Source organism: Paenibacillus kribbensis (assembly GCF_001705305.1).
In the GTDB taxonomy this organism is placed as follows: Bacteria; Bacillota; Bacilli; order Paenibacillales; family Paenibacillaceae; genus Paenibacillus; species Paenibacillus kribbensis_B.
In genome coordinates this window covers 1-57,671 of sequence record NZ_MCBP01000021.1, presented here as the reverse complement: position 1 = coordinate 57,671, position 57,671 = coordinate 1, and the positions used below count along the sequence as shown (strand labels likewise).

The 57,671-nt window shown below is 45.9% G+C and carries 52 protein-coding genes, 11 tRNA genes and 2 rRNA genes (1 of these 65 running past the window's edge); 6 read left to right on the top strand and 59 right to left on the bottom strand.

Features of this window, described 5'->3' with window-relative positions; genetic code table 11:
• The 7 genes from BAZ21_RS25655 to BAZ21_RS29220 all read right to left on the bottom strand — a co-directional run.
• Positions 1-12, bottom strand: partial view of a hypothetical protein gene (locus BAZ21_RS25655; protein WP_068505656.1) — the 5' end (the start) only. 327 nt of this gene lie to the left of the window's left edge; the window shows 12 of its 339 coding nt (coding positions 1-12); the start codon lies at positions 10-12; its stop codon lies off the left edge, out of view.
• 1,057 nt (positions 13-1,069) lie between these two features.
• On the bottom strand, positions 1,070-1,540 hold the full coding sequence (locus BAZ21_RS25650) for a hypothetical protein (RefSeq protein WP_068505655.1): 471 nt from the start codon (positions 1,538-1,540) through the stop codon (positions 1,070-1,072).
• A gap of 122 nt (positions 1,541-1,662) precedes the next feature.
• Positions 1,663-2,142 (bottom strand): hypothetical protein, encoded by a 480-nt coding sequence (locus tag BAZ21_RS25645; RefSeq protein ID WP_084011922.1) that lies wholly within the window; start codon positions 2,140-2,142, stop codon positions 1,663-1,665.
• 26 nt (positions 2,143-2,168) lie between these two features.
• A complete protein-coding gene (locus BAZ21_RS25640) occupies positions 2,169-2,483 on the bottom strand; it encodes a type II toxin-antitoxin system HicB family antitoxin (RefSeq protein WP_068505654.1) in 315 nt (104 codons plus the stop codon).
• Between the two features lie 46 nt (positions 2,484-2,529).
• A complete protein-coding gene (locus BAZ21_RS25635; protein ID WP_068505653.1) occupies positions 2,530-3,066 on the bottom strand; it encodes a hypothetical protein in 537 nt (178 codons plus the stop codon).
• Positions 3,067-3,684: 618 nt separating this feature from the next.
• The gene (locus BAZ21_RS25625) at positions 3,685-4,128 is read right to left on the bottom strand and encodes a hypothetical protein (protein ID WP_068505651.1); all 444 of its coding nucleotides are present in this window, start codon (positions 4,126-4,128) and stop codon (positions 3,685-3,687) included.
• 45 nt (positions 4,129-4,173) lie between these two features.
• Positions 4,174-4,824: a hypothetical protein gene (locus BAZ21_RS29220; RefSeq protein ID WP_176718218.1), complete on the bottom strand. Its 651-nt coding sequence runs from the start codon at positions 4,822-4,824 to the stop codon at positions 4,174-4,176.
• Between the two features lie 164 nt (positions 4,825-4,988).
• Between BAZ21_RS29220 and BAZ21_RS25615 the strand changes: the two genes are divergently transcribed.
• Positions 4,989-5,204, top strand: coding sequence for a helix-turn-helix domain-containing protein (locus tag BAZ21_RS25615; protein ID WP_068505650.1), 216 nt, complete (start codon positions 4,989-4,991; stop codon positions 5,202-5,204).
• A gap of 238 nt (positions 5,205-5,442) precedes the next feature.
• On the opposite strand, the gene BAZ21_RS25610 is transcribed toward BAZ21_RS25615, so the two are convergent.
• On the bottom strand, positions 5,443-5,868 hold the full coding sequence (locus BAZ21_RS25610; protein ID WP_068505649.1) for a hypothetical protein: 426 nt from the start codon (positions 5,866-5,868) through the stop codon (positions 5,443-5,445).
• Between the two features lie 284 nt (positions 5,869-6,152).
• On the opposite strand from BAZ21_RS25610, the gene BAZ21_RS25605 reads away from it, so the two are divergent.
• Both BAZ21_RS25605 and BAZ21_RS25600 read left to right on the top strand, forming a co-directional pair.
• Positions 6,153-6,500, top strand: a complete 348-nt coding sequence (locus BAZ21_RS25605) for a hypothetical protein (RefSeq protein ID WP_256022619.1) — start codon at positions 6,153-6,155, stop codon at positions 6,498-6,500.
• 103 nt (positions 6,501-6,603) lie between these two features.
• Positions 6,604-7,434, top strand: coding sequence for a PPK2 family polyphosphate kinase (locus BAZ21_RS25600; RefSeq protein ID WP_068505647.1), 831 nt, complete (start codon positions 6,604-6,606; stop codon positions 7,432-7,434).
• Between the two features lie 142 nt (positions 7,435-7,576).
• On the opposite strand, the gene crcB (BAZ21_RS25595) is transcribed toward BAZ21_RS25600, so the two are convergent.
• The 22 genes from crcB (BAZ21_RS25595) to BAZ21_RS25495 all read right to left on the bottom strand — a co-directional run bounded on the left by crcB (BAZ21_RS25595) (position 7,577) and on the right by BAZ21_RS25495 (position 35,743).
• A complete protein-coding gene (gene crcB, locus BAZ21_RS25595) occupies positions 7,577-7,933 on the bottom strand; it encodes a fluoride efflux transporter CrcB (protein ID WP_068505646.1) in 357 nt (118 codons plus the stop codon).
• A complete protein-coding gene (gene crcB / locus BAZ21_RS25590; protein WP_068505645.1) occupies positions 7,933-8,331 on the bottom strand; it encodes a fluoride efflux transporter CrcB in 399 nt (132 codons plus the stop codon). Before crcB (BAZ21_RS25590) ends, crcB (BAZ21_RS25595) begins: the two co-directional genes overlap by 1 nt.
• A gap of 87 nt (positions 8,332-8,418) precedes the next feature.
• Entirely contained in the window at positions 8,419-9,729 is a 1,311-nt protein-coding gene (locus tag BAZ21_RS25585) for a replication-associated recombination protein A (RefSeq protein WP_068505644.1), read from the bottom strand.
• Between the two features lie 271 nt (positions 9,730-10,000).
• Complete coding sequence (locus tag BAZ21_RS25580) at positions 10,001-12,142, bottom strand: HelD family protein (RefSeq protein ID WP_068505643.1); 2,142 nt, start codon at positions 12,140-12,142, stop codon at positions 10,001-10,003.
• Positions 12,143-12,399: 257 nt separating this feature from the next.
• A complete protein-coding gene (gene citG, locus BAZ21_RS25575) occupies positions 12,400-13,287 on the bottom strand; it encodes a triphosphoribosyl-dephospho-CoA synthase CitG (protein WP_068505642.1) in 888 nt (295 codons plus the stop codon).
• 47 nt (positions 13,288-13,334) lie between these two features.
• The gene (gene citX, locus BAZ21_RS25570) at positions 13,335-13,877 is read right to left on the bottom strand and encodes a citrate lyase holo-[acyl-carrier protein] synthase (RefSeq protein ID WP_068505641.1); all 543 of its coding nucleotides are present in this window, start codon (positions 13,875-13,877) and stop codon (positions 13,335-13,337) included.
• Between the two features lies 1 nt (position 13,878).
• Positions 13,879-14,910, bottom strand: a complete 1,032-nt coding sequence (gene citC / locus BAZ21_RS25565) for a [citrate (pro-3S)-lyase] ligase (RefSeq protein WP_256022612.1) — start codon at positions 14,908-14,910, stop codon at positions 13,879-13,881.
• Positions 14,911-15,038: 128 nt separating this feature from the next.
• A complete protein-coding gene (locus BAZ21_RS25560) occupies positions 15,039-16,211 on the bottom strand; it encodes an NAD(P)-dependent malic enzyme (protein ID WP_068505640.1) in 1,173 nt (390 codons plus the stop codon).
• Between the two features lie 54 nt (positions 16,212-16,265).
• The gene (citF, locus tag BAZ21_RS25555) at positions 16,266-17,825 is read right to left on the bottom strand and encodes a citrate lyase subunit alpha (RefSeq protein WP_068505639.1); all 1,560 of its coding nucleotides are present in this window, start codon (positions 17,823-17,825) and stop codon (positions 16,266-16,268) included.
• A 10-nt stretch (positions 17,826-17,835) separates the two neighbouring features.
• Positions 17,836-18,717 (bottom strand): citrate (pro-3S)-lyase subunit beta, encoded by an 882-nt coding sequence (gene citE, locus BAZ21_RS25550; protein ID WP_068505638.1) that lies wholly within the window; start codon positions 18,715-18,717, stop codon positions 17,836-17,838.
• Positions 18,718-19,011: a citrate lyase acyl carrier protein gene (gene citD, locus BAZ21_RS25545; protein WP_025682173.1), complete on the bottom strand. Its 294-nt coding sequence runs from the start codon at positions 19,009-19,011 to the stop codon at positions 18,718-18,720. It lies immediately after the preceding gene.
• A 45-nt stretch (positions 19,012-19,056) separates the two neighbouring features.
• Positions 19,057-21,300, bottom strand: coding sequence for an ATP-binding protein (locus BAZ21_RS25540; protein WP_068505637.1), 2,244 nt, complete (start codon positions 21,298-21,300; stop codon positions 19,057-19,059).
• A gap of 189 nt (positions 21,301-21,489) precedes the next feature.
• Positions 21,490-22,839 (bottom strand): 2-hydroxycarboxylate transporter family protein, encoded by a 1,350-nt coding sequence (locus BAZ21_RS25535; protein ID WP_068505636.1) that lies wholly within the window; start codon positions 22,837-22,839, stop codon positions 21,490-21,492.
• 364 nt (positions 22,840-23,203) lie between these two features.
• Entirely contained in the window at positions 23,204-23,902 is a 699-nt protein-coding gene (locus tag BAZ21_RS25530; RefSeq protein ID WP_068505635.1) for a response regulator transcription factor, read from the bottom strand.
• Positions 23,903-24,506: 604 nt separating this feature from the next.
• Positions 24,507-26,324 (bottom strand): ABC transporter ATP-binding protein, encoded by a 1,818-nt coding sequence (locus BAZ21_RS25525; protein ID WP_068505634.1) that lies wholly within the window; start codon positions 26,322-26,324, stop codon positions 24,507-24,509.
• A gap of 97 nt (positions 26,325-26,421) precedes the next feature.
• Complete coding sequence (locus tag BAZ21_RS25520; protein WP_068505659.1) at positions 26,422-27,720, bottom strand: NCS2 family permease; 1,299 nt, start codon at positions 27,718-27,720, stop codon at positions 26,422-26,424.
• A 174-nt stretch (positions 27,721-27,894) separates the two neighbouring features.
• On the bottom strand, positions 27,895-28,644 hold the full coding sequence (locus BAZ21_RS25515) for a tRNA threonylcarbamoyladenosine dehydratase (RefSeq protein WP_068505633.1): 750 nt from the start codon (positions 28,642-28,644) through the stop codon (positions 27,895-27,897).
• 119 nt (positions 28,645-28,763) lie between these two features.
• Positions 28,764-30,542, bottom strand: coding sequence for an aspartate--tRNA ligase (gene aspS / locus BAZ21_RS25510; RefSeq protein ID WP_068505632.1), 1,779 nt, complete (start codon positions 30,540-30,542; stop codon positions 28,764-28,766).
• Between the two features lie 88 nt (positions 30,543-30,630).
• The gene (hisS, locus tag BAZ21_RS25505; RefSeq protein ID WP_068505631.1) at positions 30,631-31,875 is read right to left on the bottom strand and encodes a histidine--tRNA ligase; all 1,245 of its coding nucleotides are present in this window, start codon (positions 31,873-31,875) and stop codon (positions 30,631-30,633) included.
• 820 nt (positions 31,876-32,695) lie between these two features.
• On the bottom strand, positions 32,696-32,857 hold the full coding sequence (locus BAZ21_RS29215; protein ID WP_176718217.1) for a hypothetical protein: 162 nt from the start codon (positions 32,855-32,857) through the stop codon (positions 32,696-32,698).
• Between the two features lie 124 nt (positions 32,858-32,981).
• Positions 32,982-33,428: a D-aminoacyl-tRNA deacylase gene (gene dtd, locus BAZ21_RS25500; RefSeq protein ID WP_068505630.1), complete on the bottom strand. Its 447-nt coding sequence runs from the start codon at positions 33,426-33,428 to the stop codon at positions 32,982-32,984.
• Positions 33,429-33,565: 137 nt separating this feature from the next.
• Entirely contained in the window at positions 33,566-35,743 is a 2,178-nt protein-coding gene (locus BAZ21_RS25495; RefSeq protein WP_068505629.1) for a RelA/SpoT family protein, read from the bottom strand.
• 268 nt (positions 35,744-36,011) lie between these two features.
• On the opposite strand from BAZ21_RS25495, the gene uraA reads away from it, so the two are divergent.
• Positions 36,012-37,322: a uracil permease gene (uraA, locus tag BAZ21_RS25490; RefSeq protein ID WP_068505628.1), complete on the top strand. Its 1,311-nt coding sequence runs from the start codon at positions 36,012-36,014 to the stop codon at positions 37,320-37,322.
• 138 nt (positions 37,323-37,460) lie between these two features.
• On the opposite strand, the gene BAZ21_RS25485 is transcribed toward uraA, so the two are convergent.
• The 7 genes from BAZ21_RS25485 to BAZ21_RS25455 form a co-directional block, all read right to left on the bottom strand.
• A complete protein-coding gene (locus tag BAZ21_RS25485; RefSeq protein WP_256022546.1) occupies positions 37,461-37,823 on the bottom strand; it encodes a hypothetical protein in 363 nt (120 codons plus the stop codon).
• Positions 37,824-38,061: 238 nt separating this feature from the next.
• Complete coding sequence (locus tag BAZ21_RS25480; protein ID WP_068505626.1) at positions 38,062-38,574, bottom strand: adenine phosphoribosyltransferase; 513 nt, start codon at positions 38,572-38,574, stop codon at positions 38,062-38,064.
• Between the two features lie 69 nt (positions 38,575-38,643).
• Complete coding sequence (recJ, locus tag BAZ21_RS25475; protein WP_068505625.1) at positions 38,644-41,040, bottom strand: single-stranded-DNA-specific exonuclease RecJ; 2,397 nt, start codon at positions 41,038-41,040, stop codon at positions 38,644-38,646.
• A gap of 33 nt (positions 41,041-41,073) precedes the next feature.
• The gene (locus tag BAZ21_RS25470; protein ID WP_068505624.1) at positions 41,074-42,027 is read right to left on the bottom strand and encodes a cation diffusion facilitator family transporter; all 954 of its coding nucleotides are present in this window, start codon (positions 42,025-42,027) and stop codon (positions 41,074-41,076) included.
• A gap of 193 nt (positions 42,028-42,220) precedes the next feature.
• A complete protein-coding gene (gene secF / locus BAZ21_RS25465) occupies positions 42,221-43,138 on the bottom strand; it encodes a protein translocase subunit SecF (RefSeq protein ID WP_084011920.1) in 918 nt (305 codons plus the stop codon).
• Positions 43,128-44,384, bottom strand: coding sequence for a protein translocase subunit SecD (gene secD / locus BAZ21_RS25460; RefSeq protein WP_068505623.1), 1,257 nt, complete (start codon positions 44,382-44,384; stop codon positions 43,128-43,130). Before secD ends, secF begins: the two co-directional genes overlap by 11 nt.
• A 90-nt stretch (positions 44,385-44,474) precedes the next feature.
• Positions 44,475-44,732: a post-transcriptional regulator gene (locus tag BAZ21_RS25455; RefSeq protein WP_010347638.1), complete on the bottom strand. Its 258-nt coding sequence runs from the start codon at positions 44,730-44,732 to the stop codon at positions 44,475-44,477.
• A gap of 306 nt (positions 44,733-45,038) precedes the next feature.
• On the opposite strand from BAZ21_RS25455, the gene spoVB reads away from it, so the two are divergent.
• Positions 45,039-46,622, top strand: a complete 1,584-nt coding sequence (gene spoVB, locus BAZ21_RS25450; protein ID WP_068505622.1) for a stage V sporulation protein B — start codon at positions 45,039-45,041, stop codon at positions 46,620-46,622.
• On the opposite strand, the gene BAZ21_RS25445 is transcribed toward spoVB, so the two are convergent.
• Positions 46,619-47,398 (bottom strand): DUF421 domain-containing protein, encoded by a 780-nt coding sequence (locus BAZ21_RS25445; RefSeq protein WP_068505621.1) that lies wholly within the window; start codon positions 47,396-47,398, stop codon positions 46,619-46,621. The genes spoVB and BAZ21_RS25445 overlap by 4 nt on opposite strands.
• 207 nt (positions 47,399-47,605) lie before the next feature.
• Here BAZ21_RS25445 and BAZ21_RS25440 point away from each other — a divergent pair, with 207 nt between their 5' ends.
• The gene (locus BAZ21_RS25440; RefSeq protein WP_068505620.1) at positions 47,606-47,995 is read left to right on the top strand and encodes a TIGR04086 family membrane protein; all 390 of its coding nucleotides are present in this window, start codon (positions 47,606-47,608) and stop codon (positions 47,993-47,995) included.
• 99 nt (positions 47,996-48,094) lie between these two features.
• On the opposite strand, the gene yajC is transcribed toward BAZ21_RS25440, so the two are convergent.
• The 21 genes from yajC to BAZ21_RS25335 all read right to left on the bottom strand — a co-directional run.
• On the bottom strand, positions 48,095-48,430 hold the full coding sequence (gene yajC, locus BAZ21_RS25435) for a preprotein translocase subunit YajC (RefSeq protein ID WP_068505619.1): 336 nt from the start codon (positions 48,428-48,430) through the stop codon (positions 48,095-48,097).
• Positions 48,431-48,465: 35 nt separating this feature from the next.
• Positions 48,466-49,605 (bottom strand): tRNA guanosine(34) transglycosylase Tgt, encoded by a 1,140-nt coding sequence (gene tgt / locus BAZ21_RS25430; protein ID WP_007431672.1) that lies wholly within the window; start codon positions 49,603-49,605, stop codon positions 48,466-48,468.
• 20 nt (positions 49,606-49,625) lie between these two features.
• Positions 49,626-50,654: a tRNA preQ1(34) S-adenosylmethionine ribosyltransferase-isomerase QueA gene (queA, locus tag BAZ21_RS25425; RefSeq protein ID WP_068505618.1), complete on the bottom strand. Its 1,029-nt coding sequence runs from the start codon at positions 50,652-50,654 to the stop codon at positions 49,626-49,628.
• Positions 50,655-50,661: 7 nt separating this feature from the next.
• Entirely contained in the window at positions 50,662-52,755 is a 2,094-nt protein-coding gene (locus BAZ21_RS25420; protein WP_068505617.1) for a SpoIID/LytB domain-containing protein, read from the bottom strand.
• A 317-nt stretch (positions 52,756-53,072) separates the two neighbouring features.
• Complete coding sequence (gene ruvB / locus BAZ21_RS25415) at positions 53,073-54,080, bottom strand: Holliday junction branch migration DNA helicase RuvB (RefSeq protein ID WP_068505616.1); 1,008 nt, start codon at positions 54,078-54,080, stop codon at positions 53,073-53,075.
• A gap of 50 nt (positions 54,081-54,130) precedes the next feature.
• On the bottom strand, positions 54,131-54,745 hold the full coding sequence (gene ruvA / locus BAZ21_RS25410; protein ID WP_068505615.1) for a Holliday junction branch migration protein RuvA: 615 nt from the start codon (positions 54,743-54,745) through the stop codon (positions 54,131-54,133).
• Positions 54,742-55,245, bottom strand: coding sequence for a crossover junction endodeoxyribonuclease RuvC (ruvC, locus tag BAZ21_RS25405; RefSeq protein ID WP_068505614.1), 504 nt, complete (start codon positions 55,243-55,245; stop codon positions 54,742-54,744). Before ruvC ends, ruvA begins: the two co-directional genes overlap by 4 nt.
• A 231-nt stretch (positions 55,246-55,476) precedes the next feature.
• Positions 55,477-56,181 carry a BofC C-terminal domain-containing protein gene (locus tag BAZ21_RS25400; protein WP_068505613.1) on the bottom strand — a complete coding sequence of 235 codons (705 nt, stop codon included), beginning with the start codon at positions 56,179-56,181 and terminating at the stop codon, positions 55,477-55,479.
• A 115-nt stretch (positions 56,182-56,296) separates the two neighbouring features.
• Positions 56,297-56,370, bottom strand: a tRNA-Pro gene (locus tag BAZ21_RS25395).
• A gap of 7 nt (positions 56,371-56,377) precedes the next feature.
• Positions 56,378-56,457 (bottom strand) — tRNA-Leu (locus BAZ21_RS25390).
• Positions 56,458-56,469: 12 nt separating this feature from the next.
• Positions 56,470-56,546 (bottom strand) — tRNA-Arg (locus tag BAZ21_RS25385).
• A 5-nt stretch (positions 56,547-56,551) separates the two neighbouring features.
• Positions 56,552-56,626, bottom strand: a tRNA-Gly gene (locus BAZ21_RS25380).
• Positions 56,627-56,660: 34 nt separating this feature from the next.
• Positions 56,661-56,736, bottom strand: a tRNA-Lys gene (locus BAZ21_RS25375).
• Between the two features lie 28 nt (positions 56,737-56,764).
• A tRNA-Asp gene (locus BAZ21_RS25370) sits at positions 56,765-56,841 on the bottom strand.
• A gap of 14 nt (positions 56,842-56,855) precedes the next feature.
• A tRNA-Met gene (locus BAZ21_RS25365) sits at positions 56,856-56,932 on the bottom strand.
• A gap of 31 nt (positions 56,933-56,963) precedes the next feature.
• A tRNA-Val gene (locus BAZ21_RS25360) sits at positions 56,964-57,039 on the bottom strand.
• A gap of 6 nt (positions 57,040-57,045) precedes the next feature.
• Positions 57,046-57,117, bottom strand: a tRNA-Glu gene (locus tag BAZ21_RS25355).
• A gap of 17 nt (positions 57,118-57,134) precedes the next feature.
• A tRNA-Ser gene (locus BAZ21_RS25350) sits at positions 57,135-57,226 on the bottom strand.
• A 3-nt stretch (positions 57,227-57,229) separates the two neighbouring features.
• Positions 57,230-57,305, bottom strand: a tRNA-Asn gene (locus tag BAZ21_RS25345).
• An 18-nt stretch (positions 57,306-57,323) separates the two neighbouring features.
• A 5S ribosomal RNA gene (gene rrf / locus BAZ21_RS25340) occupies positions 57,324-57,440 on the bottom strand.
• A gap of 153 nt (positions 57,441-57,593) precedes the next feature.
• Positions 57,594-57,671: ribosomal RNA gene (locus BAZ21_RS25335) — 23S ribosomal RNA — on the bottom strand; the annotation flags it as partial.

The window sequence follows — 57,671 nt, the reverse complement described above, 5'->3', positions numbered from 1 at the left end:
TTTTACTCTCACAGTAACCCCTTCTCTTCTAATCGATTTATATATCCATATATTGAAATCATATACATTCGGCTACTTACAGTCAAATAGTCTAGAGTCGGGATTTCTGTATTCCTCGATCTCATGACTACGCAAATTTTGTTCATGGAACCTTAGTAAATAGCGATAGGGTTAACATTAGCACCTTATCAACCATATGAGGGAGGATAATCTGTATCGACACCCGTATCGAAGCTCAATCGAAAAAATGGTGAAAATGTAGATAAATAAAGGGATTTGTGAAGAATTACTTTACATTGTAATGTGTATCGTAAAAATAAGAGGAAAATGTCCAAAAAAGATTGATATATCAAGGGATTTTTAAGCTTTTTTAAATCAAATTGTGAAAAACTCAAATTCGAAAAATCCTTTATTTATCTATGTTTTTAAAAACACCTTAATCGAATCGTCAATCGTAATAGCGGAGTAGATGACATATTTCCATCAATTTTCACTCTAATAGGCTTACTCAATTCATATATGTATGCCATCTCTAAGACAAGATGTCCCAAAGACAGAAGGTTATAACTTGTTTGTAACTCGGTTTAACCGATATGTTGTTCCGATATGCTCCGTACCATAGTGGTACTCAAAGCCATTTCACCTTTGAGCCTTCTAAGCTTAACTTAGTAGCCTAATACTGAAATTGATTAATTATTTAATAATTGGACAATCAACATGATAAGAGGGTAGGAAATAATTTCTCATCCAAAGAGAAAGAGGCAAACCAAAATAATTTTGGTTTGGTTAAAACACAAGAGGATATAGCTAATGAATTGGGTGAGTAAAATTATTTGACTTAGCACTAAGTTAACTTAGGACTCAATTTTGGTAAGATATATAAGGGACGGAATTTCGTCTTTCAGCAGTCAGATGTAGCTAACCGTCAAATTTGACGATCAGGAATTCATGTCACCAAGTGTCACCAAAGTTGGACGCTGTGTCCAACAGTTTTACGCACCGTACAACGGTTTAACTCTGCGTTAAACCTAGTCATATCAAGGGTTTCTTCATCTTGAGGAAAGCCAATTCATCTCTCAACAAAATACATATTGGTCATATACCACGCTTTTCCCTTTATTGTATCAACCATACCCTTCTTGCTATCCAAAAACACAATATCGCCGCATTCTTTACAGCCCCATTTACTCCTCTTGTATGCTGACTCCTCTATATAGGAAGCTCCACATTTACATTCTACCTGAATTAATACCTTGTGCTGGCTGTATGCATCTGCTAACTGTTCACTGGCCTTACTTGCTACTGTAGGTTGAATAGCTGCTACATGTTCCCTCTGCTCAGAATATTCATTATGTACCTTGAAATCTGCTACAAGCTCAGGATTCAATCCGAAATGCTCTTTACCTACTGTGGTTACATATTTACTTCCTACACGATAAGATTCTATCCAGTCCTGTATTTGTTTGCTGGATAGGTTAACAGTTCCTTTAATACCGCTGTTTAGTGTGTAGGTCATTGTGTGTAACTGGTTTAGATTCATATATAATACTGCTCCTTCTTTGATACCTTATAGTATTCATTATACTACAAATAGAAAACAAAAAAGACGTGGTTGCCCACGCCTTACATCTAATCAATTTTACGAATGTGTCAAAGGATCAATTAACAAGAGATACTCACCGTCTCAAAAAATTGAAAACGCAACTCTTCCTCTTGGTTTTCAAGAGGCATCTCCTTGAACCAATCCTCTAATGTATCTTTTTCATTAAAAATACTGGATCTCCAAAATTTCAATCCTAATTGCGGAAAGGAATACATCCAGCCTAATTCCGGGTGTTGTCTATCATAAGGTGACAATTCATCAACTATCTTAATCAATTCTTCTACTTTGGTATTGAATACATCAATTCCATTAAGCAGACAGTGAAAATCATCCTTGATATGTGAAGCAGCTTCGATAAAATTAACTCTACCATCTGAGTCATATTCAGCCTTGAAAGCATAGTGAAAATAATCATCATCATGAAGCGACTTATCGAATTTATTAGTGTATGCTTGAAGGCAATTTTCAACTTCAGCTTTACTCATACCAAGCTTAATCGTTCCAATCCCTATGTTGGGTTCAATAATTATTTTTCCCACTATAACAACTCTCCATTTTGGGAAACTTACATTTTATTTAATTGATCTATAATGCTACGTAACTTGTCTACTGCCTGATAACACTCTGCAATTTCTTCTTTTGTATACTCGCCTAATAACTGAACAATTTCCTTATCATTTCGTGGTCTAGGAATAGTGTCGCCCGACTCGATCAAAACTTCTAAATAACCAGATATTGCTTCCCTAGCATTGATCAATGCTTCTTTGACTGTAGTCCCATCTGACATACATCCCTTAAGTTCAGGAACCTTTGCTACAAAATATGTGCCATCAATATCGTCAGACCATTTTTTTATAGTAATCATGTACTTGTTATCCATTGAAACCTCTCTTGTGATAAGATCATCGTTTTACATTAACCATAGATTACTTTGGAAAATTGATACTTTTAGCTACTTTTAACAAAACATCTTCATTTTTATTGAAGAACTCCTTACTAACATTAACCTTGTAGTGATACTCTATATCTTCACTGGATATAGCAAACACATCCATAACATACCTCTCATTTTCATACCCGATTAGCATGTCTGCTTCTATACCACTGTCTAGTTTCAGCCTCTGTAATCTAAGCGAGTCAGGATAGTTATATGGTGATAGATCTTCATTGTAGTAATGCGCGTACATTATAATATCAACATCTGGATTTCCCACATACAGTGCCTTTCCATCGCCGTTATCTGACTCTTCACCTGCTGTCCATCCCAAAGGATATTTTATAGAGAATCCGAATCGGGAATTATAATAAAAATTCCATTTAGCTTCGTCTCTTTCTTCTGCTGCTTTAATTGATGACTGCACCTTCTCTTGAGCAACGGATTTATCAGGAATGGCTTTTGTAGCCGTATTCTTAACGTCTGTATTTGTTTGGCAACCTGAAAGCAATATAAAAGCTGTTAACAATAAAAAAATATTTCATGTTTACTCCAATCTTGTAATTCTTTTTAATGATATCATACAACACATAGGCACAATTTCCCATATGCTATTATTATAACGATAGTATTTAGAGTAACAAAAAAACGCCTATTTCTAGGTGCATAGTTATATATTCAAGGGGTGACAATTTGGCATCCCCCCAACCTATATGTACATTTCTTCTTGTTTCAGCTTCCTTTTTCATACGCCGAATTATAGTAAGTTCCTTTCTAATCTCAAGCCTTTTCTCCTGCCCTGTATCCTTCCCCTCTGCCTCTTTCACCAATCGTCTATACAGCGAATCTATATCCATGTTACATAGTCTTTCTGTCAGACTGAGCTAATGTTTTGAGACTAATTAATTGACCATCCCAAGTTTGCAGGAATAGCTTTCCTTTAATGAGTCGCCCACATTTATACATAGGTTATCGCTCCTTATTCGATTTGATTAAATGTATTGTCAACGTTATAGTGTTGATTCCATTAAAGTGGAGCCTGTTACGATACGATATTACGATGAAATGGTAATTTTACATGAAGTCGGTAATTCACTGTTAAACAAATAAAAGCCATTTGATTGCGATGTATTACCGACTCATTCACCTAAGCGAACAAAGCAACTTGTGTCATATGTGAATACTTTCCTTGCTCAAGATAAGTGTCATAAATACGTTCTGGATACTCTGTATTGAATCGTTCTATCTTCCAGTCATGTGCTGGTTCTTGGAACAGGCGTTCAAGTGCTGAACGTTTGTCCATATAATAGTCGTAAACGAATGTTGCTTTGACGGTGTAACCATGTGCATCAATATGCTCTTTACGCATTTTAGTGAGCAAGGACAAAGGATGCTTGGCAAATGTGGAGCGTTGCAGGAATTCGTTTAAGCGTTCGACAGAGTTGAGCATGAACTTCATTGATCCAATTAGAATTTCAGCTTTAGGTGAGATATCAAGGAAGTAGCAGAGCTTTTCAATTGTCAGGTCGTGGTAAAATGGAGTTTCAGTGGTGGTCAAACTGACCATCGCTTGGCTATTAGTTGTGGACATATATGTATCTTCTCCTTTTGGAAAATAGTTGTGTCACGTGACACATTAGAAGCCTGAAACAATCCCTCTCGCTTCATCCTCAGCACGTTCGATAGCCTGAATAAACGGCAACAATGCTTCCTCACATTTGTACTGTATAGCCTTCTCAGCAGTACCTCCAGCCGCTTTCCATTCCCAATACGAGATAATATTAATGGACTGTAAGAAATATATGGACAATGCTTCCACAGGATTGACAGCATACAATTGCATAAACTCTTCATCTGTAAGTTGATCGTGCTGTAAATATTCATCCTTCATTTGATGGAGTAAAAGAAATCTACTTTCACGATTCACATTGACAATACGACTTACATATTCATTGCGGCGCTCAACTGTGTTAAGGATTATTTGCATATTATTGCGAATACGCCAAGCTGCAGGGCTGATATTGAGCATATTGATTAGGTCATTGGTGGACAGGTCAGGATTGTACGGTGCTGGCTCGATAATACGAGTCCAGTTGCCGTCATTACCTTGCTCAAATACTTGGATAGCGTCTGAGACATTCAGGCCAATAGTCTGCCATTTACGATTAAGTACGTCAGTAATGTGGTAATAATGTAGCTCTTTTTCAGCGGCTCCTTCTTCTGATTCCCACACTTGATTCAGTCGTACAATGTCGATGATGGCTTGCTTGTTAGCTTTTTTGGTCACTGGGTATCTTCCTCCTTGAGAAATTGATAAAATAGTGATATTAATGCCAAAGAAAGTACTATAAAATCCAATAACAATATACGTATAGGCGTTTAATGCTATGACTAAATAATACACGCACAAGCGTTTAATATAAATCTTTTTTTCTGGAGGATTATAATTTTATGAAGCTAACACTAAAACTGAGGGAAGTTATGAAGGAAAAAGGTGTCACTCAGATGGAATTATCGAAAAAAGCAAATGTACGACAAGCTGCAATATCCGAACTATGTAGGAATGAACGTGAAGAAGTTAATTTAGCAATGTTGACAAGAATTGCTCAAGCCCTAGAAATAAACGACATATCCGTATTGATGCAGTTCGAGAAAAGTGAAGAATAAATCTACAGCATATTAAAAATTATTGCGTACATAGACACAGTAAAGAGCCTAGACAATTATCTAGGCTTATTTGTCGTACCCCGATTGAACGCAATTTTACGTTAAATGCAATTAAAGATAATACGTAATAACGCTGTAATTTAATATATAAAGTTTACAGGAACAGGAGAGTGCTAGATTAAAATAAAAAACTCCTAAATACTAAATAGTATTCAGGAGCGAAAATTTTATTTAAAACTCATTCTTTTTCTTCTCTAATTTGTAATACCCACACACTATAACAAATGTAGGTTAGACTAAATACAATCAAAATATTGAGCGGGATATCTCTTAACAAAATGTAACCTAATATAAGAATTCCCAAAAGTATACAACACACTAAAACCCCTAGTTTATTTCCGCTAAAAAATATATTTTTAACAATTAAAGGTTTTTCACTTTGGTGTATATACTTTATAAAAACATTTATATGGAACACTATATGAAATACTAACAATATAAAGGAAAATATGAGTCCAACAGCAAAAATAGCTAAACCATTCTCTATTTCACTATAATCACTTTCGTTTTTGGCAGCATCCCAAAGCCAAAATTGCACAAGACTATAACAGGAAACTAAGGAAACAATAAGTGAAAAGGTAAAGAACATAATTTTATTTAACATATCCTATTCTTTACCTCCTCTTTTACTTTTTATAATTTTTCAGTTATTTAGAGTCGTTTATGAATATTCTAACATTATAGGGTACGATAGCACCATAAGTTTGGTAATATTGAGCATAATTATTAACTAGTCTAACAAAAGCAGATTTAAAACCACTAGCACTAGTAATATTTTGATAAGCAAAATCGTAAGTATCAGTAAAGCTTGATGAAAAACTGGATTGTATTACTCCATTGCGGACGTTAGAAAGGAAGGAGCCAAGACTACCTCAAGTGTTCGTTCGATTGATATATCCAGACGAAGTAATTGAAGTGTTGCAGAAGCAATATGAAAGAGTCTTTATGGAAAAAGAATTAGCTGGAGAAATGTATGTGGACAATGATTTAGTCTGTTGCACAAATATTGGAAAGCAAGTTTTCCCAAACACAATTACAAGGCTGATGAAAAGAAAGATAGAAGAACTAGAACTACCATCTATTCGATTTCACGATCTTAGACATACCTCCGTTTCGTTGATGCTGTCCATTGGGATACATCTACTAAGTAAAAAAGAAGTATCTGATCCACTAGAAATTGAAGAGAAATTCTGTGACCAAAAGCGTGACCAGAAAGTCGAAAAGGTAGCCGTTTAGACCAAGAAAAGCAAAGATACATAAGGAATTTTTGATCACAATCTCATTTGGGTATATGATGTAGACAAGATATCATACTTCAATTGAAAAGGAGCGTGCCTTTATGTCTAATTCATTAGGAATGCTGACACCGGGTAAAAAAGTTTCTTTAAAAGATTGGGACCCCAAAGATACGCAGGATATCAAAAATAAAGAAGAAATTCAGCAGGAAACAGATCAATTGAAGGAACGTTTCGCAGAATTGCAAAGTAAATTATTTACGGAGAAGAAACAAGCCGTTTTGTTTGTGTTTCAGGGTATGGATTGCAGCGGTAAAGATGGCGTGATCAGGCATGTATTCTCGAATCTGAATCCAGCGGGGGTGACGGTCCATAGTTTTAAATCACCTACGGCTGAGGAATTAAGCCATGATTTCCTGTGGCGTGCCCACAGTGTAACCCCGGGGCGTGGATATATTGCAGCATTCAACCGTTCTTATTATGAGGACGTACTGATTACACGTGTTCACGGACAGGTATCCGATAAACTGGCCAAACGGAATATGAAGCATATCAAACACTTTGAACAGCTGCTGCTGGATAGCGGTGTGAAGGTGGTTAAAATCTTTTTACATATTTCCAAGCAGTTTCAGTTGGAAAAGCTGATCGACCGGATCGAGAAGCCCCACAAAAACTGGAAGCTTGATCCAAGTGATTTGCAGGAACGCAAATTTTGGAAGCAATATACCCAATACTATGAGGACGTGCTGGAACTGAGCGCAACCAAGCAAGCTCCCTGGTATGTTGTTCCTTCGGATAACCGTTGGTATAGAGATTATACCGTTTTGCGAATTGCCGTTCAGACGCTGGAGGAAATGAAGCTGTCCGATCCTGATCCAAGACCGGAACTGCAATCCCTTTTGCCTGAGCTATATAAAGAACGGGATAAAAAATAGCTTCATAAGCGCTGCGCTAAATCCACATTTGGTGAAACACCTCATAAAAAAGCTTTCGAAACCAACCTCGGCTGAAAATACCATGGTCTGGATTCGGAGGCTTTTTTTCTTATGTAGTCTGCATGTGGAGAATTATAAGTATTTAACTAAGTCTATAACCAATAGCTGCGGCAACAACTCCTACGACCACTGAAGCCAGTACATACGCAGCCATCCGTCGGTATTCTCCACGCTCCATCAATTGAAGCGATTCATAGCCGAATGTTGAAAAGGTGGTATAACCGCCACAAAAGCCTGTTCCTAGCAGCATCCAGAGTGCAAGAGACAGATGTTGCTGCGTAAATTCGCCATACAACCAACCCAGCAGCAAGGAACCGCTGATATTAATGATCCACGTTCCCCACGGAAACGCGGTTCCAAACCGCTTTCCAGCCCACATGCCAAGCCCGTACCGCGCCAATGTACCTGCAACCCCGCCTGCCGCCGCCCACCAGATCATTAGCATTCCTCCTTGGGGGCAGCTTCCGTCATATTTGTGCCCAGGCGAATACCAGCCCACGTCAAAAACAGACCGCCACCTACGCTAAGCAGCAGGTACAACACAGCCGTCAGCATACGATCGTGAACCGAGAGGCGTACAGCATCGACTGCAAAGGTGGAAAACGTAGTGAAGCCGCCTGTAAAGCCCGTCCCGATGGCCAGTCGCAGGCGGGGCTTGATCCGCCAGGACCGCAGGGTGACCGTAAAGAACCAGCCCAGGAACAGGCAGCCGATCCAATTGATTAGCATCACGCCAAGTGGAAAATCCGCCCCGGCTGCAGGCAGTAGTGATTGCACGCCGTAGCGGGCAGAGGTCCCGAGCGCTCCACCTGCCGCGACGAATAGCATGTCTTTCATTTTTTTATCCCCTTTTTCGCTCATGCAGGATCACGGTGTAATCATATCTAACCCACACACGCCGCTCGTCTGTCTGCAGCATACATTCTATGACTGTGATTCACGCCACCGCTGGTTTTGTCTGATTTTTGACTCATTCCCCTGCTCAGTAGCCTGGTAAAAGGTCTGGTCTGCTATCGAATCAGGCAAGTATTGCTGTTTTACATAATGATTTGGAAAGTTATGCGGGTATTGATACCCAACATGTCCGAGCTTTTCCGAGCCTTTGTAATGTGTGTCTCGCAAATGCAGCGGCACCTCGGCCGATTTGATATCGTCCATCGCCGACATGGCCCGTGAAATCGCCGTATATACGGCATTCGATTTTGGGCTTTCCACAGCGAACAAAATGGCTTGTGCAATGTTCAGCCTGGCTTCGGGCCAGCCGTTATTGCGATAGGCTTCAAGCGCACTTACCGCCTGCACCATCGCCTGCGGGTTCGCCAGGCCAATATCCTCGCTGCTCGCCGCGATGAGGCGGCGAATAAAGGTCATCGGGTCCATGCCGAGCTTCTCCACGGCATACAGGAACCAAAACAGCGCCGCGTCGCTGGAGCCGCGAATGCTTTTGTGAAAGGCAGACAGCACGTCATACTGCGTGGACTCGTCTGCCTTGACAATCGGGCGGCGGATGGATTCCTCCGCGACTTCCAGCGTCACGTGAACCGTGCCGTCTCCCAGCGGAGGCGTCGTGAGCGCCGCCAGCTCCATCGCGTTCAAGGCGCGGCGGATATCGCCGTTCGCCATGGACGCGATGTGGTTCAGCGCAGCTTCGTCCACCTGAAGCTGCATATAGCCAAGCCCCTTGTCCGCATCGCCCAAGGCGCGGCGCATAGCAGCCAGCGAATGCTCCTGGGTCAGCGCTTCAAGCTGAAACAACGTAGAACGGCTCATCAAGGCGCCGTTCACGTAGTGAAAGGGATTTTCGGTCGTGGCGCCAATAAACACGATCGTACCCTTTTCCACCGCAGGCAGCAGTGCATCCTGACGTGAGCTGTTAAAACGGTGTACCTCGTCGAGAAACAAAATGGTTTTTTTGCCATACATCGATTTATTTGTTTGCGCACGGTCAATGACTTCCCTTACGTCCTTCACAGATGCTTCTACTGCATTCAGACGGACGAAATCGCCTTGCGTATGCTGCGAGATAATATGCGCCAACGTTGTTTTACCGCATCCCGGCGGTCCGTACAGCAGTATAGAAGAAACCTGATCTGCCTCTATAGCTCTTCGCAGCAGCTTGCCCGGGCCGACGACGTGCTCCTGTCCAATATATTCATCCAGCGAGGTTGGACGCAGGCGATCTGCAAGCAATCGATTGCTTGGCGTCGACTCCTCGGAATATGAAAATAAGTCCATTTCATTCACTTCCTTAAAATTCAAATCATCAATTGTATTGAAACGGGTTGAACCGCCTCTATTCTACCATAACCGCTAACAAGTTGCAGATAGCATGGTCATGGCACAGCTGTATACCTGCAAGTCTGCCGCGCACAATAAGAAAGAACAGCCTTGGACGAAAGATGAACTCCGTGGCTGTTCTCAGACTGGTATACTTCCATCGTATCCACCACAACGATGAACAGTAGCTTGAATACTGATGCAAACGATTTTCTACTGTGTTTTCCGCTTACTCCGGCTGCTTCTGCACATAGCTGGGAAGCGCACCGTCATACATGAGCCATAGCTCATGGAGCGCACGGGTACATCCCACATACAACAGCTTGGCATCCCATGCCAGCTCTCCATAATGCTCATGGTCGGCATCCGCTACAATGACTGCGTCGAATTCCAAGCCTTTGGAGAGATACACAGGCAGAACGGACAAGCCGCCTTCATATTGCTTTTTACCGCCGTCAATCAGATGTACATCCAGTCCTGCACTGATGAAAACCTCATACAGCTCTACAGCCTCTTTTAAGGTACGTGTCAGCACAGATACGGTGCGATACTCCTTGGAGGAAAGCTCTTTGAGAGCGGTAAGCAAATGCTGTTCACGCCCCGATCTGTCATAAGACACGGTACGCACCGGATCGCCACTACGAAATACCGGAACTGCCGTAATGCCGCCGCGAACTCCCTGCTCCAAAATCGTATTTGCAAATTCTATAATTTCCAGGGTTGATCTATAGCTCCGCGTAAGTGCAAAATACCCCGTATGTTCCGGCGCAAAAAGAGAACTCATTTCCTCCCACGCATGTACACCACGATATTCATGAATCCCTTGCGACAAATCGCCAAGTATTGTAAAGGAATGTCCTTTTACGAACAAATCCAGCAATGCGATATGAAAAGGCGAAAAGTCCTGCGCTTCATCAATGACCACATGGTCAAAACGCTGCGACGACTCTACCTCATGAATCAGTACATGAAGATAGACCAAGGCAGTCAAATCCTCTTCACGGATCACCTGTTTTCGCAGGTCCGATTGTGTGGTCTTGAAAATTGTTGCCGGCAAAGAAGCCTTCATCTCCGCGGCTGTCTCTGCGGGCAATCCTTTGGCAGCCTGAAAAAGCTGCTTGTAAAGCGTCAGCGCGTCGTATTGAGGCCATTTTTTAGCATATGCCTTTTCCCGGGTCCCTGCTTTCTTCTTGCGTTCCTTGAGCGCAGCCGCCGAAGGCGACTTTTTCAGCTCCATTTCAATCCAGCGATGGACTCTTGCAAGCACTCGTTCCTTCCGCTTCGCGAGTGGATAGGGCTTGTATTCCTCATTGAACCAATTCAAAATCTCAGTTCGCGGCAGCACCGCCCCATCCCATGGAGAAAAGTCGCCCTCAGGTACCGAGATAGGCTCCAGTCGTTCCACAAAAGCCTGAAGCAGCTTCATAAAATGAACCGAACCTTTGAATCGTCCCGGCGCTTCAACCATAGACTCCCTTCTCAGGCTGCCACTCTCAAACCAATAAGATAACGTTTCGGCAGGGTCCGCCAGAGGTAAATCCAATCCCAGCAACTGGAGCGCCCAGTCCGCAAATGTACTTTGCTGAATATTTCCGACCCCCAGCTCTGGAAGTACATCTGAAATATAATCGAGAAACATATGGTTCGGTGCGAAAATGACCATCTTGTCCGCCGACACTTGATCCTTATACTGATAAAGCAAAAATGCGAGACGATGCAGCGCTACCGTCGTTTTGCCACTTCCCGCTACCCCTTGAATAACGAGGGCTGTATTTTTAGCCGCACGGATGATCTGATCCTGCTCGGCCTGAATGGTAGAGACGATATCCCGTAGACGGTTATCCTTGTTCTCTCCCAAACGATACACGAGAAATTCATCGGAAACAGCGGGCCCGTCGCTTTCGCGATTGTACGTATCGGCTACCCGTTCCAGGATTCTTTTACGGATGACAACGTTGCGCTTCAGATACACCAAGCCCTCAATAGTTCCCTCGGGAGCTTCGTAGGACGCGGTTTCTTCACCACCTGTAAACGAATAAAACAAGCTGGCAATCGGCGCACGCCAATCAATTACGAGTGGATACGCTGACGTTTCTTCACGCTCCACACCGACCTTACCGATATACAGCGGCTTACGATGCCCTCTGCCACGCTCGTCAAAGTCCATACGTCCAAAGTAAGGCTCCTGCGCGCTTTTGGCCAAATCCTGACGCTTTTCCTCCCGCGCGGATTCCAGTACTTGCTCCGTAAAATCATGCCCGGTGTATACCGGTATATTACGAAGCCGCTCCAATCTCCGATCAATTTCCTCCATAGCAAGCGACAGCCTGTGCTGTTCTTCTTGATAGGCACTTTGAAACTCATTCTCCATTTCAGTTACCTCCTAAGAATACCAAGTCTCGATTTCTGCATCTCTTCACTTGCTCCGACACAAAAAAGGAAAGTAATCATAACATATATATCCAAAAAAATCCAACCTTATTTCCTGGTACGCCTGTTTTCATAAAAAAATCCCCCTTACAACAGCAGGTTTTACGAATGAACCTGTCTGTTGTAAGGGGAACATATCACTTTGGGAACAGCCCTTTTTCATTAAAATGGGACGGCTATAAATAAACCGCATTGCCGTTATATTGCAGGTGGCGTTAGACATAAATTTTCCAACATGATTGTGACTGCCAGTAAATCAGCGGAGCCACCAGGACTAACATTTTTTTGCACAAAATCATCGTTCATTTGATGAATCATGGCGACACCTCTCTCTGACAAGATCCCCCCCGCCTCTAGTACCTGCTTGGCATATTGCTGGACATAGGTTAGCATCTCCTTATCGTGTCTGCCAATGACATTCGTATCTTCGTTGACAACCATCAGTTGCAACAGGGTTTGAACACAGATATCATTCACATGGTATCGTTGCGATGATTTCAACTCACGGTAGACGGGCAGAGCATACTCTCGCACAGTGGGAAAGCCTGCTTCCACCTCACCACGTATACCCGTCATGCCCCACTCTTTATACAACCGCTCGCCGACCGTTAAGCCTGTTGATTTTTTCAGGGATGCAAGCTCACTCGCACATAAACCTTTGGTCATCTGAGCAATGGTCTCACAAATGATTTGTTCATCCAGCTTGCCAGCAGCTGCTCGTGTCGTACAACAATACGCAGCAGCAGCACAAATAATTCCTAGCGAAAAAATAAGACCTTTATGTGTGTTCACCCCGCCTGTTGCGGCAAACATAGCCTTTTCTGCTTCCTGTCCCAAGGGACGCAGATTCGCAAATAGTATACGAAGATCCTCTCCATGAAAGGAACCTCCCGCCTTTGTACATCTTTCAAAATAGCCGGAAAGTGCGGCCGCACTAGACATAAACGTAAAGAAGTCCATATCCTTATGGGCACCACGATTAAACCGATCTACCAGTCCCGGCTTTGGGCTGGCGGAGACCTCTGTTAGCAGCGCAAGGACAGCTTGTTGACCAAGGCTTTCACTTAATAGGCTTGTTGCGATCATACATACTAACAACCTTCCTCCCTGGATTTTGTAATGATGATGAACGATCATGCTCGTTTGACTACTTGATGCTTTCGCGTATAACTGTCCACCAGTGCTTTGATAGCTTCCAGTAATTCGGGAAGTGCGTGTGCTCTACTCCGTCCACAGACATGCGCAGCCTGCTCGCATATGAGACATGTTCGCTTGCCCAAGCCAAGTTCATCTCTGGAGATTGCTCTTCCATTGGGTCCAATCACATCCAGATCCAGTAATCTTCCTAGTGGATGCCCATCTTCAATCGTAATGACCAGCTTTTTCAATATTCGCGCGTCTGCCTGAACAGCAACATATGCTTCCGGGCCTGTCAGCAGATCATACGCTTCACTGTGCAGCGGTGTCATTTGGTTCACCGCCAGCTGACTCATCAAGATACGATAGCCTTCTTGAAAAACGTATTTACTAGTTAGAGAGGACTTCTGTGGTCCCGGGATATTGATCGTCATGCTGATCAGAGGTACCGCGTACCTGCTGATTAGTTGTCTTTGTCTATCTGCCCGGTTTTCGCGTGCCTGTAGCATTTCTTCAAGGGTAACCTCATACGAATCCATGTTATGACATCTCCCTGATACGCCTGGTGATTTCTTCAGCTTCCACTGACAATAAAAACTGATAGGTCGTGTCCGGTACAAGCTGCTTCACTTTATCCATTTGACCCAGACGGATATATTGGCGGACTGCAGAGGCGCTGATTGCGTCCCCTTCCCATAGCAGTCGCGGTATTTCCTCTACGTCGATTCCAACGGAAGGCAGTAATTTTTTCATGATCGTGTTGTACCTGCGGGTCAAGTCACAGCTTGGCTCCTGACCGATATACCGTTTTTGAATATTTAGCAATGGAGCTATATACTGGCTAAATATTTTTAAATCTAGTGATATATGCGTACTTGCTGCCTCTTCATCATTTTTGAGGAAGTAAGAAGGAAACGTTGCGCCCGAGATGATATAGTCTTTGCCTTTGTGCAAGACCACATTGTCCAAATGTCTCACGCCTTCTTCCACTAGTCTGTATCTGACATCTGATGGAAAAATGGATCGGTCCTCCCAGACTACAAAAAGATGTACCTTTTCCCAAACCGCCGCTGCATGCTCGATTAAGTGCAGATGTCCAAGTGTGAATGGATTACAGTTCATGACAATCGCAGCCGAAGGCACGAGATCGCCCGCTTCCTGCAAAAGCTCTTGCTGGTACTGTCGCACACCATCCCATCGGTTTTCCAACAAGACAGCCTTGGATGAGTCCTCCACGATTGGATAAAAACCGAGATCCTTGAAAATTTGTTTATTTGCTGGTTTTGTATAAATAAACAGGTGAGCCCTTCCCCGCCTGTATTCTTCATTTACTAAATGGCTAACGATTTGTGCCGATAGCCCCTGGTCTTTATAAGCTTCATCCACAGCAATGCACTTCAGTACACTGCCTGAAAAGGAACCCGTAGCGGCAATGTCGCTGCCATCTACAATTTCCATCGTATATTCAATTTGATGGTCTATTCCAAGACCTTGGCGCTTGAGGAAATCGCGAAGCTTTCTTTGAGCGTCTTCAGAGCTTGGATTTAAAATCTCTTCACGCAAATGTTCCATCCACATAGCCATAATGATCACCGTTTTTCTGCATGGAAGTCAGAATAAGCAGAATGACGCATCCCACACTCTGCAAGCGAAAGGGTAGGATGCGCATCCTGTTTATTTGTTCTGAAAAGACAATGTCTTTATTTTCTTACAACACCGCTTTGTTCTGCGACGATTTTTACTGCTTTACTAACTGCTGCACTTACTCTTTTGTCAATCGCATCTGGAACGATATAGGTATCATCAAGCTCCTCGTCTGTTACCAGATCTGCGATGCTTTTGGCTGCCGCTAATTTCATTTCCATCGTGATGTCCGTGGCTTTGGCATCAAACGCGCCTCTGAAAATACCAGGGAATGCCAGCAGGTTATTGATTTGGTTGTGAAAATCCGATCTGCCGGTCGCAACAATTCTTGCTCCGCCTTGGTGTGCTTCCTCTGGCAAAATTTCTGGAATCGGATTGGCAAGGGCAAAAATGATGCTTTCATTGCTCATGGTTTGCACCATTTCTTTTGTCATCACATCTGCAACCGATAAGCCGATAAAGATGTCCTTGCCTTTGATGACTTCTGCAAGGCTGCCTGTTTCTTTATCACGATTCGTCAGCTTGGCGATTTGCTGCTGAGGTTCATTGAGAGAGGTGTCGCCTTCGACCAAGGCACCATTCATATCGCAGAGAACCATACGCTTCGCTCCTGCAGCAAGCAATAGCTTGGCGGTGGCAATACCTGAAGCTCCTGCTCCATTGATGAGGATGCGCACATCCTCCATTTTTTTGTCCACAAGTTTCAAGGCATTACATAACCCTGCAAGCACAGCAACTGCCGTTCCATGCTGATCATCATGATAAACCGGAATGTTCAGTTTTTCTTTTAATTTGTCTTCAATATAGAAGCATTCTGGCGCCTTGATGTCTTCAAGATGAATGCCTCCAAAACCTGGGGCGATCACTTCAACCGTACGCACAAACTCGTCTGGATCAGTGCTGTCGATACAGATAGGGTACGCATTCACCCCACCAAATTCTTTGAGCAACAAGGCCTTGCCCTCAATGACAGGCAGCCCTGCCTCAGGGCCAATATCCCCCAGACCCAGCACGGCTGTCCCATTCGTCAGAATCGCCACGGTGCTCCCTTTAATCGTGTATTCATAGGCTTTGCTCTTATCTTTGGCGATTTCCTTGCATGGCTCAGCAACGCCAGGTGTATAGGCTATCGCTAAATCCTCTTTACTTACGACCGGTACTGTCCCTGCAATCTCCAGCTTACCGTTTCTTACGCGGTGTGCCTGTAAAGCGGCTTCTTTTATACTCATAAGTTTGTTTGTACTGAGCAGCTGCTCAATACTTCCTCCTCTTGGTTTATAATTTTAGCGTCCTTGTTTCACTTGACGAATTACATCCATTACGGAACCATCACGATATTTGACAACACCCACAATTTTATCTTCCCATTGAATCGGCTCTGGCTTGCCGACAATCCGCGTAGCCTTCTCTTGCAGCTCTTCGATCGTGAAGACAGGGAGCTTGGCGGCTTTGAAGCTAGCCAGGAGATCTTGGCGGAGAGGGTTCACAGCGATGCCCTGATCGGTAACCAGTACGTCAACCGTATGACCTGGTGTGATAATGGTATTTACACGATCAAGAATGGCAGGCATTCTTCCACGAATCAGCGGAGCGACGATGATGGATACTGCAGCGCCTGCGGCAGTATCGCAGTGTCCGCCGGAAGCTCCACGGATGACCCCATCGGACCCGGTAATTACGTTCACATTAAAATTCAGATCAATCTCCAGCGCACTCAGCACAACAACATCCAGTTGGTGAGCAGCGCAGCCTATATTTTCAGGGCTTGCGTAATATTCCGCACAAATTTGTTGGTGGAATTTGTTCTTTCTAAGCGATTCTACGGCACGCAGGTCAAAGCTCTGCACGTCCAATAGCTTTTCAATCAATCCTTCTTCATGCAGGTCAACGATTTGTTGGGTAATACCACCCAGCGCAAAGCTTGCCTTGATATTGGCGGCAAGCATTTTTTCCCGCAGAAATCTGGTCGTTGCAAGCGCAGCACCCCCGGAGCCGGTTTGCAATGAGAATCCATCCACGAAATATCCGGATGCTTCAATCACATCTGCCGCGTTTTTGGCAATTAACAGCTCCTTCGGATTCTTCGTGTAACGGGTAGCCCCTGAGACAATCCCCTTCTGATCACCGATGCGATCCACGACGACCACATAATCCACCTGGGTTTCAGGAATGGCGAATGGAGTGTTCGGATAGGAGACCAAATTGTCAGTGATCATCACAACATGGCGCGCATACTGTGCATCTACCATGGCATAACCCAGGGAGCCGCATGCCGATGGAGCTTCGTTTACGCTGGAGGTTCCGTTTGCATTGCCGTATGCATCGCAGGAAGGAGCGCCCAAAAAGGCTACGTCAATCGGGCATTCCCCTGATGCAATCGCTCTTGCGCGACCACCGTGAGAGTTAATCGTCACCGGAATATCAAACCATCCGTAGGAATATGCCTGAGCCAGCTCGCCTCTAAGGCCACTGGTCTCGATTCTGCGGATGACACCGTTTCGCACATGCTCTACCAACGGCGCATGAATATCCGTCAAGGAGCTGGCTGCCAGGACAAGATCACGAATACCCATTTTGGCAATTTTATCCATAACCATATTCAAGATAAAGTCCCCGTTGCGGAAATGGTGGTGGAACGAGATCGTCATCCCATTACGCAAGCCTGTAGCTTCAATGGCTTTCTCCACCGAATCAATGATTTTGTTTTTGGCAGAATTTTGCTGGCGGTCTTTTAACCGCTCTGTATTTTTAAATTGCCCGTAAGTCGATTTGCGATCAAAGGGAGATATCGCATCAAGTCCCTCAATAGCTAGAGGAATTTCTCTCCCAGCACCGTTTAGCATAACATTCACCTTACTCTACGTTTATTTTTGCCGCTTCCGCCAGGTCAAGTATTCTACGTGCACGTTCTACAATCGGACGGTCAATCATTTTACCGTCGAGACTGATCACACCTGAGCCTTTTGCCTCCGCTTCGAGACTGGCCTCAATGATCCGCTTTGATTTTTGGATCTCTGCTTCTGTTGGCGTATAAATGCGGTTTACAATCTCGATCTGACGTGGGTTAATAATGGATTTGCCATCAAAGCCTAGCTGTTTGATCAGTTTCACCTCACTCGCAAAGCCTTCTTCATTATTTACATCCGAGTAGACTGTATCGACAGCAGCAATGCCAGCAGCTCTTGCTGCAAATAATATAAGGCTTCGTGCTGTCAATAGCTCAATGCCTTCTGGCGAGCGCGTTGTCTTCAGGTCTGTGACAAAATCCTCCGCTCCAATGGCGATGCCGATAAGCCGCTTGCTGGCAACCGCAATTTGCGCCGCATTCAATGCGCCCTTGCCACTCTCAACCGCTGCAAAAAGCTTGATTGTCCCATGCTCCATGCCGATCTTTTGTTCAATTTCGGTAATCAATTCATCCGCCTCGATCACGTCATTGGCGGTCTCCGTTTTCGGCAATCGAATGGCAGTTGGCTTCGCTCGTACAATCGCTTCAAAATCATCTCTGCCATACGGCGTATTGAGCGGGTTTACCCTGACCAGCACCTCGATGCCCCCGAAATCAAAGGTTTTCAAAGCCTGGTAAACCAGCAAACGTGCTGCATCTTTTTCGTATAGGGAAACGGAATCCTCAAGGTCGATCATAATCGAATCTGCCCCATAGATATGGGCGTCCCGGATCATCCCTGGGTTATTCCCTGGAACATACAACATAGTCCTTCTCAGTTTCTGCATCTATTCCGCCTCCCATGGTCGGCAGTCGCCCTCAACCACTCTGCTTACGGCTGTCATTACTCTAGCCTTAATGGCGCAATCCAGTGCGCCTTTATCATTCGCGCGGACATATGCATGTTCAATGCCCATTCCTTGTAATGTTTCGAGAATCACTTTGCGAATCTGGTTCCCGAACTGGTTCTCTACGGTACTTTTCAACTCGATTTCAATACCTTTTGTCCCGTTCGGTTCGATGGAAATCGTAATATCGCTTGATTCCAGTGTACCGGCCATGCCTACTTGCTGAATAATCAATGTCTACACCTCTTTTGCCAATTGGATGGTAGATACTCTCCATCTTCAGGATTGCAGAACCTTATAAATCATTTGTGCCATATCTGAACCTGCTACAGGCTTGCACATGTATTCATCAATGATCAATCTCTCCTTGTATGCCACCACGTGATCCTCGACATAACCGGTAATCAGGATGATCTTCATACTTGGGTTGATTACCTTGATACGTTCAGCCAATTCCGTACCCGTCAGATAAGGCATTGCCTGATCCGTAATGACCAGATCGTAATGGTTTGGAGACTTTTCGAACCGCTGCAATGCTTCCACACTGTCTGATTCTGTCTCAACGTGGAAACCATACGATTCCAGTCCTTTTCTCATCGCTTTCAATACGCGCTGTTTATCATCGACCAAAAGAATGCGCTTTTGTTCAGTAAACACAGGGTTCATATTGATCTCTGTCTCTTTTGCTACAAACTCCGTTTTCGGCAGATACACCGTAAACGTACTACCCCTGCCCAGCTCCGAATCCACGGTAATAAATCCTTGATGTTTTTCGAGAATGCTTTGGACGATATACAATCCAAGCCCCGTACCCTCTCCTGCCGGTTTGGTTGTGAAGAAAGGATCAAAGATTTTCTGCAAGGTGTCGTCACTCATCCCTCTACCCGTATCCGAGACAGATAAAGAAACGTAATCGCTGACTTCCAAGACGTTCTCGCGGATTTTTTTTACCTCTTGCAAGGGAATGGCATCCAATATGATTTTTAGTTCGCCGCCGGCTGTTTTCATTGCTTGATAAGCATTGTTGCACAAGTTCATAATGACTTGATGAATCTGTACTTTATTTGCAAAAATAACAGCTGAATCTACCCGTTTTTTGAACACAGCATTCACTTTGGGTGAGAGGAAGGATTTTATGAGTCCCAGTGTCTCTTCGACCTGCTCTTCAACTTTGACCGGAGCGTTTTTCTTGACCTTTCCACTCTCCAGCCGGCTCAATAGCAGGATTTCCTCGATTATCAATCTTGCTTTCTCGGAAGCATCATAAATCTCACTGACGTAATCATAAATTTCTTCAGTAGGTTCTATACTGCTAAGCATGATTTCTGCATAGCCTCTGATGGGCGTTAGAAAATTATTAAAATCATGGGCAATTTCCCCTGATAGCGTGCCGATCAACTGTAGCTTCTGCGAGTGCTGCAATTGCAGATCCTTTTTTCTCAACAGCTCGTTCTTGTTATTCAGTTCCCGCAAATACCTCGTCTCGTACTCCAATGCCTCTTTATTTTTCTTCGTCCTCATGATGATATAAACGGCACAAGCCAACGTCAGGACGATCATTGAAAAAATCTCAATGGTTTTAATCCGATTTTGTGCAATCGGTTCTCTCACATCATCGTAGTTCATGGCGGCGGCAACCACCCAAAACGAGTCACCAAGATGAACTCGGGAAAATGCCTCGATCTTTTTCGTCTTGGTATAGGATTCATCACCCCACCAGTACGAATGGTAGAAAGCTGAGCCTTGTTCCTGGGTAAGCTGCATTTTGAACAGTTTTTCCAGGTCGCGGTAATCAAGCCCCGGGTATTTGGCCTTAATCGCTGATAGCGATAACCCGATATTTTCTTCGCTCGGGTGCATGAGATAGTAACCTTGCTGATCCTTGACATGGATATAACCCTTGGTCCCCACGCGAATCGGCTTCAACAGCTCCTCATACACAGCGTTTAGATTTACCACACTGATGAGCGCACCTTGAAATTTCCCATCAAGATAAACAGGCTGAAACAGATGAACAATATAATTGCCTTGCCTCTCCAGCTTGGCACTTGCGATGAACGGTTTTTTTTCTCGCAGCACCCTTTGAATATCATCCTTGATTAATTCATAGGCTTTAATCGCATCCGTACGATTGCGCTTGGGAAAAGTGTGTACCACTCTCCCTTCCAGGTTCACCTGGCTAATCCGATAGATGCTATCTTTTTTGGCGGTATAATAAGCAGATAGGCTTTCGTCAATCACAGCTTCATTCTTATTGGCTATGGCGAGCGATATCTGCCGGTTGCCTGCCAATATTTGCAGCGTGTGCATTTGTTCATCGAAAAAGGATTCAATAGACGTGCTGTTTAACTTGGCAATCGTTAGCAATTGCTGCTGCTGCTGTTCAATTACGGTACGTTCTCCGTCCATATACGAGCCGTAGGCCATCCACAGCAGAACTAGAAAAGAAATCGGAAGCGCTAGCATAGTGATGAATGAAAAATGGCTTCGATAATGAAACGGTATCTCTCGTTGAAATCTCATCCTGTTTTGTCATCTCCATCGTGCTAGTAGCCTATCAGTCCCTAGCCCTGGTGCCAGGGCTAATTCGCTTCCGAGTATATCAGTTATTCATGTTCGTCTACTAAATGGTGTCTCAAGACAACTTCATTGTAATGACAAGATCTTAAAGTATCCTGTCAAATTATTAATTTTTTTTAAGATTTCACTACCTTAGTGTGTAAGGTATCGCAGCAGGAAAATAGCAAGTGTTACTGTTGCTGCACCACCGAGACGTGTGGATACCTGGGCAAATGGCATGAGTACCATTCTATCGGCTGCAGAAAGAATTGCGACATCCCCTGTTCCACCTTGGCTGCATCGAGTAGAAGTGATAATCGCAGCTTCAACCGGATACATTTTCATCCACTTACCAGCAAAATATCCACTCGCAACCACGGTTAATACAGTTACAAAAATGGTGATGAAATAAGCAGGGCTAATTACAGAAATCAATGCCTCCCACGGTGTTTTAGCAACACCTACCGCAAGCAGGAGCGGGTACGTTACGGCGATAACAAAGAAACGTTGCATCTGTTGCGCTCCATCTTCAAGGAATTTTGGCAACCAACCAAAATATTTTGCCAGGAATGCTGCAAAGAGCATGACGATCGGACCAGGCAGACCAACAAACTCAGCGGCTAAGGTACCTAACATGAAGAATCCGATGGCTAAAATGGCTCCGGCAGCCATTTGGTAAAGATCAAGCGGTTTTTTGTTTTTATCCTCTGCAAGTCCCAAAACATCGCTATCCCCTGTTTTGAGCAGCGTGCCGTTACCGGTAAGTTCCGGTTTTTTATCCCCCAGTTTTTTTAACAAGCCGGACAGGATAATAGCACACAAGCTGCCCAACATGACCGCAGGAATAACCATGGCAAATTGTTCACCCTGGGTCGAACCTAAAATTTGGCTGTAGCCGATAGAGAGTGGAATCGCACCTTCACCAACGCCTCCCGCCATGATAGGAACAAGAATGTAAAACAAGGTATCATACGCAGGGATTCCCAAAGCCACACCTGTAAGCAAACCGACGCCTGTTCCGAGAATGGATCCGATCGTCAAAGGGACAGCCAATCTAATGACCGCTTTTATCATGAGTTCCCGGTTCATACCAAGGATACTACCAGCGATAACAATTGCGATGTACACATACAGGAAATTGGTATTATCCATAAAGTCAGTAACGGAATCAATTGCTGACTGCGGGAGAAGATGAGCATACACCATGTAAGAAGGAACAAACGTTGCCATAATTGCTGCGCCGCCGATATCCTTCAGAATAGGAATGCGCTTTCCAATCTCCGCCAGAATAAAACCATACAATACCATGACAGATACAGCCCCAGGCATATCACTACCGAGCTTTCCGGAGTTCATCAGCAAGTAGACAACAGCCATAAACGGGATATAAAGGCCTACAGGAATGACCCCTCCAATCTTGTAATTCAACACCTTTCTCCATTTGGACTCTGTTCGTGGCTGTAGCTTAAGCTCTGCGGCTTCTTGTAGATTATTAGTGACCACTTGATCGCCTCCTAGATGATCAATCTGCGTTTTATCCTCGAATCAAACGCTAGCCCAGGCTTTCACAAGACTTTGTTGTAAAACGTTTTCACTCATTGGATGATTCGAGATAACTAAATTGTAAAAAGCAAATCTTAAAGTATTCTGACTAATCCTTAAATGTTTTTAAGAACCATGTGACAAAAATATGTCAGCGTTTTCAAAGAAAAAAAACTACGGTGTGGTGCACCCTCCAAAGTTATGTATCCCTTTTATTGCTAGATTAAGGATGGCCAGAAAAATAATTAGCCGTAGAAAAAAAGCCCCCCGGGTTCATCGGCGTGCTTTCAAGAGAACGTATACAATTGGATAGTGTATAGTTAATCTATTTTTCAACGGAAAAACGATACCCGATTCCCCAGACGGTTTTGATATATTTCGGTTTAGTGGGATTTTCTTCAATTTTGGTCCGCAGGTGTCTGATATAGACCATAATCGTATTATTATCGACAACCGTATCTTTCCAGATGTTTTGATATAGCTGTTCTTTCGAGAAGACCTGATTGGGATGCTCCATAAAAAATTTCATAAGTTGTAACTCTTTTGATGACAACGCGATTTCCTGATTATTTTTTTGAAACGTATAGGTATGATGATTGAATAGAAATGGTCCCAACGCAATGCGTGAGGCTTGTTGTGTTGATTCCTGAAGCTGGCGATATCTTTTAATCTGGTTCTTTACCTGAGCACAAAGCACTGGAGGACTAAATGGCTTGGTAATATAGGCATCTGCCCCAAGTCCAAGTCCAATGATCTGATCTGTGTCTTCTTTTTTCCCGCTCAAAAAAATGATTGGCGTATGGATGCCCATATTCCGCGTTTGACCAAGCACATCATAGCCATCAATATTTTCCATCATAATGTCCAGGAGGACGAGATCGAATGGCTCCTCGCTAATCATCCGCATGGCTTCCATACCGTTTTCAGCCTGAAGCACAACCATTCCATCGCCTTCAAGAACCGTTTTAATCAATTTTCTGATAGCGTTTTCATCATCAACTACCAATACTCTCGGTTTGCTCATTCTTGACCCCATTCCTTTCTATAAGTCCTCTTACGAAAACCCTTTTTAACAATACAAAAAAAACAAAACGCGCTCTATCGGTCGAAACGTCTATGGGTACTTCAAGTATAGCCATTGTGAACAGCTCGATCAAAACACGTACCTTGGCTACAGTTGCTAATTGAATTGATTTTATCTCGCTTCTCAGTGTCCATTTTTTAGTCTAGCATCATTTTAGCCAACTCTATATGTTGTATGTCATACAGCTTCAAAAAACTCCCTGATTCCTTGTTGAATATCTTTATAAAACCTTTTCGTCAAGATTTTGGAAAAACCAATTTTGGATGAATCACACTAATCCTCTAAAAACCCAAAGCTCACTTCTACACAGCTTCATTCACGATTATTTCTTTGTTTCTGCTCTTATGTTCTTGATCTCAGGTTCTTAATCTCCCCTGCTCTCTACCCAAGTATGGACCTTTGCGGCATCAGCGAAGCGGGTGATTTGAATCCGGAGAAGCGGAGCGTTCGCCTTTGCCTCTGAATTCCCCCCTTGTTCTCATTACAATCAGAGGAATTCAGAGGCAACAGCGATCGGAGGATCAAATCACACGCGAAGCGGCCACTAATGCTCCATACTCCTCTCCCCCATCTCCACAAACTGCTTTTGAGCCAGCTCGCGGTAAACCTGATGGGACTCTATTAACTCGGCATGGGTTCCTGCACCCGTCACCTTGCCCTTGTCCAACACGATAATCTGATCGGAGTGAACGACCGTTGACAAACGGTGAGCGATGACAATCGTCGTTCGTCCTTCCATCAAGTTCGCCAGCGCCTTCTGTACCTCATGCTCGGAGGAACTGTCCAAACTGGAGGTAGCCTCATCCAGCATGAGAATGTCCGGGCTGCGAAGAAGCGCACGCGCAATGGCAATCCGTTGGCGCTGCCCGCCGGACAGCTTCATCCCCCGTTCCCCTACCTCAGTATCATAGCCTTGAGGCAAATCCATAATAAACGTGTCCGCATATGCCATCTTGGCTGCCTGTCTTACCTCTTCCAAATCAGCTTCCCGTCCCAGGCCATACGTGATATTATCTCTGACCGTTCCAGTCATCATGGAGCTTTCCTGCGACACATAACCGATTTTGGAACGCCAGGAGGATAGCGTATATGACGATATCGGCTCATCTCCATAACAGATTTCCCCGGTATCTGGCACATAAAAGCGCTCCAGCAATGAAAACAGAGTCGATTTGCCACTTCCACTCGGACCTACGAACGCTGTCGTGCGGTTAGCTGGAATGACCAAACTCGCATTATGAAGAATCTCTTCACCTTCGGTATAGGAAAAAGCAACATCACGCAGTACAATATCCCTGCTCTCTTTTGCTGCTTCCTGCTTCAATTCAAGCGGCTCCTCTTCATGATCCAAAATCGTCTGAATCCGTTCAGTAGCTCCAACCACCTTTTGCAAACGAGAATACAAGGTTGTAAATTGTGCCATAGGTGTAATCACTTGAAACAGCAGCAAAATAAAAGCCACTAAATCCCCGGCAGTTAGCACGCCTGATGCCACTCGTACACCACCTACACCCAAAATAATAACCAGCACTGCGGTCAGCAGGAAGGTAGAGATTGGCCCTACAAGAGCCAAAATACGGGATTCCTGTAGACCGAAGCGGAACATCCGGTAGATACGATCCTCTCCAGCCTTTGCTTCTCGGCTTTCTGTTCCGTAAGCCTTCACCAGCCTGATTTCACCGATAACCTGACTCAGCACCGAGGTCAGATCTGCCATTTCATCCTGCTGCTTTTTGGAGATGCTGTACATTTTCCGTCCTACCGGGAACAGAATAAGAGCTGTTAGCGGAACAATAGTCATAATAATGAGTGTCATAACCCAATCCAGATAAAATAACAACGCAATACCGCCAATAATTGCAATCACATTAGAAATCAGGTTGACAAGATACTCCGTAATGAGGTTCATAATCAGGCTCGTATCATTGGTGACACGACTCATCGTATCTCCTGACCGATTCCGATCAAAGTACGGGATGGGGAGAGACAAAATTTTATGCCATAAGCGTTTGCGCAAATTAGCCACAATTTTGTGTCCGGCATAGTTCAGCATATAAATAGAAACCGCCGAAGCCACAGCTTGAAGCACAAACGCACCAAGCAAACCAAAAATGACCATACGGTTCAGTGAAGAAAAGGTCAAACCATCGATTAGTCCCTTGGTCATCAGCGGTACAATTAAACCGGCAATCGTCTGAATCAGGGTCAGAATCATGGCAATGGTGAGAATAGCCTTGGGCGGATGCGCACTCGCAATTAATTTGATAAACCGGCTCATGCCAGCCTTATCGGGTCTTTTACCCGTTTTTTCCTTCTTCCAGCCCTGTTGTTCATCTTGCTGTACATGATGCTCATTTTCCATAAACCATCAACCCCGCTTCCATTCTGACCATTCTTGTCCAAACAACAACACCCGCGCTCTGCGCGGGTATGAACAGTGCATTCTATCTTCGAGTTTACTACACCAGAGAATGAAGCACAAAGTTAGCCACAAATAGTACAGAAATGATATACAATGCGACGGGCACTTCCTTGCCTCGTCCTGCTGCCAGCTTGGCTACGGGGTATGCAATAAAACCAAATGCCATCCCGTCTACAATGCTGTAAGTAAAGGGCATCATCACCATGATCAGAAATGCAGGAAACGCCTCGGTAAAATCACTAAAATCCATTTCACGCACATTTTGCACCATGAGTCCGCCAATAATGATTAACACAGGGGCAATGGCGCTATCAGGAATGTAAGCCAGCAGTGGAATACAGAAGAACGTGGCCCCGAATAATATAGCAGTTACTAGCGGTGTCACTCCCGAACGTCCGCCTGCCGCAATACCAGCTGTCGATTCCGCCGCAGCTACCGCCGGACTGCTGCCCAAAATACCAGCAAAAATATTGGTTACCGCCAACACACGCAAGCTATTCTTAAAGGTGTCCGGTCTTCCAATCATGTTGGTCTGCGCAGTAATCATACCAATATTCTCAAATAGTACAATAAGCAGCAGGAGAAAAACAGCGATCCAAAAAGCTACCGATACAATACCTGAAAAGGAAAGCTCTCCAAACAATTGCCCATACTGCCGCACGGTTTCAGAGGTTCGCACTGTGCTTGTCGGCTCTACGGCTCCCATCACGTAGGCAAGCCCTGTTCCCGCTAAAATACTGATCAGCAGCCCCCCCTGAACGTTACGGACAAACAACACAATAGCGAGCAGCAACGTTGCACAAGCCGTGATCACCTTAGGGTCATTAAAATGACCGATGGCCACAAAGGTCGTTTGATGAGCAATCACGATACCGCTTTTTTGTAATCCAATGAAGGTTAAAAACAAGCCGATTCCTACCGTTATTCCATGCTGTAAATTATGAGGAATTGCCTGGCTAATCAGCTTGTACAAAGATGTAAATGCTACAATGGCGAATAAAATTCCGGTGATGGTCACCACCATCAACGCTTCCTGCCAGCTCAGCTTCATCGAATGTACGAGCGTATAAGTGAAAAAGGCATTGATCCCCATCCCTGGTACAACGACCATGGGGGATTTCCCCCCAAAAGCCATCAGCAGACAGCCGATCATGGACGTGAGCAGTGTCCCGAGCATCGCCCCTTGCAGGGGAATCCCAGCATCTGCCAAGATGGTCGCATTGACCATCACAATATATACAACGGAAAAATAAGAAATGGCGCCAGCGGCCAATTCCTTTTTCCAATGATGCTCGGGTTTGAAACCGAGACTTCTGGACCATAGTCCACCCTTCATACCAAAACCCTCCAGCAAGTTGTCCAATCTGGTTGCAGCAAGCTGCATTTTTTCAAAACAAAAAGAGCTGCAGTCAGCTGTGACACCATGGATGTGATGCACAGAACTACAGGTCTTCAAATAGATTCATACTGATACAAAATCTAAAAGTATACAGCCATGCTATCTTCGGGGCTACACGCCAGCGCGCTCCAGCAAATCCTTGACGGCTACACTGACCATGATCAAGCCTGCTACCGGAGGCACAAAAGCGTTGCTCGCAGGGGGCTGCTTCGCTTTTCGGATTTCAGGTGCGTTCGCAGGTACGATTTTTTTCGTAATGTCTTCACGCGGCTTCATCGGCTCCTCATCGGAGAATACAACCTTGACGCCTTTGGTAATGCCTTCCTTACGCAGCTTGGTGCGAATGACACGGGCAATCGGGTCCATTCTTGTCTGGGAAATATCCACCACCTTAAAACGGCTTGGGTCCATTTTGTTGGCAGCACCCATGCTGGAGATCATCGGAATCCCGCGTTTCAGACATTCCTTGATCAAATGAATTTTGTAAATAATGGTATCCGAGGCATCCAACACGTAATCCAGATCGTATTTAAACAACTCTTCATATGTTTCTTCGGTGTAAAACATGTTCAACGCAATAGCTTCACATTCAGGGTTAATCAGCTTCACGCGCTCTACCATCAGATCAGCCTTTTTTTGACCTACCGTTGTTGTCAGCGCGTGAATCTGACGGTTAATGTTGGTGATGTCTACGACATCTTTATCAATCAAAATAATACGTCCGACACCCGTCCGGGCCAGTGCTTCCACTGCAATCGAGCCGACACCGCCAATACCCAGCACGGCTACCGTACTATTCTTCATAGCTTCCAGACCCTCAGAGCCAATTGCCAGCTCCGTTCGTGAAAATTGATGCAGCATGTGGTATATCCTCCCTTATTGATTTTAACTTTAGGCTTAAACACTAGCATACAAACCACGAACCCATTATCCAAAAAAGGATAACGGGTTCATGGCACTTGTTAAGCCAAACGTTTGTCTTAGGCTTTAGGCGCAACAGGCTTCGGAGCAAGACGGATATGAAGCTGCTCCAATTGAGATTGATCCACTTCGGATGGTGCATCCATAAGCAGGTCTGTTGCACTGGCTGTTTTTGGGAATGCAATGGTTTCACGCAGGTTTGTACGACCTGTGAGCAGCATCACAAGACGGTCAAAACCGAAGGCAATACCGCCATGTGGAGGCGCGCCATATTCGAACGCATCCAACAGGTAGCCGAATTTATCTTTGACTTCTTCTGGCGACAAACGGAGAGCGTTGAACATTTTCTCCTGAACATCACGTTTGTGAATCCGCATCGAGCCGCCGCCTACTTCATAGCCGTTCAGCACGATATCATACGCCTGGGCACGAACCCGACCTGGGTCTGTATCCAGGATGGCAAGGTCTTCATCATTTGGACGTGTGAACGGATGGTGTTCTGCTACATAGCGTTTTTGTTCTTCGTCATAGCCGAGAAGCGGGAAGTCCACAACCCATGCAAATTTGAATGTGTTATCGTCGATCAGTCCCAAGTGGCGGCCAATTTTCAGACGAAGCGCGCCCAATACATCAGCAACGACTTTTTTGTTATCCGCAGAGAAGAGCAACAGATCGCCTTCTTCAGCTCCCGTGCGCTCTTTCAGTGCTTCGATTTCTTCCGGTGTAAAGAATTTCACGATAGGCCCCTTGAATTCGCCTTCCTTCACCTGAATCCAAGCCAAGCCTTTAGCTCCGTAACGTGCAGCATAAGGGCCCAGGTCATCAATGTCCTTACGACTCCATGTGCCACATCCTTTGGCATTGAGGACTTTTACCTCGCCGCCCTTTTCAATCACGGAAGCGAACACTTTTACACCACTGCTTGCCACGATATCATTCACATTAATCAACTCAAGGCCAAAACGCAGGTCTGGCTTGTCAGAGCCGTATTTGTCCATCGCTTCTGCATGTGTAATCCGTTGGAATGGGGTTTCCAGCTCTACACCGATCGTCTCTTTGAACAGTTTGACCATAAGACGCTCCATCATAGGCAGCAAGTCATCCCGTTCCATGAAGGAGGTCTCAATGTCGACCTGTGTAAATTCAGGCTGGCGGTCAGCACGCAAGTCTTCATCACGGAAGCAACGTGCAATTTGGTAGTAGCGCTCCAGGCCGCCTACCATCAGCAATTGCTTGTAAATTTGCGGTGATTGCGGCAAAGCAAAAAACTCGCCTTCATGCACACGGCTTGGCACCAAATAGTCACGAGCACCCTCCGGGGAGCTTTTCGTCAAAATCGGTGTCTCCACCTCGATGAAATCTTCACCGTCCAGGAAGTCACGGAACACCTTAGCCGCTTTGGAGCGAAGTTTCAAGGTCTGATGCATCTCTGGACGACGCAGATCCAGGTAACGGTATTTTAAACGTAACGACTCGTCTACTTCTACACCATCTTCAATGAAGAACGGAGGTGTCTTGGCCGCATTCAATACCTCGATTTCAGTGATACGCACTTCAATTTCACCTGTAGGCAGGTTCGGGTTGATCGTTTCCGCATCACGCTTGACAACGGTACCGGTAACCTCAAGCACATATTCACTACGAACGCGATCCGCAATTTGCAGTGCGTCACCGGAATATGCCGGGTTAAACACGATTTGTACAATCCCGCTGCGGTCGCGCAGGTCAATAAACAATACGCCTCCCAAGTCACGACGGGTTTGTACCCAGCCGTTCAATGTAACTGTTTCTCCGATATGCGCATGGGTTAATGCGCCGCATTGATGACTCCTTTTCATCATACACACTCCTGTTAATGTTTTAGTGGTTCATGCTATGTGAATCCATCGAAGGAAGCTGCCCCCGACCGATGTTACATCATGTTCTTTAGCCCAGTTCTTCCACCAGCTGATCCAGCTTAACGGTACGCTGCTCACCGGTTTCCATGTTTTTCAGTGCAATCTCACCCTGAGCCAGCTCATCCTCACCCAGAATCGCAGTATATCTCGCTTTAAAGCGATCTGCTGATTTCATCTGTGCCTTCATTTTACGACCCAGATAATCTCGCTCCGCGGAAAATCCGGCTTGGCGCAGCTTAAACAGCTGTTTGGTCACTTCCGTTTCTGCCGCTTCACCCAATGCCACCATATAGACGTCTAGAGGCTTGGCTTCATTCAGTTGGATACCCTGATGCTCCAAGATCAGCTGAATGCGCTCCAGGCCGATACCGAAGCCGATACCCGGCTGATCCGGTCCACCCAGCTCTCCGACCAATCCGTTGTAACGCCCGCCTCCGCCGATCGTGTCAATGGCACCAATACCTTCGGCCTTGAATTCAAACGCTGTCAGCGTATAATAATCCAGCCCCCGCACCAGACGCGGGTTGACTGTATATTCCACGCCCATGGCATCCAAATTTTGCTTTACTTTCTCAAAGTGTGTGCGCGATTCCTCATCCAGGCTATCCAAAATAGAAGGCGCACCGCCAAATTTGTCCTGGTCATCTTTGCTATCCAGCACCCGCAGCGGATTGCGGTCAATCCGCGCTTGACTCTCCTTGGTCAACGTATCCTTAATAGGCAACAGGAAATCAACCAAATGTTGGCGATAGGCTGCACGGCTAGCGGCATTGCCGACAGAGTTAATCTCCACCTTTACCCCTTTCAAGCCCAGCTCACGGCAGAACTGATAACCGAAAGCGATAACTTCTGCATCCAGAGCTGGATCAACCGCTCCAAATGCCTCAATGCCAAATTGGTGAAATTGACGCTGACGTCCAGCCTGTGGACGCTCATATCGGAACATCGGGCCAATATAATACAGCTTGGTCACATCCGGCTCACCGTACAGCTTATTCTCCACATAAGAGCGGACAACCCCTGCTGTCCCCTCCGGACGCAGCGTCATGCTGCGTTTGCCTTTATCCTCAAAAGTATACATTTCCTTTTCCACCACGTCCGTCGTTTCACCCACACCCCGAACGAACAAATTCGTTTGTTCGAACATCGGTGTACGGATCTCGCGGTAATTAAAGCGGCGGCTAATTTCACGGGCTTTTTCCTCGACAACCTGCCATCTTTCTACATTGCCCGGCAGCAAATCCTGCGTTCCTGTCGGCTTCTGAAAGGCCATTAACGTATCCCCCCTCTTAATAAAAACAAAAAAATCCCCCGCCCTGTTAAAATTAACAGGGACGAGGGATTGTCGTTTACAAATCACCCGTGGTACCACCCACATTCCGGAGTTTCCCGGACAGCCAGCGCGTAAAAAACGCTCAGTGCCCGTCAGCCTTACACTGACTCCGCTCATACGTATAACGCCCGTAACGCGCAGTACGGCTATTATGCAGGATGGTCCGCTGTTTGGCACAGTTACCCGTGCACTTTCGGCAGGTGCTCCTCAATTGTTCGCCGCCTGTTCTCGGGGAGGTCATTCGTCCGCTCATCAAGGGAATTTTTACAGCCTGGAAATTCCTCTCTGCGCTTGTGGGTTCGGAGTACTTGGTCCCGTCATCAAATCATTTTTCATTATTTTATGATTTTAATGAACTGCTTCGACAAAGTCAAGACATTCCCTCTAGAATCAAACAAATAGGTCCTATAAAAAGAAAAAAACCTGTGGAAACGGTCCGCAGGTTCAAAAGATATATCAAAAGGGGGTCATGCCGTTATTATAAACAACGAATATTAAGAAATGATGTTTCGAATATTACAATTGTATTACAACCACTCTATAGCAGACTATATTCCTCAAGTATCGACAATTGACAATTTACAATCTGATAACGTTCTCTTGGCTTTAAATGCATTGCCTTGAACAACTCACGTACAATGGTGTAACTTGCTTCAAGCCAATAATATCTGGCTCATGATCTGGTTTTATAATAATTCGCAGCAGCCAATAAGAAAAAGGAGCCTTTCGGCTTCTTCACTGGCGTGACAAATATTAAGTCTTACCTGCGCGGCAAAGAACCGCGTCCCGGCTTGTTCATGGCTGCTGCAACATGCTGCAATAACGTATCAGCATCTCGGGTAAGGCTGATCGCCTCCTGAATACTACCGGGGAAAAGCAGTGTAGCGCTTCGATAACCGTCCATTTTTGGGGTTTGACGCATCGCTTCGTCTCTCCTGTCACCCTAAGACTGTCCATCTGGCTCATACCAGTTAGGATGACATTATCGTCCCCCTGAACGGATATTTTATGCTACCCCAGTATCAGCGCCACCCCCACGAATATAGCTACGAACGCTCGCTATCCAGAATCAACGTCACCGGGCCCCAGTTGGTCAATGATACATCCATCATGGCCCCAAAAATGCCCGTCTCGACCTCCAAGCCTTTGGCTCGAAGCTGGCTGTTGAAAAAATCATAAAGCTTCTCTGCTTCCTCAGGCTTGGCCGCTTCCATAAAGTTAGGCCTTCTCCCCTTACGGCAGTCACCATACAATGTAAACTGAGAGACCGACAAAATGGACCCACCGACATCCAGCACACTGTCGTTCATTTTACCTTCAGCATCATCAAATATACGTAATCCCGCTGTTTTATCCGCCAAATAAACGGCATCCGCCGCCGTATCTCCCTGACCTATACCGACCAGCAGCATTAATCCGGCTCCGATCTTGCCGACCACCTTTTGATTAACCGTTACCTGTGCGTCTTTGCAGCGCTGAATAATGATCTTCATCCCTATCCGCTGTCTCCTTTAACCTTCCCCTTTAAAAGGCGCTTACAGCCGCAGCACGGCCCGTTTGGGAGCCTACGGGGCTTGTACCCAAAACATACGCTGTATAAGCCATTTAACCTACTGTAACGCTTAAAAGGTTATTGCATAATCCGATGCACGGTATATACATCTTTCACCCGTTTAATCCGTTCGACAACAGAATGCAAATGATCCGTATTGCGTATGAGAATCGTAATGTGAATCATCGCCATTTTGTTTTTGTCGGTACGGCCTGTAACGGCCGAGAAGCTGGTTTTGTTCTCGGATATAGCCTGAAGCACCTCGTTCAGCAGACCGTTGCGGTCATGTCCTGTAATCTCAATATCGACGCTATAATTGACCTCTGCTGCTTCCTCCCACTCAACCTCGATCACACGAGCCTGATCTTCCCCCGTACCCGCAGGAATATTAGGACAATCTGTCCGGTGAACCGATACGCCACGGCCACGTGTTACATAACCGATAATGTCGTCTCCCGGCACGGGATTGCAACATCGTGCAAAACGAACGAGCAAATTGTCGACTCCTCTGACGCTGACGCCGTTGGTCGGTGTTTTTTTGCGTTCGCCCTGCGGTTTGTATTCCTTGACCTCGGTGGTCAGCTCGATCAGCCGTGCCTCTTCCTGCTCCTTGCGCAGCTTCTCCGTCAAACGTGTACAGACCTGAGCTGCGGTTATACCGCCAAAGCCAATCGCAGACAGCATATCCTCTATATCGTTGAAAGAAAACTTTGCTGCAGCTTCCTGAAGCTTATCGTCACTCATCCATACCGAAGGCTCTATATCACGTTTTTTGAGCTCACGCTCCAGATTCTCACGGCCTTTTTCAATATTCTCCTCACGCTTTTCTTTCTTAAACCATTGCTTGATTTTACTGCGCGCGTGAGAGGACTGGGCAATTTTGAGCCAGTCCTGACTAGGTCCATAAGAATGCTTGGACGTCATAATTTCGACGATATCGCCGGTTTTAAGCCGATAGTCCAATGGCACAATTCTTCCGTTAACCTTGGAGCCAATCGTCCGGTTACCAACTTCGGTATGAATACGGAAAGCAAAATCCAGCGGAACCGACCCGGCTGGCAATTCAATAACCTCTCCTTTTGGAGTAAACACAAACACAAGATCGGAGAAAAAGTCCATTTTGAGCGATTCCACAAATTCCGACGCGTCCTTCGCCTCATTTTGCAACTCCAGAATTTCCCGAAAAAAGGTGATTTTATCCTCAAAGTTCGTGTTGTTTGCTCCGTTGCCTTCTTTATAAGCCCAATGGGCGGCAATCCCGAATTCAGCGGTGCGATGCATATCCACCGTGCGAATTTGCACCTCGGTAGGTTCACCGTTGGGGCCCACGACTGTTGTATGAAGGGACTGATACATATTGGCCTTAGGCATGGCAATATAATCCTTAAACCGTCCCGGCATAGGCTTCCACAACGTATGGATGATCCCCAGAGTGGCATAACAGTCCTTAATGTTATCCACAATAATTCGAATCGCCAGCAAATCATATATTTCATTGAATTGCTTGTTTTTCGTTGTCATTTTTTTAAACACACTGTAAATGTGCTTGGGACGCCCAGAAAGATCAGCCTGAATGCCCATCTCTTCCAGTTTTTCCCCGATGCGTACAATAACATTATCAATAAACTGCTCCCGCTCTGCCCGTTTCTTATGCATCAAATTGGCGATGCGATAATACTGCTGAGGATTCAGATAACGAAGAGCAATATCTTCCATTTCCCATTTAATCGCTGAAATACCTAAGCGGTTCGCAATCGGGCAGAAAATCTCCAGCGTTTCATAAGCAATTCGGCGCTGGCTTTCCTCCGACTGATATTTCAAGGTGCGCATATTGTGCAGACGATCCGCCAGCTTAATAACAATGACACGAATATCCTGTGCCATAGCAATAAACATTTTTCGATAATTTTCGTTCTGCTGTTCTTCCTTGGAACGGAACTGGATACGTTCCAGTTTCGTCAAACCATCGACAAGCATCGCACATGTATCGCCAAAATGCTCGCGAATCTGCGCCAAAGACACCGTCGTATCCTCCACAACGTCATGTAAAAGAGCGGCGATAATGGAGATGGTATCCATCTGCATATTAACGACGATATCAGCAACCGCAAGCGGATGCAGAATATAAGGTTCACCGGACTTGCGCGTCTGCCCCGAATGGGCCTGCTCGGCAAAATCATAGGCGTCCCTGATGCGGATAAGATCTGCTTCTCTGGTATAGGCCCCGGCCTTTTTAAGTAATTGCTCTATCCCCATTCTGCTCTATTCCGTGTCCTTTCTATGCAAAATGGAACCCGCCGATCAATGTCGCGCAAAGGTTCCCTTTTAAAAGTGATTTCCTATAATTATGACGGTTACTACGTCACACGTCAACTATTACAGGTTGGATATTGTCGTGTTATTCCGTCACAAATAGACCAGCAAATCAGGATTGTTGACGAAATGAAACGAATTGTATTGAAAAAATTACGAAAAGTAATTAATGTATATAAGAATAATTGAAAGAACTAAGGAGTGAACTGCGTTGCAACGCGAAATTCAAGTTAATGAAAAGCTTCCGGCAGGACCCGGGTTCCTGCTCAGCGTACAGCATTTGTTTGCCATGTTTGGCAGCACCGTGCTGGTGCCGAATATTTTCGGTGTCGATCCCGGCATGATTTTGCTGATGAACGGTATTGGTACACTGCTGTACATATGGATCTGCCGTGGCAAAATTCCCGCCTATCTCGGCTCCAGCTTCGCTTTTATCGCTCCCGTTAGTCTTGTGCTTAAAAGCAATCCCGGCGTTAACGGTTACGCTATGGCCCTCGGTGCTTTCATCGCAACAGGTGTTATTTTTTGCCTTGTCGCACTGGTGATCAAATATGCCGGAACCCGTTGGCTGGACGTGGTATTTCCACCCGCAGTCATGGGCTCCATTGTAGCTCTGATCGGACTGGAGCTGGTTCCGGTTGCAGCAGGCATGGCAGGCATTATCAATTCGGACCCTACTAAAGCCTGGTCTCCAGATCCCAAAACCATTACCCTTTCCCTTGTTACACTCGGAGTCACTATTCTGGGTGCGGTATTATTCCGCGGATTTGCCAAAATCATTCATATCTTGATCGGTATTGTGGTGGGCTATGGGCTTGCTTATTTTATGGGTATGGTCAATACACAGGCCATTGCGGATGCTCCCTTGTTTGGACATCCTGTCATTACCACTCCAGTATTTAATACCTCGGCTATGCTGACAATTCTTCCTGTCGCACTAGTCGTCATCGTGGAGCATATTGGTCATTTGCTCGTAACCAGCAACATTGTCGGACGCGAGTTGTCCAAAGATCCCGGCCTGCATCGTTCACTGCTGGGTAACGGTATTTCCACTGTGATTTCCGGCTTTGTCGGCTCTACGCCCAATACAACCTATGGTGAAAACATCGGTGTCATGGCATTAACGAAGGTGTACTCCGTATGGGTCATTGGCGGAGCCGCAGTCATTGCCATCCTGCTCTCCTTCTCAGGCACCTTCTCAGCAATTGTTTCCAACATCCCGGCTCCAGTCATGGGTGGCGTATCCTTGCTGTTGTTCGGTGTCATCGCTGCCTCCGGTCTGAGAATCTTTGTCGAGCAAAAGGTGGATTTCGCCAAGCCGACCAATATGCTGCTCGCCACCATCGTACTGGTTGTCGGAATCAGCGGTACGACATTCACTTGGGGCGCGGTTACCCTGAAAGGTATGGCGCTGGCAACAATCATCGGCATCGTCCTCAGCCTGTTCTTCAAGCTGATTGACGTGCTCGGCTGGTCCAACGATAAAACACAGGAGCCTTTAACGGAAAAAACACCGGATTAATACCTGTTCCTTTACATGAAAACGCCGACTCTATGAGATACGGGTCCATCACGCACTTGTCTAACATCCAAGTGTGTTGGTTCGTACCTGCGTGGGCGGCGTTTTTTTAAATTCATATCTTATAATTTAAAATTAAAATCACCGGTATGTCACACCTGATTCATACGCATCTTTGGCGAAAAAAACGCCCAACCCATAAGTCACACTATTTAATGCCAGTTCTTGTTCGAACAGTCGTCCATAATCGTCAATTTTCATCCCTGTCACCAGTTGTTCCGTACCCTTGGTTAGCATCGAAACGAGTAAAGCATGGCGATCTACATTAGCTGCAATATCCGCTTTAACTCCCGCCAGAGATTGAGCAGCATTTTTGCTAATTTCCGCATCCAATTTTTGCTTGGCAAAAAAGTAGGATAAAAAACTAATTAAAATCAAGGTTATAAGTACCAGAGGGACCAAGGTAGAAAATGTTCGTGCTTGTAGACTTTTAAATTTAAACATGCGCAATGGTGACCACCCCTGCCCTTTTTTAATTGTTTATCGACATTTTGTTTATAAAATTTATAACGATTTTCGTAAATGAATTGAAAGTTGATGTAAATTACATTTCTAACCAAAATGTATTAAACAAACAAAATAGTCCGATGGAGCAACTCTTTAGATAAAGAGATGTTCCATCGGACTATTTAGGTGATCCATACATAAATATTTCCCGGGAAAACCCCGGATTTCCAAAGCCCTAATATTTAATCAGGGTGAACACATCTACGTCAGGCAGTTTCGCCCGACCATTGAGTTCAGACAGCTCTATAAGAAAAGCAGCTCCTGCCACATTTCCACCAAGCTGACGCACCAAGTTCACAGATGTAGCAATGGTTCCACCTGTCGCAAGCAGGTCATCCGCAATCAATACATTTTGCCCCGGCTCAATAGCATCCTTATGCATAGCCAGTGTATCCTTGCCGTATTCCAAACCGTACGCTTCCTCAATGGTTTCCCCAGGCAGCTTTCCACTTTTACGAATAGGAATAAAACCAACGCCAAGAGCGTAGGCCAGAGGCGCACCTACGACAAATCCGCGTGCTTCGGGACCCGCAATCAAATCAATTTTTAAATCCGATACCAGTTCCTTCATATCGTTGATTGCCTTGCGATACAGTTCACCATTTTTCATCAAGGTCGTAATGTCCTTAAAACTAATCCCTGGTTGTGGAAAATCGGGAATCACTCGAACATATTCTTTGTAGTCCAACTTAGTTCCTCCTACTGTAAACTTCTAAATTAGTATATCCATTGTACAACATAAGCTTGAGACTATACCTCAAGACGCGCCCTTCATAAGTGACATAATCCAACTCGTCATCTGGGTTGTATCCGAATCCAGTAAATAACGCTCCATTTCAGCCATATCATATAATTCCTGATAGCGCGGAGAAGTCGTTAAATCGCGCTTGGGCGGATTGGGTACAAAACAAAATTGCCCTTCTGTACGCGTCATAAACTCAAGCTCCTCGAAGATGTCCAGCACTTTGGATAACATACGTACTGAACAGGAACACTGCCGACTAAGAGCAGGCAGCATTGCTTTTTCATCAACAGGCTGTGTTCCCATGCGGGAAAGCACAACATAAATACGCTTGAACAGCTCCCTGTCGGGAATTACGAGTCGACCGGCACGTTCACTGACCGAATGCAGGAGAAATACATTTTCTACATTTTCAAAGGTAGACCATACTGCCTGTAGCTGCTCCGGCGTTTCCGGTGGCTCCAGCACGAACAGTGACTTCACAGATTGCTGCGCATCCCTTTGACCATTGCTGGGAGTAACAGTCCCATCCTTATCGTATAACCATACGAATTCAGCGTTCACAGAACCCGTTGGACGAAGTCTGGATGAAGGATGTATCAATACTGCAACGTCACTTTTTCTCTCCTCTACACGCGGATGAAAAATGTTCAAGCCTCGTTCCAGTTCGGCAATAGGGTTCGATACTCCGCGATAATCAAAGATTTGCGGGGCCTGCACACGAATATCCTGCATCATCAATTGGAGAGAACGTTTGCCGTTCCACTCATTAATGGACAGCTCACCCAACAGGTCCAGCTCGGTTTGTTGCAGTAAAAAATCAGCCAAATCGCCACGCTGGAAGGCAATTGCATCCAGCGATAGTCCATTCTGCTCCAGCAGAAGCTTCACATGATTTTTCTCACGTCCCATTTTACGAGCCTCACGTAATTGAAGACCTTGTAATACGAATCGTGGAGAAGGGTTCCCCATACCAAAAGGTTGCAACAATTCCAGTTCTTCAACCGCCTGTAAAGATACCTCGTCCAGACGACAGACCATATCTGCTTCAGCTACGGGAATAAGGTCTTCCGGTGTCAAAATTGAACCGGCATAGCGGTTAAGCCGCTCCTCGAACAATTCCAGATTGTCACGGCTCAGCGTCATACCCGCAGCCGAAGGATGACCGCCAAAATGCTCCATCAGCTCATGGCTGTCTGTAAGAGCACTGTAGATATCCAATGCAGGAATAGAACGAGCAGAACCTTTACACATACCTGTCTCGGCATCTATCCCAAGAATAATGGTTGGACGATAATGGCGATCCAATAGCTTGGACGCTACAATGCCGACGACCCCCACGTTCCAGCCTTCACCAGCCAAAACAATAACTGAGGGGAGCTTGCCTCCATTCAGCTTGGCTGCCAGTTGCTGCTCAGCTTGCTCCACAATTCGTTCGACCACCTGTTGACGCTCCCGGTTAAGCAGATCGAGCGCATGCGCTAGTTGATCCGCTTCTTCCTCTCGTTCTGTCGTCAGCAGGGAAACTGCTCGTCCCGCATGATCCAGACGTCCACTGGCATTAATACGCGGTGCCAAGGCAAATGCGATGTTGACAGAAGTCACTGTAGGCATATCCACACCTGCTACACCAAGCAACGCCCGAATCCCAGGAAACGCAGAGCTTTTCATCGATTGAATCCCTCTACGTACCACCGCCCGATTCTCACCATGTAACGGCATCAGATCCGCTACCGTACCAATAGCAGCGATTTCAAACCATTCCTCAGGCACCTCATCCAGCAGCGCCTGCGCTAGCTTAAGAGCAACACCCACACCTGCAAGGCCTTTAAATGGGTATGGGCAACCGGGCAGCTTCGGATTAATCAAGGTATACGCCTTGGGGAGCACAGCAGGCGGCTCATGGTGATCGGTCACAATAACATCGATACCCAAGGATGTCGCATAATCAATTTGCTCTACTGCACTAATTCCGGTATCTACCGTGATAACCAGCGTAACTCCCTGCTGATGTGCCCAATCCAGGGCATGGTTGTGCAGGCCGTATCCCTCATTGGAACGGTGGGGAATATAAATATCATAAGAGGCCTTTAGGAAACGCATAAGCTGAATCATCAATGATGTACTGGATACTCCGTCCGCATCATAATCGCCATAGATTAATATATGCTCGCCGCGCTCCAGAGCCTTGCGAATTCTCGGCACGGCCTCTTTCATGCCAAGAAGCAAATAAGGGTCGTGTATATCATCCACACTTCCGTACAAAAAGCGGTTTGCTTCCCCGGCCGTAGTGACGCCCCGGTTCACTAAAAGCCGGGACAACAATGGTGAAATCCCCAGCTCTTCTGTTAACGGTTGGGCCGCCGCCAGATTAATTTCCGGGGTCTTCCATCTGTACTGCGAATGAAGCAATCCTATTCACCTTTCTTTCATAGTCGCCTTGCATTATTGCAGCAAGGACGACACATCATTATCCGGCAGTTCATGATTGGATTTGTAAGGATACCCGGCTTGATAGGGAATGAACTGCATTTGTACATGGGTCACTTGTGGAAAACGGGTCAGCAGTAAATTTTTAGCCCGATCGGCAATTTGCTGTGCTTCCTGCACCGTAATCCGAGGATTTACACTAATCGTTACGTCCACTGTTATGAAATGGCCCGCTTCATGGGCATGGAAATGTTCAATCGTTACAATACCATACACCCGTTGAATCGTCTCCATAAAACCTCGGGAGTCTTCCTCCCGCAAGGGCCTCGCAGGTGCCTGATAAGCGGTATTCACCACCATCAGATAACCCTTACGCAATACCATACAAGCTACCAGCAAAGCTGCGGTAGGATCAAGATATAACAATGCCGGCCACTCCATCGCTTTACCAGTCATTGCACCGATCATGCCGATCAATGCAATTAGTGAAGCATACAGCGAGTATCGTTCATGATTAGCGTACAGATCTGCTTCCGCTTTATGACCATGCTTAATCGAGTAGCGATACTGAAACTGAAATAACGCCTCTCTCAGCACCAAAGTAACAAAAGCAGTAATTAATGCATACAGATCGGGAGCCTGTGGTTCCGAGCTGCTCAATGAGCGGACAGCCGAGATCGCTAGCTGGAGACCACTCATCAGCACTAAAATAGACAGCACCACAGAAATGACAGCCCGAACCTTTTCACCATTTCGCAGCCGTGCCAGCACCCCGTGTCCTGTACCACCTTTGGAAAACAGGTCCTGCAAACGGAAAGCACTATCCGCAGCCGTGTGCAGTGCATCCCCCAACAATGCTTTGCTGTTTGCCGTATAACCGACAATCCCCTTGAGAACAGCTAGTGCGAGATTACCAACAATCCCGCTCCACGCTGCAGTTTCTAATGATCGGCTGCGTTCGCTATTCACAACGTTTCCCCCTCAATCCTGAACTGACCATTTCCCAGTAAAGCTCCATTCCAAATCTAATCGAATCCCTCAAAACAAACGATACATGGGCTGCTCCCGGGCATCTGCTCAAGGTAAATCTCCAAACCTTAGAAAACCGCGCCCAAGTAGACGCGGCTTTCTCTTAAAATTATACTACTGGTATTTGCGTAACTTAAGACTTTGCAGTTTTGACCGTGCCACCGCCAGCAGTCGGCGTTTTTTGTTTCCCTTTCAAAGCTACCCACAGCGGGCTGGCAATGAAAATGGAAGAATAAGCACCAAACAGCAAGCCGATAACCATCGCAAGTGAGAACATCCGAATCGACTCGCCCCCAAAAATGAACAAGCACACGGAGGCAATAAACACAGTAAACACGGTTGCGAGTGAACGCGTCATTGTCTGGGCAATACTGTGATCGACTACCTGCTCCAAGTCGGCTCTGGACTTCTTCTTCGCAAATCGCAGATTTTCCCGGATACGGTCAAAAATAACGACAGTATCATTGATGGAGAAACCGACAATCGTCAGAATTGCCGTAATAAAGGTCAAATCCACCTCAAGGCGGAAAATGGAGAAAATACTGATGACGAGAAACGCATCATGCAGCAACGAAACAATGGCTGCAACGGCAAAACGCCATTCAAACCGGATCGAGATATAGACAGCGATGGCCACTGAGGCCAGCAAGATCGCCCAGATTGCATTTCGCTCCAGCTCTTGGGCCATTTCCGTATCTACCGTATTGACCTCAAATGAAGCCTTTGGATCAAGCTCTTTATTGAAAGAGGTTTTAAAATCATTCACTTGCTGGTCCGTCAATACCTGTGAAAAACGAATGCCGAAGCGCTCTTTACCCGGTGTATAATCAACCTCTTTGCCGATTCCCTTCTTGTCCAGCAAAGTTTGAATCTGTTCCTGTGTAACTACCTTGGTCAAATTGACATCCACGTTAGAACCGGAACGGAAATCAACCCCGTAATTCAAACCGAATATCGACAAGCTCAAAATACCGAGCAATGTGATAATAATCGAAAAGGTATAAAACCACTTGCTCATCTTGACATACTTATAGTCCCAATTAAAGCGCACTGATATCACTCTCCTTCACACCAAAATACTTGGGCTTCTTCACAACATCCGCTTTAACCAGCAGATTGAGCAAGAAGCGGGAGAAGAAGATATTTGTCAAGATACTGGTGACAATATCAACGATGAGTACAAGAGCGAATCCTCGAACGGAACCTGTTCCCAGGCCAAACATGACTGCTGCTGCTATAATTGTCGTAATATTGGCATCCATAACAGTACGGAACGAGGCCTTACTGCCTGCGATGACAGAAGAACGAATCGTTTTGCCTGACTTGATTTCTTCTTTAATCCGTTCATACGTGATGATATTGGCATCGACCGCCATCCCGATCCCGAGCACGAAGGCTGCAATACCCGGAAGCGTAAGCACGAAGCCACCCAAATAGAAGATCGCAAGCACCAGCCAGGTATGAACGATGAGACAGAAGCTAGCAATTATTCCCGGTACACGGAACATCGCAATCATAAATACCAGAATAATGATCGAGCCGATCAAACCAGCACGGATCGTCTGATCCAGTGACAGCTGACCCAGTGTAGCACCTACGCTCTGAGAATATTTTTCCGTCAGTTTAAGCGGAAGAGCTCCCAGGTTTATCGTATCTGCCAGCTTGTTCGCTTCATCACGAGTGTAGTTACCTGTAATCGAGGCACTGCCATCCGTCAATTCTCCACGTACTGTTGGTGCAGATAGTAATTCATCATCCAGGAAAATAGCTAACTCTTTGTTAAGAAGTCGCTTTGTGATCTCTGCAAATTTGGCTTTGTCCTTCACTTTGATGCTAATTTCAGGCTGGTTCAGCTGGTCATAGCCAACAACAGCACCATTCTCCACAAAATCATTACCGCGGAGCTCAATTTTGCTGTATTGACCCGGCTTTTTAGCATCCGCTGCCGTTGCACTGCGGAACGTCAGTTCGGCAGGCTTTTTCAGCATAGAGCGGACTTCTGCTTCATTAGAGACACCAGCAAGCCGCACGCGAATACGGTTGCTGCCCTCTGTTGTTACTTCCGGCTCAGTTGTACCGAGCGCGTTAATCCGTCTCTCCAGACTTTGAGCTGTTTGTATGAGAGACTGGCTGGTTACACGCTGCCCTGCTTCCAAAGGCTGGGCTTCATATAAAATTTCAAAGCCTCCCTTTAAATCGAGGCCTAGTTTTAAACTGTTCAGTAGGCCCGGGCTTGTCCCGACCATAACACCAGTTGTTATGAGCACGACCACGATGAAACTTAGAATTCTTTTCATTCCGTCCCATGTTCCCCTTTCATTCTCAATATTCCTATTATAGCTACCCCTCAAAAAGCAGTCAATTTGAACGCAAAAAAAGACTCCCTTCTATTCGAAAGTGGAGCCCCGTAATGCGGACATCGTCAAATAGTTCATAAAGCTCGTCGCTTTAAGGGAAAGTATATCGTTAACGAGCCTGTGCAGCGGAGGAATACCCTCCTTTTCATATTTATGGCTAACACAATTCCATACGTCCTTACTTGTGACATGCTCATAGCCTACGAGAACCAACTCGTCTGCCTTGCTTTGACACAGCATCTCTATGGCGTCATCCCAATCCTGCTCATCCAGCTCTTCCATACCCACGATGGTCGTTCCTCCTCCCAGCGACTCCGTTTCCGCAAATCAGCAATTAGCGGGATCATTGACTGCTTTATATAACATTTCTATCCTGATCTTGGAAAATCCTTCTTTTTGTCGAAAATAGCCGTAAATCAACAATATATGCATTCATTTCGCTCGTCAATAGCAGAATTCACCACCTTCCCTCTGCTTGCCTGGATTGCTCTGCTATTAATCCGAAAAGCTTGTCATGAACATGGACAGGTCTGGCATATCTTTTAAAGTAACGCATAGATGGAGAATTACATTTGGGGGAAGAGGGAGTTGCGATTGAAAAAGCAGACATTCATCCATGGAGCAATTATTTTATTGGCAGCGGGAATCATCAATCGGCTACTGGGCTTTATTCCGCGAATCGCGCTCCCGCGTATTATCGGACCCGAAGGAGTCGGCTTATACCAACAGGGGTATCCCTTTTTTATCGTGCTGGTGACTCTTATTACCGGGGGAATCCCACTTGCGGTAGCCAAACTTGTAGCCGAAGCTGAAACTGCGGGACAACCCGAAATGTCAAGGCGTATTTTACACACCAGCCTGCGCTTTACCATTACACTCAGCCTGCTCGCTATGGTACTATGTCTTGTGTTCGCACCTTGGATCACAAGCCACATCCTGACCGACAACCGTGTGTATTATACATTTATTAGCATGAGTCCAATGATTGTTATCGTTGCTGTATCCTCTGCCTACAGGGGCTATTTTCAGGGAAAACAAAATATGATTCCGTCCGCCAGCTCCTCGATTGCCGAAACTGTCATGCGCATTTTTTGCGTCATTTGGTTTGCATACTTGCTCCTTCCTTACGGTGTTGCCTACGCTGCTGCAGGAGCCATGCTCGGTGCATTGGCGGGCGAGCTAATTGGTATGATTGTGCTGCTATGGCAATACGTAATGAACCAGCGAAGGGATGGTTCTCCCCCTCAAATGAAGACATCTTTGCCCTCTGACGCTCGTCCTGAGGAATCGTCCGTTTTGTCACGTCTTATGTCTATATCCGTTCCTGTTACGGCGGGGAGGCTCGTCGGCTCCTTGTCCTATTTGCTCGAATCCATTTTATGTATGCGCAGCCTCGCCGTAGCAGGCATTGCAACTGGTATCGCAACTGCACAATATGGGGCCATGCAGGGCATGGTCATCCCTGTATTATTACTACCAGGTGTTCTCACCAGTTCACTGGCTGTTTCACTCGTCCCTTCCTTATCTGAAGCAGCTGCCAAGGGACACATTACGGCCATTCACAAACGTTTGCATCAGTCGCTTCGGCTCGCTTTGGTTGCAGGAGCCCCATTCGCCGTTATCATGTACGTGCTGGCAGAGCCTTTGTGTCTGTTACTATACAATAATGGCGATATTGCAGGCATGCTTAAACTCATGGCTCCTTTTGCTCTGTTTATGTACATCCAGGCTCCGCTTCAGGCGGCACTTCAAGCCCTGGATCGTCCCGGGAGTGCTTTATTTAACACCTTTGTCGGAGCCGTTATCAAAATTGTGCTTATCGTCTGGCTTGCTTCTCAGCCTCAGTATGGTATCTACGGAGCGGTCATCGCCATTTGCATTAACAATGCCATTGTCACCCTTCTGCATGGCTTCAGTGTCAGCAGACTACTTCGCTTTCGCGTGCGTTTGCTTGATTTCTGGAAAACCGGGGCAGGGATGATCATTATGGCAGCTGCGGTATTATATGTTTACAGACATCTGGCAGTGTTCAACCAAATGTGGCTTCAATTTATTTTTGCCGCAGGGGTGGGGATTATACTGTACCTTTTCCTGATGACCTCCATCAAAATGATTGACTGGGACAACCTTACCCGCATTCCCATTCTGAGAAGATGGTTTAAAGCCAAAGAAATCTAATCCGAAGATTCCCCAAAGGTCGGTGGCGTAACATATACATGACCTCTATGATTCACAGTGCATAAGAAAACATCTTTAAAATCTTTGTGACCCTTCGCTTGAATCTGATTTTTAAGCCAAAATCGGTTCATATCCATCCGCTCCAAATTTCGGTCCAGCACCTTGCCATCCATAATTAATGGAACAGGCAGACCTTCATATCTAAACTTCCCACCGATTTGAGGAGTAGGATGAACTTTTTCCACCTTTTGCTCAATATTCGTCAAATTCCTTTGACTTAAATCCTGTCTCATTTTGTCTAACTCTGCATATTCGTCTTTATCATCCTTAGCTACCACCGTGAGCTTGCCTGTGGTTTCCAAAATAACACATTCAACTTCGTCCAGACTTTCAAAATTTTGTTCACGAAGCTGTAACAACAAATCATCTAAATTGTAGCGTTGCTTAGCCATTTCATCCTTGTTTAGTTGTCCATTAGAGTACAATACACTGGGCCGGCCATCGAATAGCAGGCGCAGACGTCGGCTTTTAAGACTGAAATAGGAAATCCCAATTTGCAAAATCAACAGTACTCCTAAAGGAATCAACCCTTCATAAAGTGGACGTTTTATATCCTCCAGGCTGAATACAGCAATTTCCGCAATCATAATGGATATGACGAGATCGAATACAGACAATTTTCCGATCTCCCTTTTACCCATCAAGCGCATCACCAGATATACGATAAAATACATGAGCAGCGTTCGAAAAATATGAGCAAAAATATCGTGACTCAATATGTTCGCCTCCTCCCCAGTACTTTGCGACAAGACATTAATTGTTCATTGTACACGTATTCTGACCGTTCCCCACTTGACTCATACAAAAAACAAAAGGCTAAATTATTGAAATAAAGAGAAAGACTGCTTGCGACTTGGTACTAAGCCTGAAGGCTTGACCATAGAATGATAATAGTTCAAACCTTGGTACAGGAGGAATTATCAATGGAGCTCATTCGCCGCTGGTGTTCGTTTCGTCTGGCCCATCCCATTTTATCCGGCTTATTTTATGCTTTTGCATGGATGCTGCTTGGCGCATTGATTCTTTCACTACTGTTGTGGCTGACACAGCTGCAGGAACAGGACTTATCCCTGTATACGTACATCGTTCACGCATTCGCTATGCTATCCGGCGGGTTCGTCGCAGGTAAAAGATCAACCAACAAAGGCTGGTATCAAGGCGGCATTACAGGCATCCTGTATGGCCTTATCGTTCTTCTGGTCGGTTTTCTGGCACTGGATGCGGGCATGAACGCTAAAGACCTGCTGCACTTAGGAATTGCCTTTGTTATAGGCGCGGGAGGCGGGATGTTCGGAATTAACCTTAGTAAATAATCAAAATAAAAATGTATGCATGCTTCCCATGTCACAAAGCAACACAAAAAAACCGAGCCTCCTCAAAGGCTCGGTTTTTACATGATGATCAACAGCATTCTACGACTTAGAAACAGCTTCCTCGGATGCTGTATCTTTTGCAATCGCATTACTGATTGCACTGCGGTCAAAGGTCAGCTTCGTCACATCATTCACACGCAAAACAACCACATCGTCCGTAATCTCCACAATTGTACCGTGAAGACCTCCGATTGTAATCACTTTATCTCCCTTTTTCAAAGCTTGAAGCATCGATTGACGCTGCTTTTGTTTTTTCTGATTCGGACGAATCAGCAAGAAATAGAAGATTACAAACATCAGAGCCAGTGGCCAGATCATTTGAAAAAGTCCCCCAGCTCCACCGGGTGCAGTCGCAGCTGTAGCAAATTGAAACATGTTAAATCCCCCTTTCATATACTCTCCCCTAAAACTTAAAAGCCTTTATCATTATCATGAAGACCATACTGCTCAAAAAATTCATCGCGGAAATCAAGCAGTCTGTCATCCATAATCGCTTGTCTGACATTACGCATCAATTGTATTAAGAAATGCAAGTTATGATACGTTGTCAGTCGGAGCCCGAAGGTTTCATCTGCTTTAATTAAATGTCGCAAGTACGCGCGTGAATAATTGCGACAAGTGTAGCAATCACAAGCCGGATCAAGCGGGCCAAAATCGCTTGCAAAATTGGCATTACGAACGACAAGACGACCTTGACTTGTCATCGTTGTCCCGTTGCGAGCAATCCGGGTTGGAAGTACACAATCGAACATATCCACACCACGGATAGAGCCTTCAATCAAGGCATCCGGTGAACCTACGCCCATTAAATAACGTGGCTTGTTGGTAGGAAGCAGCGGAACTGTATAATCAAGCACTTCATACATCAAATGCTTTGGTTCCCCCACACTCAGTCCACCAATAGCATACCCCGGGAAATCCATGGAAGTCAAATCTGCCGCACTTTGCTTGCGTAGATCTTCATGCATCCCCCCTTGTACAATGGCGAACAGCCCTTGATCATGAGGACGCGCATGTGCTTCCAAACAACGCTCAGCCCAACGGCTGGTGCGTTCCAGTGACTTTTTCACGTATTCATACTCAGCCGGGAACGGTGGACATTCATCGAAAGCCATCATAATATCCGAGCCAAGTGAGTTCTGAATTTCCATCGCCACTTCCGGCGAAAGAAACTTCTTATCTCCATTTAAATGAGAGCGAAAATGAACGCCCTCCTCTGAAATCTTACGCATTTCACTTAAGGAAAACACCTGGAATCCGCCACTGTCTGTTAAAATAGGACGATCCCAATTCATAAACTTGTGCAGTCCGCCCGCTTCACGAATAATATCATGACCGGGACGAAGGAACAGATGGTACGTGTTACTCAAAATAATTTGAGCATCCATCTCCTTCAATTCCTCAGGACTCATCGTCTTGACTGTAGCTTGCGTCCCCACAGGCATAAAGGTTGGTGTCTCAATAACCCCGTGAGGTGTATGCACACGCCCGAGACGGGCTCCTGATTGCTTGCAGGTCTTAATATGTTCGTATCTTATTGCTGGTGCCATATTTTCTCTACCATCCTTAATTAATAAATGAACATTGCGTCCCCGAAGCTAAAAAACCGATATTCGCGGTCAATCGCCTCCTGGTAAGCATGCATAATATTCTCCCTGCCCGCCAGTGCGCTGACCAGCATAACCAGGGTGGATTTAGGCAAATGGAAATTCGTAATCATTGCATCCACCACACGGAATTCATAACCTGGGTAAATAAAAATCTGTGTCCAGCCACTGCTAGCCTGCAATACTCCATCCGCAAATGTATTGCCCACCGTCTCCAGCGTTCGGCAACTGGTTGTCCCCACTGCTACAACTCTTCCGCCGCGCGCCTTGGTTTCATTGAGTACATCCGCCGTTTCCTGTGACAATGAATAATATTCCTCGTGCATGACATGCTCTTCAATCGTATCCACGGACATCGGTCTGAACGTCCCTAAGCCAACATGAAGTGTGACAAAGGCAATGGAAACACCCTTCTCCCTAATTTGGTCCAGCAATTGTTCTGTAAAATGCAGTCCTGCCGTTGGAGCCGCAGCAGAGCCTTCGTGCCGAGCATAAACCGTCTGATAACGCTCGCGATCATCCAGTTGCTCCTTGATATAAGGCGGAAGCGGCATTTGCCCAAGGCGGTCCAGGATCTCTTGAAAAATACCTTCATAAAAAAAGGAAAGCACCCTTCCCCCCATATCTCCTTCTTCCTCAATAACTGCCTTCAGCTCATCACCGAAAACGATAACAGCTCCCTTTTTTAGCTTCTTACCGGGTTTTACCAATGCTTCCCACCGGTCCCCTTCCAGTTGCTTAAGCAGCAGCACCTCGGCCTTAGCCCCCGTATCTTCCTTAATACCGAACAAACGTGCAGGAATCACTCGCGTATCGTTCAATACCAGCGTATCCCCCGGACTGAGATACTGGACAATATCCGAAAATGTATGATGCTCCACTTCACCGTTATTCTTGTTCAACGTCAGCAATCTGGAAGCACTCCGCTCCAGCAAAGGCGTCTGAGCAATTAATGCTTCAGGTAATTCAAAATCATAGTCGTTTACGTTCATATATTGGTCATTCCTTAACTATATCCACATTTTTGTAATAGTGTTGCAAAATTTTCTTGTAATCATACCCCTGCTCGGCCAAACCGTTGGCTCCCCATTGCGACAAGCCCAACCCATGACCATTTCCTTTGCCTGTAAAAATAAAGCTTTGTGTTTTGTCAATGACTCGTGCATGACGGTCTTCATTCATGACGATCACCCCGTTACCGCTTGAAGTGCTGCTCCCGGATGCTGACAGAATTTGAGTTCCTTGCGCACCACTTATATGAGAAGTAGCCCCATCTGCGCCTAATACAGTATAACTGCCGGTACTCGCAATATCAAACAGAGTGCTAGGTAATCCCCCCATCGCTGAACGATACATATCGGGGTATTTTACAGTCAAAGGTGACCCGTTGGCTTCAACCTCCAGCACACGTCCTGAAGGACCGCGTTTGGTAACATCCAGATGACTAATAGAGGTCGGTACTGTACCTGTTACTTTCCCTTGTAGTGATTTAGCAATTTGCGCTGATGTAAAAGGTCCACGCACCCATGCATAGTCTCCGGATTGAGGCACCTTGTCCAAAACAATCATCTCTTCACCCGGTTGCGCCTTGGCTACTGGTGCAACGGCTGATTGAATTTGGGGAATAGGGCGCACATTGGTATTTTCAGCAGTAACGGTAATTTTGTCTAACCCTGCTTCTGTGACTCCCTCCAACTCCTTGGCATTATCCTCACGTATATAACCTGTCTTGCCATTGGAGAGAAGTACATGATACCACTCCTGTGCTCCTTTTTGCGCTGTTGTATCTCCCGAACTGTCTACGCTGGCGAATGCTTCACCACCGCTGTTCCATACCTCGGAAGCATCTGCTGTTACACCGCCCGCATTAGATGAAAATACAGCTTCGACCACTTTGCCGCCGCTTTTAATGACTTCACCAGCCGTGGCATCTACAGCCTCACTGACATTCGTGTGTTCCGATCCTTTGCCGTTGTAAGCCTGGCTTAACGTTCCATCCACCACATTGCCGATCTGAAACCGATTGCCTTGGGCAAGGGCATAGCTGCGGGCCGCTACCGCTTGAGCCTTGAGGGCTTCAGCCGGCCATGAGGAGTAGACCTCAGCTCCTACCACGGAATACAAATACTGCTCGAGCGGTACATCATTAACAAGCGCCAGTTGCCCTGATGTCATGCTAATCTCCATGTCGCCGCGATATGTACGCAGTGATCTTTCAACCACTTGAATCCCATTATTACCACCGTTGACAATGACCTTGCTGTTATCAGAGCCACTCAGCATATAATGTGACATCGCTTGCGAGCCTGTCGTTACTCCTGCTTCTTGTCTTATTATGAGTCCAGTTTGAGTAGCACTAACTTTAGATAACGTAAGTTTGGGCTGCTTGCTCTCCAGCTCTGTTTTTAAAGTCGACAGCTTGCTGTCGTTACTCTCTTCTCCAACCCACACAGCATACTGACCTCTTGATTGAATCACAGTAAAAGCATCAAAGCCTGCGGCAGCAATTGTAGCTCGAACGAGATTTGCCTCCTGCTCGCTTCCATAGCTTCCTGTAGACCAGTGTTTATTCCCCTTAACTTCAGCCTGCGCTCCGGTTGCGGTAGAAATCCGTTGTACAGCAGCCTGTGCGGACTGTTCACTTGCATACATTCCCGCGTACACCTGATAGACAGAGCTACCGTTTTTAGAACCGATAAAAACCGTAGGTTTATCATTCGTTTTTTGCAGGACTTGAGCCGCTTTAATCGCTGCTGCTTCATTTCCTTCAAGTACCTTCACCCGATAGCTGTCCACACTAAAACGAGCGGTGCTGTCCGGTAGTCCCATCCAAGCCTGAAAACTGCCTTCACTGTTCTGTCCGACACTCAGACCTTCTGGTGATTTCAAGGTTACCGCTGGAACTGTTGCTTTATATTTACTGCCTAGATCCGCAAAGATCACTACACGAATATCTTCCTGGGCGGCAGCAGCGTGAACACTCGAAGACCAGGGTATGCAAACTGTAGCTAAAACCATAATCACTGCTGCTCGTTTGGCCCGGCCCTTCCATGCACTGAAAATTGTTTTTCGGTTCAATGCTTTTCCATTCATTTCTGGCTCCCCCCATCTGGCTATCCTAGCATGCATAAAGCATGATTTGGCGGGATCTCGGCCATCGCCTGTCCCTTTAAATACATCGGCGGAATAAACCGAAATTTGAACACGCACAATTCTTACTCACATGGTCTTTTCCCCTAACGAACCTATTCCGCCAATATCGTACTTAACTATATCGTGCTTAACTATATCGTACTACCCTATCGCACTTACCATAATTGCGTAGCTACGCTATAAATTAATCTCAATTACATTTCTCTTTAAACCGTATTTTGCGCTGTTCTCTTGAATTTAAAGTCCTTCATTCCTAGTCACCGTGGATCCGTTGGCATGGGAATTCCAAGGTGAGCATATGCCGCTGGAGTCACCGTCCGTCCCCGAGGTGTTCTTTGTAAAAGTCCAATTTGTAGCAAATATGGCTCATATACATCCTCAATCGTCTGGCTCTCTTCACCGATCGTTGCAGCAATGGTATCCAATCCCACAGGTCCGCCCCGAAATGAATGAATCATGGACTTAAGCATTTTATGATCAATTTCATCCAGTCCGAGAGGATCAATTTGAAGTCTTTTCAGCGCCTCTGCGGCCAATTCTGAATGAATCATACCGTCTCCGGCAACTTGGGCAAAATCACGCACCCTTTTTAACAGTCGATTCGCAATCCGTGGTGTCCCCCGTGAACGCAATGCAATTTCTTCGGCTGCATCCCCAACGATCTCAATTTCCATAATATCCGCGTTTCTGGATACGATGTAGGCCAGCTCATCCGTCGTATAAAACTCCAATCGACTGATAACACCAAACCGGTCGCGCAACGGCGCAGAAAGCAGCCCAGCGCGTGTAGTAGCCCCTATAAGGGTAAAGGGCGGCAAATCCAGGCGAACTGAACGCGCACTCGGGCCTTTACCAATCATAATGTCCAGCGCAAAATCCTCCATCGCCGGGTACATGACTTCTTCCACCGTACGATGGAGGCGATGAATTTCATCGATGAACAAAACATCGCCTTCTTGAAGATTGGTCAGCAGCGCTGCCAAGTCTCCGGGTCTTTCAATCGCAGGCCCTGAGGTGGTACGCAAATTAACCCCTAGTTCATTCGCAATAATGTTGGCGAGAGTCGTTTTACCCAATCCAGGTGGACCGTACAACAGTACATGATCCAGCGCTTCCTTACGCATCTTGGCCGCTTCAATGTAAATTTTCAAATTTTCCTTAACCTGATTTTGCCCGATATATTCATTAAGATAACGGGGGCGAAGGCTTAGCTCCGCCGTCTGGTCTTCCATCATCAAATTGGCGGAAATAATCCGATCTTCCATTTTCCATCGCTCCTCTTTTCACCAGACTTCTGTCAACGGACATCAGCGTCCTATCCGGCAAACAACAGTTGCAAAGCCCGTTTCATCAAAATATCGGCAGATTCATCAGGTTTCGCATCCTTCTTCATTCTGCTCCATACCTTATCCAACTCTGCATCTGTGTAACCGAGCGCCTTGAGCGCCTCACGTGCCTCGCCCCAATACGAACCCTCGCCCTCTTCCACGACAGGCTCTGCAAACAATCCGGTTACTATCCCCAGCGAACCAATCCCGTCCAGCTTGTCTTTCAAATCCAGAATCATGCGTTGCGCAGTCTTTTTACCGATTCCCGGCAACTTGGTGAGAAATGTGATATTTTCCTGATAAATCGCCGTCACCACATGAGCAGGCGTACCGCCTCCCAAAATCCCAAGTGCCACACGTGGTCCAATACCAGATACATCGATCAGTTTACGGAATAATTGCTGTTCCTCACGGGTTGCAAACCCGAACAGTAAAATAGCATCTTCCCTTACATGATGATGAATGTAAATAACCACCGGTCCTTCCGTTTTGACGAAGGCGTAAGGATTCGGACAGAACACCCGATATCCCACCCCCTGCACATCCAAAACGACATATTCATTTTCCAAGTGAGCCACAGAACCACGCAAGAAATCTATCATTTTCGCAATACCTCATTTAATTTTGAATTTAGCCCATAGGAATGCGCATGACAAATAGCCACCGCCAAAGCATCCGCTACATCATCCGGTTTCGGCACAGCCTGAAGCTTTAGAAACATTCTAACCATCTCCTGTACCTGCTTCTTCTCCGCCTTGCCGTACCCTACAATAGCCTGCTTTACCTGCATCGGCGTATATTCCCCTATAGGGAGATTACGTTGCTTTGCAGCCAGCACCAGCACACCACGCGCCTGACTTACAGACATAGCAGTCGTAACGTTGCGATTAAAAAAAAGCTTCTCCAGCGCTACCGTATCAGGCTTATATTTATCAATCAATTGCAACATGCCTTCATACACATGAAGCAGCCTATCTTCTTCCGGTGTATGGGCTTCTGTCTGAATGCAGCCGTACTGCACAGGAACCACCTTACTCCCAATCTTGTCCACAAATCCGAAGCCCACAATAGCAATACCCGGATCAATTCCTAGAAAACGCAAAAAAATCTCTCCCCTATCGCTAAACCATGGCATTAACTTACCATCAGCCAACTCTGTCCTGAATACATTTATCGCTAAATTCCATACAAAGCGAACATATGTGTCGTTCATTTCATTATAACAAAACTTTGCATCTAATAGAGGAAAAAAATTTAACTCTGAGTGAAAACATAAAAAGAGACGCCACAAGCATCACCTGATCGGTAAAAGCCTGACGTCTCTTGCTTCTAATCAATATTGCTGTTTTAATACCCTCTGTGTTCGTTCCACCGCAAAGTCACTAAAAGTAGAGATTACACTGTTATACTCGTTTATATCCTGTACACGGATTCCCTGTTGAAGTTGTTCATACACCCCCTCCGGCAAAGCCGTTTCCATGGAGTCCACATCCAGTTGGAAAAAAGTCCGTATAACCTTCTCCTTTTTAGGTGGCCCTTCAAACAAAGTGAGCTGTCCGTCAGCGCTCAAGCCCATGTAGCCGTGCTCTTTACACGATTCTGACAGGTCCTCCACCCTCCGCTCCAGCCATACCTCTCCCTTAGTATTAAGTCGTCCCTTCCAGTCGGGATGCTGTTTCAGTAAATTTTCCAGCTGCTGTGAGCTTAGCGTTCCCAAGGAAAGTGTTTCGGTACCACACACATAGGTGGTTAACAGGTGAGTTTTTCTGCTTATACCGGAAGCACGTATGCTTTGCAAAACCTGCATCTGTGAGGAGCGATCTTCAGCCGGTGTTGTGTGTGAGGATTCCTCCATATCAACCTCTGCCATAGCGGTAGTAGCGAGTGGCTGTGACAGCATAGCTTGCATATGTCTTGAAAACAGAACACCCAACCCAGCCAGCAAACAAGCTACTCCAAAAATGGTGCAGGCCCATACCGTTCTTCTTCCCTGTTTCCAGCGCCGTTTCATTTGTTTTTTCCAACTTAATCGCTTCACAGTAATCCCTTCCGTCCCACTTTTTGTGTTAGTGTGACCTGGCGATTACTGAATTATACAAAAAGATAATAAATACAATAAAAAAGCCGCTGCTTCCAGCGACTTTCCCTTTGAATCGGGATGACACGATTTGAACATGCGACCCCCTGGTCCCAAACCAGGTGCTCTACCAAGCTGAGCTACATCCCGAAATACATGCCGGTGAGAGGACTCGAACCTCCACGGTTTCCCTCACGATTTTGAGTCGCGCGCGTCTGCCAATTCCGCCACACCGGCTTATGAAGTTAATGGCGCGCCCTGAGAGATTCGAACTCCCGGCCTTTTGATTCGTAGTCAAACGCTCTATCCAGCTGAGCTAAGGGCGCAAATATGGAGCGGACGACGGGAATCGAACCCGCGACCCTCGCCTTGGCAAGGCGATGCTCTACCGCTGAGCCACGTCCGCAATACAATTATATTATAACATATAATTTCAAAAATGGTGAGCCATGAAGGACTCGAACCTTCGACACCCTGATTAAAAGTCAGGTGCTCTACCAACTGAGCTAATGGCTCCCAACAGGGTAATGTAACTTTATAAAAATGGCGGAACTGACGGGATTCGAACCCGCGATCTCCTGCGTGACAGGCAGGCATGTTAGGCCTCTACACCACAGTTCCATAATAAAGTTAATTGGTTGCGGGGGCAGGATTTGAACCTGCGACCTTCGGGTTATGAGCCCGACGAGCTACCGAACTGCTCCACCCCGCGACAGTAAAAAGGATTTCTATTAAATTATTTATGGTGGAGGCTGAGGGGATCGAACCCCCGACCCTCTGCTTGTAAGGCAGATGCTCTCCCAGCTGAGCTAAGCCTCCATATTATGACCCGTAGGGGATTCGAACCCCTGTTACCTCCGTGAAAGGGAGGTGTCTTAACCCCTTGACCAACGGGCCATGCAACAAAATAATTCTGGCGGAGAGAGAGGGATTCGAACCCTCGAGACGCTTTTGGCGCCTACACGATTTCCAATCGTGCTCCTTCGGCCAACTCGGACACCTCTCCATATGGCTCCCCGAACAGGACTCGAACCTGTGACAACTCGATTAACAGTCGAGTGCTCTACCAACTGAGCTATCAGGGAATAATAATCATAAAACTTGCTTGGCGGCGTCCTACTCTCCCAGGACCCTGCGGTCCAAGTACCATCGGCGCTGGAGGGCTTAACGGTCGTGTTCGGGATGGGTACGTGTGGAACCCCTCCGCTATCGCCACCAAACATGAATTTGCTTCGCAAATTCTTCTGGATGGTTATTCGGTTCATCACCTATCGTGTGAATGAATAGCCATGCGCTTGTCGTATGCACTTGTACATACCTTCAAGGTGTTACACCCTGAAAACTGGATCCGAAACTCCATTGCGCTCTATCTTTAGGATAAGCCCTCGACCGATTAGTATTGGTCAGCTCCATGCATTACTGCACTTCCACCCCCAACCTATCTACCTCGT

Coding starts and splice junctions, on each gene's coding strand:
- BAZ21_RS25615 (WP_068505650.1), top strand. CDS start 4,989: ATGAAGCTAACACTAAAACTGAGGGAAGTTATGAAGGAAAAAGGTGTC.
- BAZ21_RS25600 (WP_068505647.1), top strand. CDS start 6,604: ATGTCTAATTCATTAGGAATGCTGACACCGGGTAAAAAAGTTTCTTTA.
- ruvB (WP_068505616.1), bottom strand. CDS start 54,080: ATGGAAGATCGGATTATTTCCGCCAATTTGATGATGGAAGACCAGACG.
- BAZ21_RS25650 (WP_068505655.1), bottom strand. CDS start 1,540: ATGAATCTAAACCAGTTACACACAATGACCTACACACTAAACAGCGGT.
- BAZ21_RS25640 (WP_068505654.1), bottom strand. CDS start 2,483: ATGGATAACAAGTACATGATTACTATAAAAAAATGGTCTGACGATATT.
- crcB (WP_068505646.1), bottom strand. CDS start 7,933: ATGATCTGGTGGGCGGCGGCAGGCGGGGTTGCAGGTACATTGGCGCGG.
- citE (WP_068505638.1), bottom strand. CDS start 18,717: ATGCAGAAACTGAGAAGGACTATGTTGTATGTTCCAGGGAATAACCCA.
- citC (WP_256022612.1), bottom strand. CDS start 14,910: ATGGAACATTTGCGTGAAGAGATTTTAAATCCAAGCTCTGAAGACGCT.
- BAZ21_RS29215 (WP_176718217.1), bottom strand. CDS start 32,857: ATGCGTCAAACCCCAAAAATGGACGGTTATCGAAGCGCTACACTGCTT.
- BAZ21_RS25495 (WP_068505629.1), bottom strand. CDS start 35,743: ATGGGGATAGAGCAATTACTTAAAAAGGCCGGGGCCTATACCAGAGAA.
- BAZ21_RS25515 (WP_068505633.1), bottom strand. CDS start 28,644: ATGCTGCATCAATTTTCACGAACGGAGCTGGCAATTGGCTCTGAGGGT.
- yajC (WP_068505619.1), bottom strand. CDS start 48,430: ATGTTTCAATTTGCTACAGCTGCGACTGCACCCGGTGGAGCTGGGGGA.
- BAZ21_RS25585 (WP_068505644.1), bottom strand. CDS start 9,729: ATGGACTTATTTTCATATTCCGAGGAGTCGACGCCAAGCAATCGATTG.
- ruvA (WP_068505615.1), bottom strand. CDS start 54,745: ATGATAGATTTCTTGCGTGGTTCTGTGGCTCACTTGGAAAATGAATAT.
- citF (WP_068505639.1), bottom strand. CDS start 17,825: ATGCTAAACGGTGCTGGGAGAGAAATTCCTCTAGCTATTGAGGGACTT.
- BAZ21_RS25530 (WP_068505635.1), bottom strand. CDS start 23,902: ATGAGCAAACCGAGAGTATTGGTAGTTGATGATGAAAACGCTATCAGA.
- citX (WP_068505641.1), bottom strand. CDS start 13,877: ATGGATTCGTATGAGGTTACCCTTGAAGAAATGCTACAGGCACGCGAA.
- crcB (WP_068505645.1), bottom strand. CDS start 8,331: ATGAAAGACATGCTATTCGTCGCGGCAGGTGGAGCGCTCGGGACCTCT.
- BAZ21_RS25525 (WP_068505634.1), bottom strand. CDS start 26,324: ATGGAAAATGAGCATCATGTACAGCAAGATGAACAACAGGGCTGGAAG.
- hisS (WP_068505631.1), bottom strand. CDS start 31,875: ATGGCCTTTCAGAAGCCGACAGGAACGCAGGATTTGCTGCCGGGCAAT.
- BAZ21_RS25610 (WP_068505649.1), bottom strand. CDS start 5,868: ATGTTAAATAAAATTATGTTCTTTACCTTTTCACTTATTGTTTCCTTA.
- BAZ21_RS25485 (WP_256022546.1), bottom strand. CDS start 37,823: ATGTTTAAATTTAAAAGTCTACAAGCACGAACATTTTCTACCTTGGTC.
- tgt (WP_007431672.1), bottom strand. CDS start 49,605: ATGGCACCAGCAATAAGATACGAACATATTAAGACCTGCAAGCAATCA.
- BAZ21_RS25560 (WP_068505640.1), bottom strand. CDS start 16,211: ATGAGTATAAAAGAAGCCGCTTTACAGGCACACCGCGTAAGAAACGGT.
- citG (WP_068505642.1), bottom strand. CDS start 13,287: ATGATCGCAACAAGCCTATTAAGTGAAAGCCTTGGTCAACAAGCTGTC.
- BAZ21_RS25625 (WP_068505651.1), bottom strand. CDS start 4,128: ATGTCCACAACTAATAGCCAAGCGATGGTCAGTTTGACCACCACTGAA.
- BAZ21_RS25540 (WP_068505637.1), bottom strand. CDS start 21,300: ATGAGATTTCAACGAGAGATACCGTTTCATTATCGAAGCCATTTTTCA.
- aspS (WP_068505632.1), bottom strand. CDS start 30,542: ATGAAAAGGAGTCATCAATGCGGCGCATTAACCCATGCGCATATCGGA.
- BAZ21_RS25420 (WP_068505617.1), bottom strand. CDS start 52,755: ATGAATGGAAAAGCATTGAACCGAAAAACAATTTTCAGTGCATGGAAG.
- BAZ21_RS25580 (WP_068505643.1), bottom strand. CDS start 12,142: ATGGAGAATGAGTTTCAAAGTGCCTATCAAGAAGAACAGCACAGGCTG.
- BAZ21_RS25440 (WP_068505620.1), top strand. CDS start 47,606: ATGGAGCTCATTCGCCGCTGGTGTTCGTTTCGTCTGGCCCATCCCATT.
- dtd (WP_068505630.1), bottom strand. CDS start 33,428: ATGAAGATCATTATTCAGCGCTGCAAAGACGCACAGGTAACGGTTAAT.
- BAZ21_RS25520 (WP_068505659.1), bottom strand. CDS start 27,720: ATGAAGGGTGGACTATGGTCCAGAAGTCTCGGTTTCAAACCCGAGCAT.
- queA (WP_068505618.1), bottom strand. CDS start 50,654: ATGAACGTAAACGACTATGATTTTGAATTACCTGAAGCATTAATTGCT.
- secD (WP_068505623.1), bottom strand. CDS start 44,384: ATGAAAAGAATTCTAAGTTTCATCGTGGTCGTGCTCATAACAACTGGT.